This window comes from Gilliamella sp. Pra-s60 (assembly GCF_009795755.1).
GTDB lineage: Bacteria > Pseudomonadota > Gammaproteobacteria > Enterobacterales > Orbaceae > Gilliamella.
The window spans coordinates 230,686-288,356 of the sequence record NZ_WTFA01000002.1 but is presented as its reverse complement, the minus strand read 5'-3'; the positions used below and the strand labels follow the sequence as shown (position 1 = coordinate 288,356).

Below are 57,671 nucleotides of genomic sequence, written 5' to 3'. Positions count from 1 at the left end.
TAGTCCATTAAATTCAATTTCTTTTGAAGAACACCGTTCTTTTAAATAAAAAATCTCATCATTTTCTAGATTAAATTTATAGAATACACAATCGTTTGCTACAAAGACATTAGCTAAAACAACTTTCATTGCACTATATTTATTTGCTGGCAAAGATATTTTGGTATCTGTAAGTGGATCTGTGTAGAAATGCGAGTATTCGCCAGTTTTTATAACACTGGGTTCGTATTTGTTGATTATAAATTCAAAGGCTAATGATGTGCTCGAAATAAAATTCGACAATAACATCAATACCAAGTAAAAAATTATTCTTTTCATCCATATCCTTATAAATAATTGTTAGTAATATGTAATTTATGTTGTATTGGCAATAATAAAGTAGCAAAGGTAATTTGATAAATGAGACTAGCTGTATTTTATTATTTCTACTTATTATAATTAAGTACTTTTTAATAAAAAATTAAAAATAAAATCATTTAAAAAACGTTCAGGAAAGGTATTGATTTTATTGAAGTTTTTTATTTCAACTTATTTTTAATAAATTAACCGCCTTATGGCGGTTTTATGTTTATTGATGTTTTACAATAAAACAGCAGTGAATTTGTTTATTGCGTTTAAAATCAAGCGATAGCGTTTTATTGGTAATTTCTTGATAGATTAGCCCTAAGTTTTGCATACCAATATTATCCATTTTAAAACCACGCTTATTGTTGGAGAAAATGATAGTACCATTAGGTCTTAACAGACGTTTTAAATCCGTCATCAATTTTAGATGATCGCGCTGAACATCAAAGGTATCGTTCATCCGTTTCGAGTTTGAAAATGTCGGCGGATCGATAAAAATTAAATCGAATTGCTCATCAGCTTGAGATAAATAGAGCAAACAATCCGCCTGAATTAATCGATGTTTTTTACCCGTTAAACCGTTTTGTTTTAAATTACGATCAGCCCATTCCAAATAGGTGCGAGACATATCGACCGTGGTGGTTGATTTTGCTCCGCCAAGTCCAGCATAAACCGTTGCACTACCGGTATAGGCAAATAGGTTTAAAAAGTCTTTGCCTGCACTCATTTCACCAATCATTTTTCGTGCTAAGCGATGATCTAAAAACAATCCCGTATCTAAATAATCGGTCACATTAACCCAAAATGCGGTTTTGCGCTGATTAATCGGGTATTCATGGACTAAAAAATAGTCCTGTTTTTGTCCTAGTTTTTGGTATTGCTGTTTGCCTTTTTGCTTTTCTCTTGTTTTTAATACTAACTGATCGGCGGTAAGCTCAAGCACTGACATGGTGGCATTAATAGTATCAAAAAGCCGTTGGCGAGTTTTTTGTGGATCGATGTTTTTCGGCGCTGCGTATTCTTGCATTACTATTTTATCTTTATAACGATCGATAGCGACATTGTATTCAGGCAAATCTGCATCATAAAGCCGATAGCATTCTAGTTGTTCTTGGGTTGCCCACTTTTCTAATTTTTGCTTATTTTTGCGTAATCGGTTAGCAAAATCCGCAGCCGGCATAATGGAATTTGTGATTGCTTCTTCAGTATTACGCTTAGCAATGACATAATTTTTTTGTATACAGTCGAGAGGACCATTTTTTGCTTTGAATTGTCTTTCTGCTCTCATTTGTAAGCAATCTAACAACTGTGGCGCACCGCTAAATAATGATAATCGCCATCCACCAAAATTTTGTTTGATTTGTCGACCAAGTGCCGTATGCAAAGCAATAAGCGCAGGTTCGCTTTCTAAGCGTTCGCCATAAGGTGGATTACTGATGATCATGCCTACCGTTTCAGTTGGCAATGGATTGGTTAGTTGTGTCACATCTTGCATCGAAAAAGTAATTAAATCCCCCACACCTGCTTGGAGCGCATTTTGTTTGGCTCGTTCAAGTACTGTCGCATTATTATCATAACCGATAAATGCAGTGTTTGTTTTAGATACGTTATGTTTTGCAGTGAAGAGCAATTCGTTCCACAATGTCGGGTTAAAGCCTTTCCAAGCAAAAAATCCCCACTGTTTACGATATAAACCAGGAGGGATTTGTGATGCGATCATTGCCGCTTCAATTAGTAATGTACCTGAACCACACATCGGATCGAGCAATGGTTCATTTGCTTTCCAACCAGAACGCATAATAATAGCTGCCGCTAGGTTTTCTTTTAGTGGCGCTTGTCCTGTTTGTTGGCGGTAGCCACGCTCATGTAAACTATTACCACTTAGATCTAAAGATAGTGTGACGCGGTTTTTATTTAAATAAGCATGAAGTCGAATATCGGGATCTTGTTTTGCTACATTAGGACGTTCATTAGTATGACGCAAAAAGTGATCAACAATCGCATCTTTGATCTTTAGCGCACCATATTGACTATTGCGGATAAACTCGTTGACGCCAACAAAATTAATTACGAAAGCGTTATCAACAGCAAAAATATCTGGCCATTTAATATTAAACACACAAGAGTACAGATCCAAATCGCTATAGATATCGAACTCGGTAATGGGTAGTAAAATGCGAGATGCCAAACGTGACCATAATAATGATTGATATAGCGTTTTTTCATCGGCATCAAAATAAACACCACCTTGCGCAATTTTACAATTAATTGCACCAATTTGTTCTAACTCTTTTTTTAATAACTCTTCAAGCCCACGAGACGTGCTGGCAAATAGCGTTTTCATGCATAACTCACTTAACAATAAAATTGCTAGCATTATACCGACTAATTGCAATAGTGGGAAATAGCGTTTGAATTTAGTAAAAAGGTGGTTTGATTTATTGATAATTATGAGAATTCACCAGTAAACCAAATAAAAGAAAAAACAGACTTAAAAATATTTTGGTGTATATTGCTTAAATTAAATAACTAGTTAGTAATTGTACACCCTTATTTTTAGAGTTAGGTATTTGGATTTACCTTTTACTTTTATAATACCAAGCGGTTAATAAGAATATAACATGCAGATGCAATACGATAAAAACTATTTTATTTGTTACGAACACTGCTTTAATTTATAAAAATTAGACGGCTTTTAGGTCATTTATATCTATTCGTAACCAGTTAAAAGGTTAGAGAATTCATCAAATGACGAAACTAACTCGGTGTCTTCATAGGTTTCAATATCTTCTACTTTTAATAAATCCATACATTTTTTATTAGCTGTCATCAATGGAAAATCTGGACCTGCAATAAACATTGGATGTTCATGAATAAGTAAAAAGATGGCTTTTTCTAACGCTGGATGATCAGAGGGTTTAATAATTTCAATCGACTTTATTATTTCCTTGCTGCTCTCTTTGAAGGATAGATATAAGGTACAATGATTGCATATAATCATATCTTCATAAACTTCATCACCATAATCTAATAAATATTCTTCGTCATCTTTTTTAGTACAATACGGGCTGAACGCATTTAAAACAACATCTTGTGTAACACTGTCATCCATTGCAATGATACTATATTCTATTCCCATGAATCTCTCCTTAAATAGTTATAATTCAAATAAAATATTTACGCACTATAAGTATAACAAAACAGTTAAATCAAAAATAGTAAGTTGTTTGCGTATCTATTCTACCGTTACCGACTTTGCCAAATTACGAGGCTGATCGACATCGGTGCCTTTGATCAAAGCAACATGATACGCTAGTAACTGGGTTGGTACGGTGTAGTAAATCGGTGCGGTTAGCTCTTCAATATGGGGAAGATTGATAATATGCATGGTATCATCACTAACAAAGCCAGCATCTTCTTGAGCAAAGACATACAGTTGACCACCTCGTGCTCGAACCTCTTCTATATTAGATTTTAATTTTTCTAGCATTTCGTTGGTTGGTGCCATAACAATAACAGGCATATCCGCATCAATTAATGCCAGTGGACCATGTTTGAGTTCACCAGCAGCATAGGCTTCAGCGTGAATATAAGATATTTCTTTGAGCTTTAGCGAAGCTTCCATAGCGATTGGATACTCATCACCTCGACCTAAGAATAACGCATGATGTTTGTCAACAAAATGTCTAGCAAATTTCTTAATTTGAGGTTCTGCCATGAGCACTTGCTCAATGCGGTTTGGTAGAATTTGTAACGCATGCACAATAGCTTGCTCGGTACTTTCTGCCATATTATTTATGCGTCCTAGTTTAGCAACTAGTAGCAATAAAACCGTTAATTGTGTGGTAAAGGCCTTAGTTGATGCAACGCCAATTTCAACCCCTGCTTTGGTTAATAGCACTAAATCAGCTTCACGCACGAGTGTTGAGGCTGCTACATTACAGATCGCAAGGGTATTTAGGTAATTATTTTCTTTCGCTAATCGTAATGCCGCGAGTGTGTCTGCCGTTTCGCCCGACTGTGAAAGTGTGATAAATAAGCTATTTTTGCGGCGAGCCGGGTTACGGTAACGAAATTCTGACGCAATTTCGACATCACAAGGAATTCCAGCTAAAGCTTCAAACCAATAACGTGCAACCATACCAGCATTATAAGCAGTACCACAGGCAACAATTTGAACATGCTCAACCCGTTTAAGAATGGCTTCCGCTTGCTCGCCTAACTCTGATAAATCGACCTTGCCATGCACCATGCGGCCTTCAAGCGTATTTTTAATCGCATTAGGCTGTTCGTAGATCTCTTTTTGCATGTAATGACTATAGCCTGCTTTGCTGCCCGCATCATATTGTGCATCAGATTCTATAAATGGTCTTGTTACTTCTTGGTGATTTTTATCCAATATGGTCACTGTTCGGTGAGTGATATGTGCGATATCGCCTTCTTCTAAATAAATAAATCGGCGGGTAACTGGCAATAGTGCTAATTGATCAGATGCGATAAAGTGCTCGCCTATGCCGCAACCGATAACTAAAGGACTACCTGAGCGTGCCGCAATAAGGATATCAGGATTGCGGGTGTCCATAATTACGGTACCATAAGCGCCACGCAATTGTGGGATAGCTTTTTGTACAGCGTCAAATAAGGAACAATCTTCGGTTGTTATAATGTTATGAATTAAGTGGGCAATTACTTCGGTATCGGTTTCTGAACGGAATTGATAACCTTTAGAGATCAATTTCTCACGTAGTGGTTCAAAATTTTCAATAATGCCATTGTGTACAACAGCAATAAAACTAGATACATGAGGATGGGCATTATGTTCAACTGGTTCACCGTGGGTTGCCCATCGGGTATGAGCAATTCCTGTAGTTCCTTTTATTGGATGTTGCTCAACTGCGTCTTTTAGTGCTTGTACTTTACCAACACGGCGAATACGCTGTAATTCACCTTGTGGTGAAATAATTGCAAGTCCAGCGGAGTCATAACCACGATATTCTAATCGTTTTAAACCTTCTAATAATATTTCAGCAACATCACGTTTGGCGATAGCACCCACAATACCACACATAGTTTATTCCTCGTCAGTTGACTTTGTTGGTCGTTTCCAACCAGCAAGTTGTTTTTGTTTTACTCGGCTTACGACCAATTCATTCTCATTCACATTATTGGTAACCGTTGTTCCTGCTGCAATAGTTGCCCCTTTACCCACTTTTACAGGTGCTATTAATTGCGTATCAGAACCGACAAACACATCATCTTCAATAATGGTTTTAAATTTATTGGCACCGTCATAATTACAGGTGATGGTGCCTGCACCAATGTTGACATTATTGCCAATTTCGCTATCACCAAGATAGCTTAAGTGTCCGGCTTTGCTTGCTTGGCCTAGATGTGTCTTTTTTAGTTCAACAAAGTTGCCGACATGAGCTTGTTCATCAAGTTGTGAACCCGGTCGTAAGCGGGCGAATGGCCCGATAGTACATTGTTTAGCGATGGTTGAATCTTCAATAATGCTATATGGACGGATACTTGAATCATCATCAATTGTACAATTTTTCAAAATACAACCAGCACCAATAAATACGTTATTACCTAATTTGACATTGCCTTCAATAATTACATTACAATCAATCGTAACATCTTTACCGTGCGATAGAGATCCTCGTAAGTCAAAACGAGTTGGGTCAAGCAATGTTACGCCTGCTAATAATAAATTTTGTGTTTGTTGATGTTGATATTGTCGTTCTAATGTTGCCAATTGCAGGCGATTATTGACGCCTTCAACTTCAAATTGTTGTATAGGTTGTGATGTTTTAATGTTATAACCATCTTGATAAGCAAAGGCAATGATATCCGTTAAGTAATACTCTTTTTGTGCATTATCATTGGTTAAACGAGACAACCAATCTTTGAGTAATTTACCAGTAACAAGCATAATACCTGTGTTAATTTCTTTGATTTTTTGTTGCTCAAGAGAGGCATCTTTCTGTTCAACAATGGCGATAACTTTGCCATTTTTTCGTTCAATTCGTCCATACCCTGTTGGGTCATCTAACGTTACTGTTAATAATGCAATACCGTGCTCTGTTTTGCTAGCGATTAAATTTTTTAATGTTTCAACCGAAATTAATGGCGTATCCCCATAAAGAATCAAAATATCTTCGTCATCTTGAATATAAGTGCTAGCCTGTTGAACTGCATGCCCAGTGCCAAGTTGTTCTGCTTGATAGATAAGTTCGACATGTTGATCTTTAAGTGCAATTTCGAGCTGCGATTTACCATGACCATAAACAATATTAGTGCGATTTATATTAAGTTGTTGCACGGTATCAATAACATGTTGTAACATCGGCTTACCACCGATTTTGTGTAATACTTTTGGCAGCTCGGAATACATCCGTGTGCCTTTTCCTGCTGCTAAAATAATTGCACTAAGTTTTGTTGGTGAAATCGCCATAATCAGTTCCAGTCCAGTTAAATAAGTTAACTACTATAATCAAAGTCTTCTATGAAATCACCCCCAGTTCGTTAATTTTTATAATAAAAAAAGTAAAATTGATTTATGATAAGCCATTATCAAATAAGGTTTTATATTATGAATACAACAAAAAAGGTTTTATTACTTTACACAACTCATGAAAAACAAACACTTAAGATCATGCAACGTATTAAAACACAGTTAGACGATAAATGTTACTGCGATGTTATTGAACTTTTAGCTGATAGCAAAATCGAGCTTTCAAACTATGATGCCGTATTGTTGGGAAGTTCCATTCGCTATGGATTTTATAGTAAATTAATGAAAAAATTTATTGATGAACATTATCAACAATTAAATAATATGAAGTCAGGATTTTTTGGTGTAAATGTCGTAGCAAGAAAGCCACATAAAAATACACCAGAAACCAACTTATATACCAAAAAATTTCTAGCTAAAATAGCATGGAAACCCACTTTTACCGCTGTTTTTGCAGGTGCTCTTTATTATCCTCAATATAACTGGTTTGATCGTAATATGATCCGTTTTATTATGTGGCTAGGTAAAGGTGATACCGATGTGACAAAACCGATTATTGAATATACAGATTGGGCAAAGGTAGATGAGTTTGCTAAAAAATTTAATACTTAAACTCATCGCTTCATGAAATTTTTTTAAACTTATCAAGTGCTCAAGTTCTTTTTAATAAACTTTGTGATATAGATCAACATTTCGACTAAAAAGGTGTACAATATCGCGCCTAAAGAATTTATCTCCTAATTGGGATTTTAATTGTGATTGAAAATTTAAGAAATATAGCCATTATTGCTCACGTTGACCATGGTAAAACAACCTTGGTTGACAAGTTATTAAAACAGTCAGGTACGTTAGATAATCTGCGTGGTGATGATAATGAACGCATAATGGATTCAAATGCGCTTGAAAAAGAGCGTGGTATTACCATTTTAGCTAAAAATACTGCGATTGATTGGAATGGTTACCGAATTAATATTGTTGACACCCCAGGACATGCTGATTTTGGTGGTGAAGTTGAACGTGTTATGTCGATGGTTGACTCTGTGCTATTACTTGTTGATGCAATGGACGGACCAATGCCTCAAACCCGTTTTGTAACGCAAAAAGCTTTTGCCTATGGTTTAAAACCGATTGTGGTTATCAATAAAGTTGACCGTCCAGGAGCTCGCCCTGATTGGGTAGTTGATCAAGTATTTGATCTATTTGTTAATTTAGGAGCAACTGATGAACAGTTAGATTTCCCTATCGTTTATGCTTCTGCTTTAATGGGCATAGCTGGTGAAGATCACGAAAATATGGCTGAAGATATGACGCCATTATTTGAAGCGATTGTTAAGCATGTTGAGCCACCAAAAGTTGATTTAGATGGTCCATTCCAAATGCAAATTTCACAGCTTGATTATAATAATTATGTTGGTGTTATTGGTATTGGTCGAATTAAACGTGGTCGTGTTAAACCAAATCAACAAGTGACTATTGTCGATAGTGAAGGTAACAAACGTACAGGCAAAGTAGGGCAAGTACTAGGTCATTTAGGTTTACAACGTTATGAGGCCGAAGTTGCCGAAGCGGGCGATATTATTGCTCTAACAGGTCTTGGCGAACTCGGTATTTCTGATACGATTTGCGATAATAGCTGCGTTGAAGCATTACCAGCGTTAACTGTTGATGAACCAACAGTAACCATGTTTTTTAATGTTAATAGCTCTCCATTTGCAGGTAAAGAAGGTAAATATGTCACTTCTCGCCAAATTCTTGAGCGTTTAAATAAAGAACTTGTACATAATGTTGCGTTGCGTGTTGAAGAAACCCCAGATCCCGACGCCTTTAGAGTATCAGGCCGTGGTGAATTACATTTATCAGTACTGATCGAAAATATGCGCCGCGAAGGTTATGAATTAGGCGTATCTCGTCCTAAAGTTATTTTTAGAGAAGTTGACGGTAAAAAACAAGAGCCATTCGAACAAGTTACCCTTGATATTGAAGAACAACATCAAGGTTCAGTGATGGAAGCACTTGGTTTACGCAAAGGTGATCTAACCAACATGTTACCAGATGGTAAAGGTCGTGTGCGTTTAGATTATGTCATACCAAGCCGTGGTCTTATCGGTTTTAGAACTGAATTTATGACAATGACTTCAGGTACTGGTTTACTTTATTCTACATTTAGTCATTATGATGATGTTCGTCCAGGTGAAATTGGTCAGCGTAATAATGGTGTTATGATTTCAAACGGTACTGGTAAAGCATTGGCTTATGCTCTGTATGGTTTACAAGATCGTGGTAAATTATTCCTTGGTCATGGTGCGGAAGTGTATGAAGGTCAAATCATTGGTATTCATACTCGTTCAAACGATTTAACTGTTAACTGTTTAACGGGGAAAAAATTAACCAATATGCGAGCATCAGGTACTGATGAGGCAACAACACTTTCACCACCAATTAAAATGTCATTAGAACAAGCACTAGAGTTTATTGATGATGACGAATTAGTGGAAGTTACACCATTATCTATCCGTTTACGTAAACGTCATTTAACTGAAAATGATCGTAAACGTGCGTTTAGAAGTGGTAATAAAGACTAATTATTATTAGTTCTATCTTAATATGAAAACCTCGCTATTTAGCGAGGTTTTTTTTGGCTTTTACTCTAGCAATGGCGTCGGCGATAGACTGTTTCCTGTCGACCGATGTGCTAGCTTTATTTGCCACCGGTGTGGTACGAGGAAACAAAATTGTTGGTGGCACCAATTGGTTGTGATTTAACCGCTGTTGTTTTTTCTCAGTTAGCGCTAACTCTTCTGATTCACTTAATACAGTACCTAATGTGCTTAATGTAATACAGTCTGTTGGACAGGTATTAATACAATTACTGCACGAAGTGCATAGCTGTGGCAAAATAGTGTGTAATACTTGCTTACTGCCCACTATAGCATCGGTTGGGCAAACACGAATGCATTTGCCACAACCAATACAGTTCTCTTCATCAATAAACGCTTTATATTCTTGTTTAGTTTGCATAATCACTTCTTGCATTAACTTAAACCTACAATATTACCATCCTTGTCAATATCAATATGCCTATAAGCAGGATTAGTACCAAGCCCCGGCATCGTCATGACATTTCCTGCGTAAACACGAATAAAGCCAGCCCCAGCTGAAATAGCCAAATGACTGATATCAACGTCAAAATTAGTGGGTACATTTTTTAAGTTAGCATCAGCACTGATTGACATTGGAGTTTTAGCAATACAAAGAGGAAGATGATCAAGTTTCAATGCTTCAATTTCTTTGATGTTTTCTAATGCTTTTGGCGATAAATTGGCTTTATTAGCACCGTATTTTTTTACCATAGTTTGAATTTTATCAGCGAGTGGCATATTGTCTGGATAAGGTAATTTAATTTCACTTGGCATTTCACACGCTTTAATAACATGCTGTGCTAATTTTTCAGCGCCTTTACCGCCTTGGGTAAAGACTTCACTTACTTCACAAGCAAAGGCACCATGTTTAACTGCATATTGTTGTAAAAATGCTAGTTCTTCCTCACTGTCGTGTGGAAAGCGATTAATAGCGACGATCACTTGTAAGCCATAACTTTTTGCATTATTAATATGCCATGCCAAATTAGTTGCACCAATCTCAAGTAATTCAACGTTGGATTCTGAAATTTCTTTCGGAATAGCTTGCCCTGGTTTGATATTATACTTTCCGCTATTGGATTTTAGACTTCGCACCGTTGCAACCAATACCACACATGACGCTTTGATACCAGCTTGACGGTATTTAATATTAAAGAATTTTTCCATCCCCATATCCGATCCAAATCCTGCTTCGGTCACAACATAATCGGCAAGTTGTAAAGCAATACGATCAGCAATGACAGATGAATTACCATGGGCAATATTAGCAAAAGGACCAGCATGAATTAATACAGGCGTATGTTCAACGGTTTGCATTAAGTTAGGGTTTATAGCATTTTTAAGTAATACCGTCATAGCGCCAGCAACTTCAAGTTGTTCTGCGGTAATAGCTTCGCCTTGCGTGTTATAAGCAAGAATAATACGACCAATACGAGCACGCATATCGTGTAAATCTGAAGCTAAGGCTAAAATTGCCATGAGTTCTGATGCTGCGGTAATTTCAAATCCATCTTGGCGTTCAACACCATTAACGCCACCACCCACACCGACGGTTATTTTACGAAGTGCACGATCATTATGGTCAATCACACGTTTCCAAACAATGCGATTAACATCAATATTTAAACGAGGTAAACCTGTTTGGGCGGTAAATTCATCACCTAGACGCTCTTCATGATAAAGGCGTGAATCTAATGCGGCCGATGCCAAATCATGAGCAGCAGTAATTGCGTGAATATCACCGGTTAAATGTAAATTTAATGTTTCCATCGGTAATACTTCAGCTTGCCCACCACCAGCAGCGCCACCTTTAACACCAAAAACCGGACCAAGGCTTGGTTGACGAATACAAGCAATTGCTGTTTTACCGATATAATTTAAGCCCTCACTTAGCCCAATAGTATTAACGGTTTTCCCTTCGCCAAGTGGTGTTGGTGTGATAGCGGTAACTAAAACTAGTTTACCATTAGATTTATTTTGATTGGTTTTGATAATGGATAAATCGATTTTAGCGACATGCTTGCCATAAGGTAATACAAACTCATCTGGAATATTGTATTGTTTAGCGATTTCGGTAATTGGGCGTAAAGACATATTTATTCTCATTTAACAATAGATTGGGAGATTAGTATAAATAATTTAAATTGCCGAATAAAGCGACAATTTAATCTTTATTAATTTTCGGCACAATCTACAATTATCTTGTTATAATAAACGGATTTCATTCAATCAAAGGATAATAGTTAAATGAATTGGTTTTCACAGTATTCACTTTTTTTAGCTGAAACAACAACAGTCGTTATTGCTATTTTAGCTGTGCTCATTTTTATATTAAGCCAACGCCGAAAATCTACAACAGCGACAGGGCGCTTATCAGTTAAAGATATTAGCCAAGAATATGAACAAGTCAAAGATGACATGTTGATGTCAAGCATGGACGAGCTAGAAGCTAAACTGTTTATGAAAGATCTTAAAAAACAGAAAAAGCTAGAAAAAAAACAGGCAAAATTAGCAGCGAAACAAAAAAAGAAACAAGCTAAAAATCAACAAAATTCTGACCAGCAAATAGCGTCAGATACATCATCAAAGCCTGCAGAAAGTAAAACCAATCAACAAGTCAAACCTAAATTGTTTGTATTATCTTTTAATGGCAGTATGGATGCTCATGAAGTTGAAGAATTACGCCAAGAAATCACTGCTGTATTAGCCGTGATTAAACCAGAAGACAATGTTGTTGTTAAACTTGAAAGTCCCGGTGGTGTGGTTCACGGTTACGGACTTGCGGCATCGCAATTATTACGGTTTAGACAACGTAACATTCCTTTCACTGCAGTGGTTGATAAAGTTGCTGCCAGTGGTGGTTATATGATGGCATGTACCGCACATAAAATTGTGGCAGCACCGTTTGCTATTGTGGGTTCAATTGGCGTTGTTGCGCAAATCCCTAACTTTAATCGCTTACTTAAAAAACATGATGTTGATATTGAGCTACAAACAGCAGGTGAGTATAAACGCACATTGACAATGTTTGGAGAAAACACGGATGAAGGTCGTCAAAAATTCAAACAAGAACTTGAAGAAACGCATCTTCTGTTTAAAGATTTTGTGAAAGAGTATAGACCAAATGTTGATATTGAACAAGTTGCTACAGGTGAACACTGGTTTGCAACACAAGCCAAAGACAAAGGCTTAGTCGATGAAATTAGTACGAGCGATGACTTTATTCTGTCTCACTTAGAAACACATAAAATTATTTCTGTTAGCTACCAACGTAAGCAAAAACTATCAGAAAGAATTTCTAAAAATGTAATAAAAAATGTTGAAAGATTATTCTTTAGACAAGAAAAAGGGCTGTAGACAGCCCTTTTTTGTGATATCAATAATAGCACTATAAATTGGGTTATTAATGATTATAGTTATTATATACGTTTAATAATAATAGAAGTATTAATACCACCAAAAGCAAAATTGTTGGTTTGGATATACTCAATATCTAAATTTCGACCAGTGCCAACAATATAGTCTAGATCACCACATTCAGGATCGACATTATTAAGATTAATTGTTGGGTTAAACCAGCCTGAATGCATCATTTCTACTGATAACCAAGCTTCTAATGCACCGCAAGCGCCTAATGTATGACCAAAATAACTTTTTAATGATGAGATCGGTGTTTTATTTCCATATATGTTGGCAACAGCATTGCTTTCTGCAATATCGCCACGTGCCGTTGCAGTACCATGTGCACTGATATAACCAATGTCACTTGCTGATAAATTTGCTTGTCTCAATGACTGTTCAATACAGTACTGGATTGTTTCCTGCCGTGGTTGAGTTATGTGGCTAGCATCACAATTGGTGTTGAATGCAATTATTTCTCCATAGATAGTTGCGCCTCGAGCTTTAGCATGTTCATATTCTTCTAATATTAAGGCACCAGCACCTTCACCGATAACAAGGCCGTCACGATCGCGATCAAATGGTTTGGGTGATGTTTTAGGCATGTCATTTTTTTGACTAGTGGCAAAAAGAGTGTCAAAAACAGCAGCTTCAGAAGGGCATAATTCTTCTGCTCCTCCTGCAACCATGACGGTTTGCATACCGTATTTTATTGCTTCATAAGCGTAACCAATCGCTTGACTACCCGATGTACAAGCGCTAGATGTGGTAATTAAACGACCTTTTAACCCAAAAAATAATCCAGTATTTACCGCAGTTGTGTGTGGCATCATTTGGATATAAGTTGTTGCTGTAATATTATTTGTATGTTTTTCATTAAGCATGGTAGCAAAGGATGCAACTGGCTGTGTGCTACCTGTTGATGAACCAAACGCGATCCCTGTTTCGCCATTAGTCAATATTGGGTCGTCTAGTAGCCCCGATTTTTCTAAAGCAATTTCGGTAGCTTTTGTTGATAATAAAGAGACTCTTCCCATTGAACGGGTTTTTTTTCGAGTGTAATGTTCTGGTAACTCAAAATTATCAATTGGCGCCCCTAATTTTGTATGTAATCCATCATATACTTCCCATTCAGGCATATACCTAACGGCATTTTCTAACTTTTTTAATCTAGATTGAACTCTAATCCAATCATTTCCAAATGCGGTGATACCACCCATTCCCGTTATGACTACTCTTTTCGTCATACCATTCCTCCATTAATTGAAATGACTTGACGAGTTACATATCCAGCAATATCAGACATTAAATAACTCGCAAGTCCTGCAACTTCATTTACATGTCCCATTCGTTTTAAAGGGATCATTTTCATTGCTTCTTGTAATGCAATCGGTTCCATATCTAAAATACCAGTATCAATTAATCCCGGTGCAATACAATTGACAGTAATTTTTCGTTTAGCTAATTCTAGAGCTAACGCTTTGCTTGCACCAATAACGCCTGCTTTTGCTGCACTATAATTGACTTGTCCCCGATTACCAGTAATACCTGAAACCGATGAGATAATAATAATTCTACCTCCATCACGTAATCCTATCATTGGCATTACACACGGATGAAGCACATTATAGAAACTGTCAAGATCGGTATGAATAACTTTGTTCCAATCATGTTCGGTTAAAGCAGGAAATGCGCCATCACGAATGATACCAGCATTATTTACAACGCCATAATAAGCACCATGTTGCTCGATATCAGTTTCTATAGTTTGTTGGCATTGCAACCGATCACTTACATCAAATTGAATCAACCTGGCGCTACCACCAGCTTGTTCTATTTTAGCTTGGGTATCAACTGCTCCTTGTTTATCACTATGGTAGTGAACTACGATAGTAAAACCATCTTGCGCAAGTTGATAAGCAATTGCTTTACCAATACCTTTACTAGCTCCGGTGACAAGAACTGTTCGTTTCATTATTTTTGTTCTCCTAATCGTTTTTTGCCAAACAAAAAGTCTAATTCGTTGTTATCTGGCTCATAAACATTAAGTTTTCCTGAAACAACACATTGTTTTTCAATCATTATTTGGCAATCAAAATTAGCTAATCTAGCATCAGAAAGAACTAAATTTGCATGAATCATTAAACGGCTATGATGAGGGAATGTGGGTAATGTAGTTTTTATTGATCTTCCCCCTAATAGCATACCTAGTCGTGGTGGTTGGTTGTTTTTTATTCCATGATAACCATTCCAAACACCAATGGTTTGCGCCATCAGTTCAATAGCATAAAAATTGGGTAATGAATTATCTTCATTTAAGAAAGGAGCCAAAATACTATGTCGATTAACATCAACACTACAGATACAACTGTGTTCATCAATTTGATGAACATGTTCTATCATGACCATTGGTTTTTCATGAGGTAAATAATTTTCAGCTAGATAATATTGCATTATATTTTTCCGATAATAAGTGAAGCATTGCTTCCTCCAAATGCAAAAGAATTTGACATGATAGTTGGAGTTTTTAATATCATGTCTTGTGTCACTATATTTATAGGATCAAGACTTTTGTCATATGGTGATATTGAAAAATCTTGTTGAGGTAAATAAATATCTTGGTTTAGTAATAAATAACTTATTGCTAATTCAGTTACTGCTGCACTACCTAACGTATGTCCTGTCAAGTGTTTGGTTGAACTACAGGGAGGACAATCTTGTTTAAATAGCCGATGAACGGCTTTACTTTCAGCAATATCATTTAATATAGTTGCTGTTCCATGTAAGTTAATATAGCCAATATCGTTGGGTGTTAATTTTGCGTTATCAAGTGCCATTTGCATTGCTTTTTGAGCACCAACCCCCTCAGGATGTGGTGATGAAATATGGTAAGCATCAGAAGACTCGCCAGTACCTAAGATTGCAACGTTGCTAGTTTCAGTTTTAGTAAGCAAAAATAATGCACTGGCTTCGCCAATATTTATGCCACTACGTCCTTTCGCAAAAGGCATGCAAGGACTTTCAGAAAGTGATTCTAACGCGTTAAAACCGTTTATTGGCATTCTACTTAAACTATCGGCTCCACCAACAATAGCTGCATCAACTAAACCTGCTTCAATTAGTCGTTTACCACTGATTACAGCTTTAGCACTCGAAGTACATGCTGTTGATATGGTATAACTAGGTCCCTTTAATCCCAATAATGCTGTTAAAAAGCACGATGGATCACCTAATTCTTGCTGATTATAGGTAAATGTGTATGATTGATTTTTTGTGTGTAAATAATGTTTTATATTTAGATCACCTTCATGAATTCCTGAAGTACTTGTTCCCATTATAATAGCAATACGTTTATGCCCATATTGTCTAATAGCTTGCTCTATTTCAGTATGAATCTGTAAATAAGCTGCATATAATAACTGATTATTGCGTGTTGCATATTGCGATAAATGAGTTGGGATCTTAGGTAAATTATCATCGATTTTTCCTAACCATGCTTTTTTACCATGTAACAACCACCCATTGCACTCAGTTAAATTGTGTTTTGCACGATAATGTTGGGTTAATGCGTGCTTTATTTCAGCTTGCGTGCAACCTAAAGTATTGATAGAGCCAAGTGCTGCAACATAAATCATTTATTTTTTATCCATTCTTTGTATTGTAATTTCATAACTGAAGATATGGTGTTTTATTCGGTTCGGTTTTCTAATTTGTTCAGATGGTTTTTCTGTATAGCTGATTTCAACAATTGTTTCTTGTTTGTCATTCAATAAAAGGCGTTTCTTTTCATTATCAATAAGTTGCCATCCAGTAGGTAGCACTGCTTGCCAATTTTTAATCGGTAAAATACTTAACATAATATCAGACAAAACTTGCTCTGGTGCAGGTAGTTCTTTTACAAAGATATTATGTTTAGTATTGATGGTGTTGCCATTGTAGTTAATTTCAAATAAACGAATGCCAAGTGCTGAAAGTCCAATAACTTTTAGTTGATTTTGATCAATATCAATTAAGGTAATCAAGGAGTTTTCCTGACCATTGTAATTGAATTTTAATAGCTGTTGATCGTGATAAGGCTGTTGCAAATTAGGTTGCGGAAGATCTATTCGAGTCCCTTTGGTTAACCATGCTTTCGTTTGTGATTGGTTACTACAGGCTGAAATCAGCATGGCAAGTAGTACAGTTATTATCATTAAATATTTTTTCATTAATAATTCCTTTTTTTTAATTATTTTTTTGTTTTAAACTTTGGTGAGATTTGATCGCTAATGGAGAAAATAAAAAAGCAGAAAAAATTCCACTGGTTAATACAAGTCCAAAGCCCATAATGGCACTGGTATGACTAAAAATCAGTAGACCAAAGGATAATAATGTTGTTAGTGCAGCCATAGTTACTGCTAATAATGCACTTTGTGTTTGGCTTTTAGGGTTACCCAAAAAAAGACTATAGTCAATGCCAATACCAATCACCAAAATTAACGCTAACATAGAAAATAAATTGAGTGTTTGGTTGGTAATTCCATGTACCGACAATGCAATACCTATTGATAGCAGTGTTGGTAAGGTGCTTTTAAAAGCAGATTTTAAACCATATTTCCAGTTAAAAGTAATAAAACTTAAACAAATAACAACAACCGCTAAGGCAATTAATTGTGATAAATGAATTCGATAGGTCGCAAACATGGTATTAAATTCAGTGTGACGATCAAGCCAATAAACACCGTGTTCAAGATCAGATAATGATGCTATTTTATCTAATAGATGGACCCCGCTAATAGGAATTAGTGTAGCACTTTTTCCCTCTTTTAATGATAACCAAAGTAGTTTTCTACCTTGGCTAATTGAACTTTGTTGCCATAATTCTGGCGTTATAAATTCTTTAATTTCATTAATGTTATCTAATTTTGTAACAATATTCATTTGCTGGAGTGCGGCAATAATATCGGGTGCATATTGTTTTATTAAGGCAATATTTTGCTGTTGTCGTTGTATTGAAGGAATATTGATCGTTTGATATTGGTTAAATATGCCATTTTTTTTAGCTTGTTCTAATTTTGGTAAAAAAGTTTCTAAGCGTTGTAGCGTTTGTTCGGGTGTATCACCAAATACAATAAACCATTTTTGATCGGCTGGTTGATGGGTAATGTTAATAATTTTTTGTTCATCGGCTTGAAGCTGAGCAGGCAGTGTTTGCAATTTACTGATATCATCATCGACTTTTAAATTGATCATCCCATACCCAATAAATAAAAAGGCAAATGATATCATTGTCCATTGGATTTTTTTATTTTCCCATACATTAAGCCAAAAAGTTAAAAAACGCATCCCCACATTTTCGCGGACTGGTAATTTTTTGACTAATAGAGGGTACCAACATATTACGGTTAAAAATGCCCCAACTAAGCCGAATACAGCAAAAACGGATAGTTGTTTTAAACCAGGGAATGGTGCGATCAATAACATTAAATAGGCAATAAAGCTGGTGCACAAAGCGATAGCTAATGTTGATATTAATTTTTTAAAGCTAATATAGGGGGATTCTTGATTACCATGTAGTAACCGTTCGGTTAGATAGTGAAGTGAGTAATCAATGGCGATACCAATAATGCTGGTGCTCATCACTAAGGTTATAATATGAATTTCACCAAATACTGTTAATACAGCAACTAACCCTGTGACAATACCGATAAAAATCGATAATAGGGAAAGGATAATTGGTGTGACAGAACGAAATATGGTCATTAATAAAATAATAATACCAATAATCGATAAACTACCGATGGTAGTAATATCATTTTGAGCTTCAATACTGGCATTATCACTATAAAATAGTACACCTCTTTTTAAAACTTCAGTACCTGGCCATATAGTTTGAAGTTCATCTGTTAATAGTTTGATTTGTTCTACAATTTGATGAGATTGACTCATATTGAAAGATGAACCATTAAGCTCAGCATAAATCATATACCATGTATGGCCTTGTTTATCTTTCCCTGATAACCAGTTATTTTTAATGGTTAAATTTCCTGCGTGGCTCAATTGATTTATCTGTGATGAACGGGTTAATAGTAATGGGTCATTTTGTAACTCTTTACTACTTATGCCGCTAAAAGGTGAATATAGTTGGCTTTGTATCCAAGCTAACTGTTGATGAGATTGTATTTTTTCTGCTGTTTTTTCATCCATTAATTGGTAACGATATTGATAAGCAAATTGTCCCCATTGTTTCTGAAAGGACTCATCAAGAAAGCCATTTACTTGGTACATAAATGGTTGTTTTTTTAGTTGATTATACCACCATTTTACTGGTGCTATTTCATCAGGTTTTGCTGGTTTAATTAAAAAAATCAGTTGCTTATCTAATCTATTTTGAAATCCATCGATTATCTCTGTTGGAACATTACTAATTTGTTCTTTTGGAAGCAAAGACAAAACACTGCTATTTAGTTTGCTATGTGTTATAAGATAGCAAGCTCCAATAATTAGGCCAATTACAGTAATAAGCCATACGATTGCGCATTTTTTTAGTATTGGGTGATTAGTTGAATAACAATTGTTCATTTTTAGTTAGTTTTGCTGTTTGATGGTGTGAAAATACAATCACAGTTTTATCATTTTGCATATCGTTAATGGTGACTGTTTGTAGGTATTGTTGACCATCTAAAATAATTTGTTTAAAAATTTTATTTAACGGCGCTAATTTGGGTGTAAGGACTAATGTCCATTGTTTATTGTGTTCTGATAATGTTAAATCAAAATTGTTGGTTAACATCTCTTTATCTGCAGTAAAGATTGCTGTGAGTAAATGATTAAATTGAAATAGTTGTGGTTGACTTTCCGCAGTGATGATTTGTGGTTTTTGATCGTCAATACGTTGCTCCATCCTTTGTTCATTCATTTTTAATGTCATTATAAAAGGTGTTTGTTGTTGCCACCATAGTCCAAATTGTTGCGAAATAATCATTTTTCCTGTTGAATGAAGTGGATTTGGTAAACCATTAATATACCTATTTTGTACAAAATCAGCACGAACAGTTGCATGTTGACTAAATTGTTTTTGCAAATCTTCAAGCGTGATAGCTTGACTACATGTTGAAAAACAAACAACAAAAAGTGTAACGAGATAGCATAAATATTTTTTCATTTTTTTAGCCCAAAGTATTCTAAGAAAACTGATGGTGTGACAAAGTCCATTTTTTTAGTAGTAGTTGATACAGCCACTTGAATGGTATAGCCAGAGGTAGTTTTTTGTCCTGTTTTGCTGTCGACTATTGTATAACCAATTTTAATGCGATTTTCATACTCTTCTAGTTTTGCGGTAATCTGTAGTGTCTGTTCTGCGATAGTTGAGGCGTTATATTTAACACGTGTATCAACAATAGGCCAAAGATAACCCGATTCGAGCATCTCTTTATAGCCATAATTAAATTTTTGAAATAAAGCCTCTCTAGCTTTTTCAAAAAATTTCAAATAATTACCGTGCCAAACTACTCCCATGGCATCGGTATCATGAAAGGAAGTAGTATATTTAATAGTTGCACTGTATTTTGATTTATTTTTCATGTTTTTCAGTATCGATAGTTAAATTAATTTGTTTAGGTTGATTAAATTGCCAAAAATCATAAAAATTAAACCAATCTAGAGGGGATATTAGACAGTAATGTTCTAATCTATTTGCATATTTTTGTATGATTAATTCAAGCTCAGAGTGGCGATTTTTTCTTGGCAATATCAGTTTATCTGCAAAAAGCTCTAAATAGACTTGAAAACGACCATTGGGTTTTAATCCCCAAACCAAATAGACAGGAAAGCCTAGTGCTGAAGATAAAATAAATGGTCCTTTAGGGAATGGCGCTGGTTTACCCAAAAAATCGGCCCAGATAATCGAGTTGTCTTGTGATCTGTGGTAAGGATTATTTGAAGTTCTATCTCCTACAATAGCTACCCATTCTCCTAATTCTAATTTTTGTTTTAGCAAAATTGCAGTGTCAGGGCCTAAGGTATCAACTTCGATTAAATTAATTACTGAAGCTTGATTTGCTTCCTGTAGAATTTGGTTAAAACGAGCTGCGTTTTTTTTGAATACAAGCGCATTAATTTTTACATTATGAGAAAGTTCGGCTATTGCTCTGCACATTTCAATATCGCCTAAGTGTGAGCAAAGCAAAATAATCCCTTGTTTTTGTTCGATAATATCTATAAATTTTTGTTTACTAGTTGAATAAATATCATCAAGTTTTATATCACCTTGCCAACTTGCTAATTTATCCAATAATGAATCGCCAAAACGTTGAAAGTGCCGAAAAGTTGTTAATTGTTTTTTATCTACTAAAGGAATTTTTTCATAATAGGACTTCAGTGTTTGCAAATATAACTTTGAGGCTTGGCGTTGCTTTTTACCTGTTAACCAAAAATAAGTGATAACAGGGAACATAATATATTGCGCTACGTTTCTTCCAAAAAGCTGATAAAGTTTAAGAATTAATCTTATTCCAAATAAGCCTTTTCTTTCTTCTGTTTGTGACCAATGCAACTGTTGGTTATTTTCTGATACGTTTCTTTTTATTAATAAAGGTATTCGAGGTAACATCCCAAAAAATAGTCTAGTATGCATTCGTGTAATTAACAGATTATCTTTTAGTGCTCTAAAATGCGAAATACCATCTTTAGGATAAGTAACATGAGTTGGAACAAAAATTGACGGTATACCTTGCCAGTATAATCGCACCATAATTTCTGTATCAAAATCCATTCTTTTGCCAATTTGGCTCTGTTTTATTAAATGACATGATTGCTTTAGAGGATATATACGAAGCCCACACATACTATCTTTAATCGAAAAAGATAAAGTTTCAACCCATACCCAAAAATGGGTAATATATCTAGCAATTAAACGGTGTTTAGGAACTGATTTATCATATATAGGGCAACCCGATATTAATGCATTGGGATGGCGTTTTGATTGAGTAATTAACTGTGAAATGGTTTTCGTGTCATGTTGTCCATCTGCGTCAATTTGTATTGCATATTTATAGCCAATACTTAATGCATGTTTAAGCCCCATCATGACTGCTTCACCTTTACCTTGGTTAGCAGCTAAACGGATTAGAGTTACCCAATGAAATTGAGAAGCAATCTGTTCAAGTTCTAGGGCTGCATGTGTTGTACTACCATCATCGACTAAAATGCATTCAAGTCGATACGATTCAATATTTTTTAGTACACAAGATAAAGTTTTGCTGTGGTTATAACAAGGAATAACAAAACAGTAATCTTTAGGTGTAGGAAATGGTATCACGGACATAGTGTAAGCCTTCCTGAACTAGCGACCTTTTTGTTATTATCTAATGAGACAATAGTGTACTTAAATTCTAGTTTATTTGTTTCTTTATACCATACTAGGTGTAATATAAGGTGATCCTCTGGTAGTACAGGACATTGAAATTTTACTAAGTCCATAGACGATAAAGTCAACTGTTTCCCAAAGCATTTTTGAGCATAATAAATGACCCAATTAAGTTGAGCTACGCCAGGCAATAAAGGTTGAAATGGAAAATGTCCTTTAAACCAGAATAAATCAGAGGGGACAGAAAACTCAATATCAGCTTCTGTTTCGTTAACATCAATTATTATGTCATTTACATATTTTTTATTCATTATTTTTCTTTTTTTGCATCAAATAGTGCTTTTAGCTCAATGTAAGTACATTTTCCTTGAGAGTTTTTTGGAATAAATTCAACAAAACGCCATTTTTTGGGTATTTCGTTTAATGATAAAATATCTTTTAGTAAAAGTCGAAAATATTGTGTTAATTTTAAGTAATCATACTGTTTTAAAAGTGATTTATAAGATGATGAAAGAGCAATAACTGCTCCGAGTATTGTTCTATTATTTTGTTCTAAAGGAATAATGATAACTTCATCAACCTGTTCAAATTGTTGGATTTTTCTTTCAATATAAGTAAGCGACACTCGATTTTCTGAAATTTTTACAATTTTATCTTGTCGTCCATATAGATGAAAATGTCTTTCATCCACTTTTTTTATTTTATCGTTCAATGGTTCTGGTTTTGCTAATAAAGGTGATATTAGTAAAGGTTGCTGAGCTTGTTCAATATGAATTGATGAAAATAATTGCCAAGGGGTTGTTGAGGTATGTTGTTGGCGAGTAGCAATAATACCTGTTTCACTCGACCCATATATTTCATTCGGTAATACATTGAAATTTCGTTGGCAACATAGTGCTTCTTCATAACTTAATTTACCACCAGACGAAATAACTTTATCACATTTGATTGGTGGTAAATTATTATCTAAATTTTTAATAATCGATGGTGTGGTGATATAGATAATCTGGTTTTGTCGATATTTTGCTAACTGCTCTTGATAAATTACTGCTTCACAAACAAAAGGGATTTTATTACTTAGGGATAACATAATTTTAAATGTTAAACCATACATATGTTCATGTGAAACCGATGCTACAAACAGATCATTAGAAAATGTCCCCCAATTATCAATTAAGATCTGAATTTCTTTTTCAAGTTGTGACACTGATTTATTGATTGGTTTTGGTAACCCTGTTGATCCTGATGTAAACAATGTCAAAATTTGTTGCTTAAACCCAGTATTTAAATACAGATAGTCGTCAACTAATGCCGTATTGTTTAATTGATTAATTTGAATGATTACTTTATCTGGAAAACATTTTTTATCGCTGTTGATATTATCAGTTAATAGTCCATCATAGTGATGCTGTATCTCTTGATGTGAAGGGTTAAGCAATCTAGGCGTTTTACCTGAATAAAGCAGTGCCAGTAACCCTGCAACAAAATTGAAGCTGTCTTGCATTGATAATGCCCAATATTGATTAGAATATTGATTCAATGCTCTGCTGATACGAAAAACTTGTTTTTTTAGATCGTTAACTGTCAAAGGCTGATGTTGTCTAAACGCAATTATATCGTTTTCAGCTCGTGATAGCTGCTGTGATAATGGCACTAATGTTGTAATTTTTGACGAATGAGCCATTCTCCCCCCATTAATATTGCCATTAGCAAATAGCTGATTAAACCATTATAAATAGTCCACCAATACATATCATTGATAAGACAGGTTGTTAAAGCGATGGATCCATTTATGACAAAAAATAAACACCAGCATAGGGTAACTTTACGAGTATATTGCACAGCTTTAATAGGTAAATCTGCGTGTTGCATTCTAGCAAATTTTTCGATAATTGTTTGGGGTTGTGATAATGAGTAGCTAAACAACAACAAAAAGATCACATTAACCATTACAGGGTAATAAAGAAGTAGTTGATATTTGGCAAATAGCCAACTGCTTACTGCTAATAATGTACCCATAATGGCAAGAGTTTTCGCCAACCAACGCATAGACGAAAATAGATTAGGCAATGAAATAAACCGTAAAACAAAAAACGCCATTAAAACCCAAATGACAAGATTGATATATTGATATTTAAAAGATAAGTAGATAATAAAAGGGTAACAAACCAACAATAGGTTAGTTATAACTTTTATTATTAACTTAGCTTTATCCATATTAATTATCATTCACCAGGTTATAAACAGCGTCAACAACATCTTGCACTGTTCTGACTGATTTAAACGTTTCGGGATCAACTTTTTTACCAATCTTTTTTTGCAGGTGTACAACTAAATCAACGGCATCAATACTATCAAGATCTAACTCTTCAAATAGTTTTGATTCAGGTTTAATGTTTTCTGCCGGTAATTCAAACAGTTTTACTAATGCTGATTGGACTTGTTCAAAAATCTGTTGCTTATCCATTTTGTTTTGCTCCTTATTGTTGTGATGAAATAAAATTCGCTAATGTTTCTACTGAATAAAATGCTTTTTTGGTTTCGTCACTTTCAGACGATAAAACGATACCGTATTGATTTTTGATAGCTAGACCAAGCTCTAATGCGTCAATAGAATCAAGCCCTAAGCCATCACCAAAAAGTGGCGCTTGGGTTTCAATATCGTCTGGAGTGATGTCTTCTAAATTTAGCGTATTAATAATAATGGTTTTAATTTCATTATGTAGTTTTTGCATTGAGTTCCCTTTTTAATTATTTTCGGTTGTTTTTTCTAATACCGAAGTAAGATATTTTGTTAATCTTCTTGCTGCAATTGTAGTGTTTTGGTCTGAAAAATCATTAATTATGATTTTTTCTCCAATGGTAATGTTAAAAAATGCTTTTTTAATAGGGATATCATACCATTTTTGTTCTTTAATTAACCAAGTAGGTTTACATTCAATATGGACTATTCGAATATTGGCATGACAACGTAAGGCAATATTTGCTGCACCACGTTGTAATACCATTGGTTGATTGGGAACACTTCTTGTTCCTTCAGGGAATATTAATATTCTTCCCTGATTGTCCAATATTTGCTGACATTGTGGCAAAATTTTGCTTGATTCCCCATTTAAAACATAACCTGCTGTTTTAATTATGCGACTGACAAAAATATTTCTGAGTAATGCACCTTTAACTAAACAATCACAACGAGGCATGACAGAAGCTAATAGCACAACATCCAACAAAGAAGGGTGGTTAGCAACAATCAGGCAACCTTTATCCTGTTTTAATTTTTCAAGGCCATTAAACTGATAATCGATAACTCCCAAAAATTTTATTATCCATAAAAATAATTTAAAACTAAGGCTAATACTTTTTTGGGCAATAATATTTCTTTTATTTTTATTCCAAACTAGTAATCTTAATAGACTAAACCATAGAATAGATAAAATAACTAATCCGTAAATACCAAACAACACAAATCCGAATGCTGTAACAAATAAGCGCCACCATTGATTAAAAGTATAACTATTTTTTTTTGTTACAGATTTAATGTCCATTGCCAATCTTGTACCTTTCCTTGTAAGGTAAATTGTTTTTGTTGATTTAAATATGCATGTAAAAAAGCAAGTGATTGCGGGTAGTTTTCTTGATAAATGGTTGCTACTTTTTCTACGTTTTGACAATGAATTTGATTACCTTGAGTTAATATATACCCAACCGCATAAATGGGAACCACTTGTTTAACTTGCGTTTGGTAAATATCAGGAACAACACCATCAAAATCAATTAACAACCCCTTTTTGTTACCAGATTGCAGCATTGATAATGCTTCAATCAAACCTTGATGAAACCCATCAATATGTGCTGAAAGAGAAGTAATTGGTATTGCTTGATTAGCAATAATTGTTAATAACCCAGAGGCCGTATTATGTACGGATAAGGCAAAATCTGTTGGTGAAATATCGTTATCTTGATTCAATGCAGATAAAATTTTATACGTTCTTTCTAATTCACCGTGTCGACTAATAAAAATTGCAAAGTCGACTTGATTATCCTGCAATAATTCAAGTCCAACTTCAACAGCCAAACGAGATGGAACACTCATTCTTCGAGCTTGCATCATTGGTATTTTGGTTGGTTTGGGTACGGGTAAACACCAATCATGATTAAGATGTGTTGCCCATAACTCCCAGTCGGCTTTATTGGACAATCCAGAAGATAAAGCAAACCAATTTTCAACGGAAAAAGAAAAGTTCATTTTGATGATATATTATTCGGTTAATTCTTTACTTAAAGATATTTTGTATTATTATTTACGCTATTTTTACTAAAAAATATCAAAATTTACTTATTACAATACATTAAAACAATATAGAAAGGCAATAGTTTGACAGGACAAAAAAATACTCAATATAGATATGATGAAGATATTTACACTGCGTTAGATGCTATTACAGAAGCTCAAAAAATCGCATTTTCACCTATTTTTTTTCAAGCTGTTCTTTGTATGAGAAACAAAGGTATCTTGGCATGTTTAGATCGTGTTGGTAAAAATGGTGCAGATTTTAATGAAATCGCTAAAGAGGTTTCTTTATCTGATTATGCTATTGAAATTTTATTGGATATTGGATTGAACATGCGTGTTATTTATCAAAAAGGGACACGTTATTTTCTGGGTAAAATAGGTCACTATTTATTGCATGATAAAATGACAACAGTCAATATTAACTTTACTCAAGACATTTGTTATCAAAGCATGTTTTATCTGCAAGAAGCATTAGAAACCGGTACTCCTGCTGGATTAAAAGTTTTCGGGGATTGGCCAACGATTTATCCAGCGTTGCAAGCTTTACCAGAACAAGCTAAAAAAAGTTGGTTTGAATTTGACCATTTTTATTCCGATCACTCCTTTCCGGCTGCTTTTTCGCATATAAGCCAATTAAATCCCAAACATATTTATGATGTGGGTGGCAATACGGGTAAATGGGCGATGTATTGTGCAAAACATTGTTCGGATATAAAAGTAACGTTATTGGATTTACCTCAACAAATCGCTGTTGCGGAACAAAATATTAAACAAGCTGGTTTTGAAGATCGTATCGATGGGATTGCAGTTGATTTATTAACTGCCGAGGCCTTGCCAAATAAAGCTGATATTTGGTGGATGAGTCAATTTTTGGATTGTTTTAGTGTCCAACAAATTACTCATATATTAACACTCATTCATCATAGTATGAAAGATGATGCAACCCTATGTATTATGGATCTTTTTGGAGATAGACAGAGCTTTGAAGGCGGTGCATTAAGTGTCAATGCATCTTCTTTATATTTTACTTGTTTAGCAAATGGCAATAGCCGTTTTTACCATTCTAAAGTGTTTTATCAATGTTTAAGCAGCGCAGGTTTTCACGTTGAAAAAGACATTGATGGTCTAGGTTATGGTCATACTTTGTTAATATGTAAAAAACGTTAATTAAAATTAATCAATAATATTCAAGGAGTAAACAATGAAGTTTTTAAAATTTATCATAGCTGCTGTTTTCGTTTCACTTTTATTTGGTTGTTCTGGTAAGTATCAACAACCACAAACCTTTAACACACCAGTACAAGGTCTAACTAAGGAACAAGTAAAAAGAGCAATTTTAGATTCAGCAACAAAAGGGCATGCAGCATTTGGTTCTTGGAAGCTTCAATCAATTAATAGCAACACTATTCGTGGTTCTTTATATAATCGAAAATTTGAAGTTGTGGTCGACATTCCTTATTCAGCAAAAGGGTATTCAATTAAATATGTATCGGTTAGCGATAATTTAAAAGATAGCCGTGGCAATGTTCACCGTAACTATAATCGTTGGGTAAATAATCTAGACGCTAAAATTAGGGAAAATATTTTTAAAGCGAAATAATAAGCTTTACCATATCTAGTTCTAAATTAATTTTAGTTTTAAATTGCAACATAAGTAAATTATAAGCTCAATTTTTTATTGAGCTTATATACCTTTCCTTAAAACAAGTCTATTACAAATATATTTTAAATAGACAACCTCAAAGTTATTAATTAGTCACTTTTTAACAATGATATTAATCGTTAAAACTGAATATCTATTCTTTAGTTTGCGGTTTAATATGTAAAAGTATTCATAATATTTTATGAATATTATTCAAATCCCAAATATATCTTTTCAAATTCATTAATCACAAATCATTGCGCTTAAGGACAATTATTATGTTTCAATGGCTTTCACAATGGATTTTAGATGGGCTTAAACACTCACCAGAAATTCTTTTATTTCTATCTTTAAGTTTAGGGTATTTAATTGGCGCTATTCGAATTGGAAAATTCCAACTTGGTGGCGTTGCAGGTTCATTACTTGTTGCTGTTGCATTAAGTGTTTTTGGTGTAACCATTGACGCTGGTGTTAAAGCTGTACTTTTTGCTCTCTTTATTTATGCTGTTGGTTTTGAAAGTGGTCCTCAGTTCTTTCGTTCGCTAGGGGTTAAAACCTTACGCGAAATCTTTTTAGCACTCTTTATTGCTGTTGCGGGGTTAATCACCGTTGTTATATTGTCTAAGTTATTTAATTTAGACAAAGGACTTGCTGCTGGTTTAGCGGCAGGCGGATTAACGCAATCGGCCATCATGGGTACCGCATCTGATGCATTAAGTCAACTTGGCTTAAGTGCAGAGGAGTTAAGTAAAATGCAGGCAAATGTCACCATTGGTTATGCTGTTACTTACATCTTTGGTTCGCTTGGTGCCATTATTGTGTGTGTTAACATTCTACCTAAAATAATGGGGAGTGATATTGGCGATGATGCAATGAAAGCACAAGCCGAACAACTTCATGGTTCACTTTTATTAGGTAGCAATCAAAATTTAGCTTTATCGGACGTTACAGGTCGTTTGTATCGTATCACCAATAAAATCAATCAAACTGTCGAACATATTGAAAAGACAATTAACGGGATTAGTATTGAACGTATCAAACGTGGCAATAAAATAATTGAAGCAACGCCAGAAACTTTACTCAAATCGAAAGATATCATTCTGGTTATTGGTCACCGTGATGCCATGATTAGCGCGAGTGATCTACTTGGCGAAGAAATTAACTCAGCATCAGGTATGGATGTTGTGATGAGCACCCAAGATGTCGAAATGCGTAACACTCGTTACGTTGGGCAAAACCTATCTGACGTTTTATCATCTGACGAAGTGATGAAATTGAAACACGGTATCTATTTAATTGCGATACATCGTGATGGCATGCTTCTACCACTTAATAACGATATTAACTTAAAACTTGGTGATGTTATCACTGTTTATGGTAGCGCAGGTGACCTTAAACGTGTTGTTGATAAAATCGGGGCACCGATCGCCAAAAGTGATAAAACTGATTGGATATTCCATGGGTTAGGACTTGTTGTTGGTTTAATTATTGGCTTAATTGTGATTCGTGTCAGCAATATTCCAATTACTTTAGGTGCTGGTGGTGGTGCGCTTTTATCGGGTTTATTATTTGGTTGGTATCGCTCACTTCATCAAACTGTCGGTAATATTCCAACAGGTGCTGTGCAGTTATTAAAAGATTTTGGTTTGGCTGGTTTTGTTGCTGTCGTTGGTTTAAGTTCAGGACTACAAGCAATTCATACTATCCAAGAACAAGGCTTATCTTTGTTTTTAATTGGTGTTGTTGTAACGTTATTGCCAATGCTACTTGCGATTTATTTTGGTAAATATGTACTTGGTTATAAAAATGCCGCGGTATTTGCTGGTGCTTTAGCCGGTGCACGTAGCGCTAACCCTGCTTTTGGTGAAGTACTTAACAAAGCAGGCAACTCAACACCAACTAACTCTTTCGCTATTACCTATGCCCTTGCTAATGTCTTCCTAACATTATTAGGGCCATTGGTTGTTGCTTTCGTTTAATTGAAATATACATGATAAAGGATACAAATTATGAAAAACAAAACAGAATATGCAAAATATGCCAATTTAAGTCCTTTTGAACTTAAAGATAGCTTAATTGAGTTAGCACAAAGTCATGCTGATCGCGCTATGCTAAATGCAGGTCGTGGTAATCCAAACTTTCTTGCCACATGGCCACGTCAAGCCTTTTTCCAACTAGGTGTTTTTGCGACTCAAGAATCCGAAACGTCATTTTCATATTTAAATGAAGGTGTTGGTGGCATGCCTATCAAAGCGGGTTTAACAGGACGCTTTGAACATTTTGTCCGCCAAAACTATCACACTCCTGGCGTGGCATTTTTAGGAAAAGCATTTTCTTATATTCGCGATCAACTTGGACTTGATGAAAATGCCTTTCTACAAGAAATGGTCGAAGGTATTTTAGGGTGTAATTACCCCGTACCAGATAGAATGCTACACTTTAGCGAAGATGTCGTAAAATCCTATGTTTTACAACAAATGGGGGCTCAATATTTAGATCGTGATGATATTGACCTCTTTGCTGTTGAAGGTGGCACAGCAGCCATGGCTTATATTTTTAATTCAATGAAAGAAAACGGATTAATTGAAAAGGGCGATAAAATTGCTATTGGAGCGCCAATATTCACGCCTTATCTTGAAATTCCTGAACTTAACGATTACCAACTTGTTGAAGTGTTAATCAATTCTGATCCTAACTTAAATTGGCAATATCCTGAATCAGAACTACGAAAATTAGAAGATCCATCAATCAAAGCCTTTTTCGTTGTTAACCCATCAAACCCACCATCAGTTAAAATTGATGATAAAAGCTTAAAAATCATAGCCGACATTGTCAAAAAACGTCCTGAATTAATTATTCTAACTGATGATGTTTATGGTACATTTGCTGATGATTTCCAATCCCTATTTGCGATATGCCCAAAAAATACCATCTTAGTTTATTCATTTTCGAAATATTTTGGAGCAACAGGTTGGCGTTTAGGTGTTATTGCAACGGCACGTGATAATGTCATAGACAACACCATTAAAGCACTACCAAACAAAACTAAACAGATCTTAAACAAACGCTATAGCTCAATTGTTACTGATCCTGAAAATCTAAAATTTATCGATCGTTTAGTGGCTGATAGTCGTGCGGTTGCTTTAAACCATACTGCAGGGCTTTCAACTCCGCAACAAGTACAGATGGTATTATTTGCCTTATGCGAAATGATGGATAGCGATCAAAGTTATAAAAACGCATTAAAATCATTAATCCGTCGCCGTGCAGCATCACTTTATCAACATTTAGGTATGCAACATAAAACGGATGAAAACAGCGTAGACTACTACACATTAGTTGACTTAGAGCATATTTGCCGAGAGTTATATGACGACAAATTCGCAAAATGGATCCTAAAAAATAAAAATCCATCTGAAATGCTATTTAGAATTGCCGACGAAGCGGGTGTAGTGCTATTACCAGGTAAAGGATTTGCCGTACAACACCCATCAGCCCGAGCATCGTTAGCGAATTTAAATGAATACCAATATGCCGCAATTGGCTTATCAATGCGCAAATTGGCCGAGGAATATTACGCAGAATATAAAGCAAAAAACAAATAACTAAATAGTTATACTAATAACCCACACAAAACCCTAGATAATCTAGGGTTTTTATTTACCAAATAAAACATGACTTCGTTATTTATAATAAAATCCAACAAAAGCCTTATAAAAATTGGTCAGGAAAGGTATTGATTTTATTGAAGTTTTTATTTTTCAAAAATAAAGCCATTTATCGAATAAAAATCACTGTCTTGGCAGGCAACTCGATCAACGGCTTTAACGAATTATGCATTGTCGTCCATTTACTTGCAATAACAAACGGGTTTGCTATTTTTATGGATTAACTTTAGGACCATAATTCCAGCCTAACATATGTGGCATGTATTGTTCTGTATGACTATTTTCATCATAAGAGACACTCGTGTCATCTTCATCTTCATCATCGCTATAAACACCAACAAAGTCTTTTAAATCACCTAATTCTGGAATTGGAACTAATTGATCAGTTGAAACTATTTCATCATTTTTAACATAAGTGATACGCCAAACTAATTCTTTAGCTGCTTCAGCTCCATATAAATTATCAGCTAATACTTCTAACGGTTTTAAAAGGGTAGTGATATCACCACATAAATCCGTTTCAGAAACACAATAATTAACCGAAAGTAATCGATATACTTTTTTACCAACGATATATCTTGTAACAGCTTGTTTAGTTTCTTTATTTTCATCAATAATAATAACAAAACGACCATCATCAATATCAGCTGAATAAGTTAAATATTCAATACCATCATTTAAAACTTCATGCTGTTTTTTAAATATAGAGACTTCTTCTGTATTTGGGGCAGCAAAGATGGTTGCTGTAAAAAATAAAGATACAACAGTTACTAATTTCAATAGCTTATTCATTATTGTTTATTCCTATGTGATTTAAGAGAATACTACTATAAATTAAATCGATTATAAATTTAAGATACATTACTTATTAAAGTAAATTATACTTATATCCATCCAATAAAAACAATATATTAAATTATGATTTAAAAATAAATTCAGATAAAAATTGGTCAGTAAAGTCATTGATTTTATTTAAGTTTTTTTGATCGCGTTTTTATCAAAAACACCCACCAAACCACAACCGATTCTCGTATAAACCGCCACTCCCCCCAAAAAGCCAAAGCAATGCTTTCTTACCCCCTAACAAATCTTTACAATAAATTAACAAAAAAAGTGGCAGATTATGCACCATCAAGTTATAATTTTCCTGCTTATTCAAGCAGGGAATCGCTCAAAAATAAAGCGAACGGATAGAAAAATCGAGAAAAAACAAGAAATTACTTGACAGGGAAATAAAAATGCATTACCATGGTTGGCATCTGGCATCTGGCATCTGGCCTGCCAAACCTATGCCCTAAATCTTATTGATTCGCACGGTGGTCAAAAACAAGCGCCACAGTTATTTTCATCACCGAAGTCATTTCGCGTAGCGAAATCGACGCCGTCATCGTGGTCTTTATTGGCGATGTCTTCGGCAGGTTCTTCAGCAGCATCTTCGGAAACATTTTCAGGAACCTCTTCGGTCAGGTCATCAACCACATCTTCGGCAAAATTATCACCGATACCCAAGTGGTTACTCAAACCGCCGTTACTATTTAAATCACCATTATTATCAAAATCGGCATTATTCTTAGCGCCATTGTTGTTATTGTCGTATACGCAGGATACAGAGGCGTTAACGGCTTATACCTCAAGGGCTATCGAGGGGAGTGCGCCGTATTTAACGTTTGATGGTGGGGTAACAAAATTAACGAATACAGACCGTTTATTGTCAATAAAGTTGCAGGATGGTACGGTATACACAAGGTCAACCAACCCATCAACACCAACTAATCCAATCAGGTTGCCATATGTGGGGAGTAACTTAAGTCATATAGAGACGATAGTTCCACCATCACGGAGTTCAATCACGATGAATGATTTGGTGAGTCAGGGATATTGGGGTGATGATGATGGAGACGGACAGGGAGTAGGTGGAGTAACGGCATCGGGGAGTATATCGGTAACGTTTACGGATAAAAACGGTACTACGGTTAATCGTAGCGATGCATTAAGTATATGTAGTGCTCCTTATAAGGTAACTTTAACAAGTACAAGTGGCACATTAAGTACGCAGTATGGGGTCCCAAGGAGTAGTAGTTTTAGTGGCGCAACGGTGGATTATTATATTAATCCATATGATAATGCAGGTATTTGTTCGGTCAGGCCGAATTTGTTGTTGGGTGGAACAAGAGGCATTGATAATTATTGGGATGCCGCCTACTATGCAGGCCCAGCTAACATATGGTCTCCTACTAAGGGCTTTTTAACAGTGTTTACAAGTCCATCATCTTACGACAGGAACTTTCCAACAACGGGAGCAGATGGTTTGTATTTTGATTTGGATATAGTTGGTATTGACGGAAGTCAGTTAAGTTGGACGGTTAACACAGGAGGTAGTATAAGCGCAACGGTGAGTTGGAGGTTGCCAGTCTCAGACCCAAGGAATTCTGATATTGATAAATGGATTAGGGATAAATCCAAAAATGTAACACGGGTAACGTTGCATGGTCCTAGGGCAAGTCAAATATGGTCAGATAATCCAGGTCGAATTACCGTGCCATCTTTGCCACAGACGTTCGAGTTGGTTGGTAGGGATAGAAGTGGTAATGAGGTTCGTTATGGATTTGTGTTAAAGCAGTGGTTCGTCCATCGGAGTAGTCAAAGCAAATCTTATAATGAGCAATTAGCATGGTGTAATAGTTTGGGTTATGGGATGCCTAGGGTAAGGGATTTAACCAATTCAAATCTTTACGGTTTAGGCGCAGCCCCTAGCTCATCAGGTAATTATTACGAGCGTCACATAGGAGCAGGGTTTTTCACGGAGTGGGGTTGGATGAACAACTACGCTGATGCGGGCTTCATCAAGGGCGGCTACTGGACGAGTGACGTGAGGGGTAGCAACCATTTAGATGTCTTGACCAGCGGCGGCTTCTACAGCTACCAGGACGGCGGCAGAAGTTACGCTGTTTGCACCGCACCTTAGCTTTTAGCGTTTAGTTCTTAATCCTTAGGGCGCGGGGGCGATTATGGTGCCTGAGGGGATAATATAAAAAAGAATAAAGCCCCCGCGTAAGTTGGGGCGTTTCCCTTAGGGTTGCGCCGTTGTGGCAAAGCCACAATAGCGCCGCCCCCCCCGCCGCCGACGCTGAAAGCGTCGATGGCAGTTTTAGTGGATTACGCTGTGGCGGTTTAAAGCGGTGGTCTATTTGTAGTACGGCAAGTTTCGGACGTTTAGGCTTTTGCTAAAAAACATCGAAAAAAACTTCAATAAAATCAATACCTTTCCTGACCGATTTTTTTATCAAAATAGTTCTTTTTTTAAGAATTAAAAACTCTTTCAGCCAATAGCAGAGCACACGGTGCACGATGGTTTATTGCTTAGGTTTTATTTTTTAGGGGGGTATTTAGAATTGATTGTTTTGGACTGCTATGGATTAAAGTAATATGGTGTTCAATCAAAGTCAAACCTAAATTTTGAGTGTCATAAATTATTTATTGACTAACTATTTTAACTTCTTTTTGATGGAATTGGATGTAACACTTATACGAAAACTTGTTTGAAATTATTAGCTTTAGGGTTTAATGTCAAAGAATTGATGGGTGGAAAAGAGATGGTTTTGCTACTGAAGGTGATGAACCTAAATCTGGAACGGAAATTAATTGTGGTTGTTAACTTATAAGAAAAAAATAATTAAAAAAATATCACTTTATTATTGTTGGAGCTAGCCTTACTGGTTGAGTTGTCACCATAATGTTAAAAAAAATGGCTCATTGATACTGTCAAGTTAACTCATTCTTAGCACAATCATACAGATGAAAACAAGTAAAATCTATCAACGACATTGTTATCCTGCTACTATTATTAGCCACTGCGTATGGCTCTATTATTGTTTCACGTTAAGCTATCGTAATATTGAACTTATTATGATGCAAAAAGGCATCTATGTAACTTATGAATCTATTTGTTATTGGTGTATTAAATTTGGCAAAACCTACGCCAAAAGAATTAGAAAGATAAAACAGTATGGTGATTATGTTTATATGGATGAAGCCTTTTACAAGATCAACGGTAAACGTGTTTATTTGTGGTATGCCGTTGACCAAGATGGTCAAGCGATTGATGTGTTAGTTCAAGAAAAAAGGAACAGAAACGCAGCAAAACGTTTTCTTAAAAAGATAAGAGAAAATACTAAACAAACTTTAACTACAGTAGTTACAAACAAGCTTAAAAGCTATATCAAACCAATTAAAACATTACTTTCTAATTACACCAAATATAGCAATAAGACGAGAGGGCTATTCGATATTTCGTTATTGACTCGACAGTTCTTAAAGTTTTTGGTAAATGTAAAGTAAAAAAGCAGAACATGGCGCAAACCATACTTAGCTATTGATGTGGATATTCACGAAGCTATTAAACGGAAGCCAGCCATGTCAATGTTGGCGATATTGAAGTGTAAAGTCTTACTAGGGTAAATCATAATGAAAATAGGAAACAAATTGGGTAATGTTGCATCTAAAATCGAAGTAAAACCATACTCTTCACTCTATGCCACTGAAATATGCGATTTGTTTCATTCGTCTATTCATGCTATTGATACCGATATTTATAGCAAAGCACAGCAAGAAGCATGGTGCTCAACACCACCAGATTATCAGAAGTGGTTAGAACGTTTAGATAACACTCAGCCTTGGATGGCTATCTTTGGCTCAAGCCTTGCGGGGTTTATTGAACTTAGAGATGATGGTTACATAGACTGTCTGTATGTGCATCCTGACTTTCAAAAGTGTGGCATAGCTAGAAAACTCTATGACCATGTGTTTGACTTGGCCCACCAGAAAAAGCTTTCACAATTAAGTGTAGATGCTTCAAAAGTGGCCATGCCAATTTTCAAAAAATGGGGTTTTAAAATAAAGCGAGCTAATAAAATATCCAGAAAAAACCAGATACTTATAAATTACCATATGTATAAACCACTTTGATTTTTATTGAGACCTTTGTACGGTAAAGCTTCATTCAACTTTAGTAGCTCAAACTAAATTTTTAACTGCGCTTTTTTTGCGGAATTTAGGGTTATATTTAGACCTAAATACCTCTAGATAAGTGACTATTTATCGCCATTTCTCTGTTTTAGGCGCAACTTTTCTTCTGTACAGATACTCTCGTTTGATATCAAAGAATTTTAATGCCAATAATATACGATTTGATAAAGCACTTAATTTAGTGATTTTTATATCCTAATTACTATTCATAAGCTCACATTTGAAATTTGGTCTCGCTTAATCATAATCATCTCATAAGAAAGGTGTTACTGTTGTCATACTTTTCATATTATGACTCTTGCTTTGAGCAAGAATTTTGTCACATTGTTTTTTGTTAGTAATAGGATATTAACTTTAAATTAAATAACTATTGCTAATTTTGCTAAATTAGCAGGATGGATTAGCTAGTAATTAATACTTAATAAATGTTAACATGTTGAGGATAATTGAGAAATGGCAGATTATAGTGTTGTGTAATACTATCTAAAACTAAATGGTACACTGAATAATATTTTTATTTTATGTTATTGCTTTTTAACATGTACTTAGGAAAGATGGCGGAAGCGCAGAGATTCGAACTCTGGGAGGGTCGCCCCTCGCCGGTTTTCAAGACCGGTGCTTTCAACCGCTCAGCCACACTTCCGCAATGGCTGTGAATATTAAAGGAGACTTGCTTATTTGTAAATAGCTATTTTAATATTTTTTATCGTTTGCTTTAAATTTCATCAAATTTTATGGAAATCAGGCAATCGAAGGTGCATTCCTCATCAAAATTAGTGTTGGTTTTTGATTAATTGAGTATAATACAATGCAAATTAAGTAACGTATTTTAAAAAATGTTAGAACAGATAGAAACCGATGATAAAGGTTATTTAAAAAATTGGCAGGATTGGACTGTTGAATTGGTTCCTGAATTGGCCGTAAAAGAGGGAATTAATTTAACGGATGCACATTGGGAGGTAATTTTATTTGTTCGCGATTTTTATTTAGAATATAAAACCTCGCCAGCTATACGCGCATTAGTTAAAGCGATGGAAAAAAAGTTTGGTGTAGAAAAGGGCAATAGCCGTTATTTGTATAAGTTATTTCCAGACGGTCCTGCTAAACAAGCAACTAAACTTGCCGGTTTGCCAAAACCCGTTAAATGTATATAGATAAAGGATAATATTAAGCTCATGATAAGATGGAAGCTCCCTTTATTGCTATTGGCTGTGCTTGGTTATTTGCAATATTCTTTGTGGTATGGCAAAAATAACGTGTACGATTATCAAGATAATGTTGATATGTTAATCGATTTGCGTGCTGATAATGAAAAATTAAAAGCTCGTAATGAGCAAATGTTTGCTGAAATTAACGATTTACAACGCGGTTATGAAGCAATAGAAGAGCGTGCGCGCAGTCACTTAGGAATGGTTAAACCTAATGAATATTTTTATCGAATTATTATTGATTCGGATACAAAAAAACGATAATGCATAACGTAAATAATCTTAATGATATCATCGCTATCGTGCCTGCAGCGGGAATTGGTAGCCGTATGAATAGCCAAATCCCCAAACAATATCTAAAAATCGGTGCAAAGACGATTTTAGAACATACGTTATATAAATTATTAACACATCCTCAAATTACACAAGTTATTGTTGTAATTAGCCCTGAAGATCATCTATTTAGCACTTTTTCGATCGCTTTGCATGATAAAATTAAAATTACATTAGGCGGTAAAACTCGAGCTGATTCTGTATTAGCAGGATTACAACTATTAAATGATAAACAGTGGGCGTTAGTTCATGATGCAGCAAGACCTTGTGTTGATCATGATGATATTACGCGCTTGATTGAAACGGTAACAAATAAAAAACAAGGTGGCATATTAGCTACGCGTATTAGTGATACGGTTAAGCGTGCTTATCAAGATAATGATACGGTTATTGATTATTCTGAAGACCGAACTTATTTATGGGGCGCAGCAACCCCTCAATTATTTAATGCTGGCGAACTAAAAACATGTTTGCAACACGCTTTAAATGACCGTATTGCCATTACTGACGAAGCTTCAGCCGTTGAATATTGTGGTGGACATCCTTTATTGGTTGAGTGTCGTCGAGATAATATAAAAATAACTCGCCCTGAAGATTTAGCTTTAGCAACTTTTTATTTAACTAAGCAAACTCCAAATAGGTAAAAGTATGAGAATAGGACAAGGTTTTGATGTGCATAAATTTGGTGGTGAGGGACCAATAACCCTTGCTGGTGTCAAGATCCCTTATCACTATGGTCTTATTGCTCATTCTGATGGTGATGTTGTATTACATGCCATAACCGATGCGTTGATTGGCGCGTTAGCGTTAGGTGATATTGGTAAGCTATTTCCTGATACAGATCCAAAATATAAAGGTATCGATAGTCGAATATTATTGAAAGAGGTGTATGCCCTTGTTCAGGCGAAAGGCTATGAGTTAGTAAATTTAGATACTACAATTATTGCACAAGAACCCAAAATGCGACCCCATGTTGATCAAATGAGAGTAAATATTGCTGAAGATCTAAATGTCCATTTTGATCAAATTAGCGTTAAAGCAACAACGACAGAACAATTAGGCTTTACAGGGCGTAAAGAAGGCATTGCTTGCCAAGCCGTTGTATTATTAACCAAGAAGCTCAAAATAGATTAAATTTTAAAATAGGTAATACAGGTGTTAGCACAACTTAATTATTTATACGGAAAACCAACCACCACAGGACAATATAAACAGCAATACGAAGATTTTATTGTTACAGAGGATTTAGGTTTTGAATTAACTGGCGACGGTGAGCATGTTTTAGTTTTTTTGCAAAAACGTGATTGTAATACCCTATTTGTGGCAGAACAGTTGGCCAAATATGTTGGTATTTCACCAAAGTTAGTGAGTTATGCTGGGTTGAAAGATCGTCATGCCGTAACTCAGCAGTGGTTTAGTTTACATATGCCAGGTCAGCAAACACCTGACTTTTCGGCATTTGATTTAGCCGGTTGTGAAATATTAGACGTTACTCGACATAATAAAAAATTAAAAATTGGTGCTTTAAAGGGTAATTATTTTAAAATTATTTTAAGAGATTTAAGTGAACAATCCGAAATCGATTCTAAATTAGCATTAATCAAACAACACGGTGTGCCTAATTATTTTGGCGAACAGCGTTTTGGTCGTGATGGAAATAATATTACTCAAGCCATAAGTTGGGCTAAAGGCGAAATTTCGGTAAAAGATCGCAAAAAACGCAGTTTTTATCTTTCGGCAGCACGGAGTGCAATTTTTAATGATATTGTCAGCCAACGAATTGCTCAAAATTTACAGCAAACCGTGCTTGATGGCGATATATTACAATTAGCACAGCGCAGTAGTTGGTTTGTTGCACAGAATGATGAATTAATACTGTTACAACAGCGCTTAGATAGCGGTGAACTTAATATTACAGCCCCTATGATAGGTGATTCACCACTTGGTACATTATGTAAAGCGTTAGAGTTTGAGAAAAAATGTCTAGAAAATTGGTCTGAATTTAATGATCTGTTTAAAAAAGAGCGAATAGAAACAGCAAGGCGGTCAATATTGTTACGAGCACATCAGCTTAATTGGCAATGGCTAGATTGTTGTACTATTGAGCTTGAATTTTATTTGTCATCCGGTTGCTATGCAACAAGTGTGATTCGTGAATTAATAATAGAAAATGAGTAGCCCAAATGCAAAGTTTAAAAATGCAATCCCTAATTAAATCTTTGCGTCAACAAGGCATAAAAGATGAGCGTGTTTTAAATGCTATTGCCTCTGTTCCTCGAGAACATTTTGTTGACGAAGCACTTTCGCATCAAGCCTACGATAATCGTCCGCTACCAATTGGCAGTGGTCAGACTATTTCCCAACCTTATATTGTGGCAAAGATGACAGAGCTATTAAGATTAGAACCTCACTCCAAAGTGCTTGAAATCGGCACAGGATCTGGATATCAAACTGCCGTTTTAGCTAAATTAGTTGAAAATGTCTGTTCGGTAGAACGAATAAAAAGCCTACAATGGAATACTAAGCGCCGTTTAAAACAACTTGATATTCATAACATTGCAACGCGTCATGGCGATGGTTGGTTAGGTTGGCCTGAGCGTGGACCATTTGATGGCATTATTGTTACCGCTGCTGCATCTGAGGTGCCACAACGCTTGCTAGAACAGTTAGCCGATAAAGGTCGATTAGTGATTCCTGTCGGCGAACATAAACAGGTCCTGCAATTAATTGAGCGTAATGGCGATAGTTTTGTAGCTAAAAATATGGGCGAGGTAATATTTGTGCCTTTGGTTAAAGGCGATATAGAATAATGACTTTTCATCATAAATAAAAAATAGAAAATAAGTGCTTTATTTTCTATTTTTTTATATTTAAACGTAATTTTTTTAAAAATTTCTACAAAATTTTAGATAGTTATTCTTTTTGTGCAGAACGCTTCCATTCACAAATTCCATAAATAGCATTAAATAGGTAAATTAAGTATTGTGTTGTGATAATAATATTGTTGGTATAGATATTTAAAACAATGACCAATACATTTAAGATTACCCATAAATACCAGTTAAAAGAGTATCTCATCATCAGTAATAACTGAGCAACCATACCTAATCCAAAGATGAAACAATTAATAACAAGTTGGTAAGTTGTATTCGGTGCGCCAATTTTATCAGTTAGATAAATATTAATAAAAGCTGCAACAATCAGAAAGATGAGAGTATATAAAAAGCTAGTTTCACTTAGTGAACGGACTTTAACGTTTTTATCATTATCCATGTTCTTTTTCCATGTAAGTAAACCATAGATATGTGAACAAAAATAGTAAATTGATGGTAATCCTGCACCAATATTGCCGCCAAGAATATTAGCAGAACATTCTGCAACGCCAGCAAACATGCCTAATACATTACCCATGTTTTTACGCTTTGCTAATAAAATAACACAGACTAGACCACAAAAAGAGCCTATGTAAGAAACCGTATAGCGTATATCAAATTGAGTAAATGGATCAGTGTATAAAAATACCAATGTTACACATAATATACAAAATAATGGATAGAATTTATTGCGTCCGATTAAAATAATAATGTCGCTTAATTTATTCATAATTAATACTCTTCATTGTTAATAAGTTGGTTAACGAGTTCAATACAGCGCAAATAGCGCTCTTCATAGTCGGGCGAATCGATTTGAATGTAATTAATATTATTTTTTTCAAGAATCGAAATGAGTAGTCGTTGAAAGTCTTTACGTTGTTTAGGGCTACCTAAATGGCGTAAACCATCAGCTACCCAAGGGGTGTTATTGCCTAATAAAATCACTAAATCAAACCGGTAATTATTAATCATCGCTTGTAAAAAAGGATGCTCTTTACCCTCGTATTTTTTACAAAAAGCTTGAGTTGTCACAAAATCGGTATCAATAAACGAAACTTTATTGGCATGTTTTATGGCAAAATCGATATATTGTGCATGACCTAAGGCGATTTTATCATAATCGGCATATTGCAAAGCACGTTCATCGCCACCAAGATGTGAAAACACATAATCTCGTCCATATTCCCAAGCACTGGTAGTATTAAATACATTAGCGAGTTTGTTAACTAAGGTTGATTTACCACTTGATTCACCGCCTAAAATAGCCACCGTTCTAACAAAAAATGGTCTAACTTCTGTTGGAATATATTGCCAGTTTTGGAGCGGAGCTTGACGAATTTGTGTACCGCTGACTTGCATAAATTGGCGGTTGGGATCAATGAGCACGGTGTTTAAATTAAATAAATCTTTATACATCGCAACATCCTGTGGTTCGCTTGAGTAAACGCTATCAGGATTTATGCCTTTTTCTTGAAACAATTTTTTGACGCGTTCACTCCATTCATGCCAACCATTAGGATAAGCAGGGATACCGTCTTCTTCTAATAATTCGATGTGGATATTTTTTTGATATTTAAAGGTTTGTAGTAACCAGCGAATGCGGTCATTAATTGTTGGTTGGCGAGACATGGCGCTTTGCTCAAATAATGCCATATCTCGAGTTGTATCAGAACAAAGTATCACATACAACTCATCCACTTGGCTAATTGCTCGTTGAATAAGGTAAATATGCCCAGTATGTAAAGGATAAAATTTACCAAAAATAACGCCCACTTTTTTGTCTTTGGCAGGCTTTTCGATTTGTAAATATTGATGGAGTGATTGTAATTTTTTGGCACTAGGATTTTTAATTTTATCATTAATAAGCTGACTTAAATAACCTTTAGTCATTTGACATGCATCAGCCACAGTTTGTAGTGACAAATTTTTTCGTTTGATTGTTTTCTTTAAATAACTAAAGCTACTCATGAAAGTCTCCTTATTTTTTTTGTTTTCTATTTTTAACAAAATATATATTAAATTTTATTTTTGTTCAATATCCTAAACAAAAATAATTTGTTTTTATATCAATTTATTAAATTTTATAGAAATTAATCTTAAAATAGTGAATACTTATTTATTATTAATAATATGAAATAAGATTATTTTTTAACTGAGATATAAGTTATTTATATTCAAATTTTTAATTTGAATAATTTATTTAAAAGGAATGGTATGAAAATTCAAAAATTAGCTTTTTTAATTGCATTTGCTTCTAGCAGTGTTTTTGCAAATAGTAATGTAACACTTAATAAAGTAACGCTATTTTTACAAGGTGCAGAATTGCAAGGACAATCAACAGTATCGTTGACTAAAGGTGAAAATGAAATTTTATTGACTGGAATTGCCAATGACGTTAAGGCTAATTCAATCAATGTCGGATTTGGTAATAATGCTAATGTGAAAGTATTATCAACAACATTCAATAATAACTATATTGATGACAGTAAAGAAAACCAAGAAATTCAATCTTTACTTGACGAATTACAAAAGTTACAAGAAAAACACGATACAGTCGAAATTCAATTAAAAGCAGTATCAGAACAAGTTACTCTTTTGCAAGGAAATCGTTTAGATTTGTTAGTTAAAGGAGCCAATGATGATTTAAATGGAATGCAAAATGCACTAAATTTTATTAAAACTAATTTAGTTACAGTACTGAACGAACAAAATAAACTACAAAAACAAATCGATCAGATAGATGAGCAGATAGTACAATGTAAAAATAAGATTGATAAACAAAAAGCATCGGCAGAAAACACAAAAAATGCAATTATTGTAAAAGTTTATTCTGATAAAGATATTACACTGCCAGTTAACTTGTCCTATGTGACTAATAAGGCTGGTTGGACACCGATTTATGATGTGCGTGTTGCTGATATCAATTCACCGTTACAGTTAACTTATAAAGCGGATATTTATCAAAATAGTGGTTTAGATTGGCAAAATGTTGATTTTAGTTTAGCAACTTCAAACCCTAGTGATGGTATAACGGCACCTAATTTATACCCTTGGCGTATTGATGTCTATTCTGAAAAAGGGGGCTTTTTCTTTTCCTCATATGATGATATGAGCGCCAAAAAATCAAAGTCTGTAACTCCTAATGATAATACGCGAACCAATACATTAGGAATTAATACGCGTTTTGAGGTTAAATTACCTTATACAATAAAATCAAATACTCAAAGTAATATTCTTACACTACAAAATAAAGAAGTGGAAGCACAATACCATTATACAGCTACGCCTAAATTAGATAGCAGTGTATACTTACAGGCACAAGTTACTGATTGGGATAGACTTAACCTTTTACCAGGAAAGTCGACGGTCTTTTTTAATGGTAATTATGTTGGTGAAAGTTTTATTACCACTAAAAATCTAAAAGAGACGTTAGATATCTCTTTAGGAAAAGATAAAAATATCTTTATTGCTCGTAATCGTAATGTTAATGAAACATCAAAACCTTCGTTATTTGGTAATGATATTTCACAAAAATATGCTTACACCATTGATGTAAAAAATGCCAAAACATTACCTATTGATATTATTGTTTATGATCAATTACCAATTATAGTCAATAAATCTGTTTCACTTGATGACGCTAAATATGACGGTGCAACCTATAATAAAGAAACGGGTGAATTACTATGGAAATTTAAGTTAAATCCAAACGAAAATAAAAATCTTAATTTAAGTTTTAAACTGACTTATCCAAAAGACAAAGTTAACGATATAATTGGCTTATAAGTAAGTGAATAACAGAAATAGAATATGTTAAACGAGTGGTTAAACCAATTTAAACAAGATAGCCAAATTAGTTTGCTAGATATTCATTTGGCAACGTTTTTGACGAATAAAGCGATGTTAAGTGATGATATTACTGCGAAACGTTTTAGTTTTTTGGTTTTATCGCTAAGTAAAGAGGTTAGAGCAGGACACGTTTGTCTTGATCTGTCATGCCTAACCACTCCAACTATAGATGCATCACTTTGGTTAGCTTTAGCGTCACCAAACGAACAAGATTGGATCTTCACGCTTGAACAAGCACGCCATAGTCAGGTTGTGAGCGATGGCACAAACTTGTCGCCTCTTGTATTTATTGAAAATAAACTCTACTTTCAACGAATGTGGTTGGACGAAAAGAATGTCGCACAATATTTCAATCATACGACTTTTAATGAACAACCCACTGATTATTCTGATTTAAACACTATACTGAATCAGCTTTTTACTCAGCAGCAATCTCAAATTGATTGGCAAAAAGTAGCTGTTGCAGCGGCATTAACACGCAAAGTGGCAATTATTTCGGGCGGACCGGGAACAGGTAAAACAACCACTGTTGCTAAGATTTTAGCAGGAATTTTATTAACCACTCCTAATGCTCGAATTGTAACGGCAGCACCAACCGGCAAAGCGGCATCAAGGTTAACAGAATCACTGAGTCGAACAATAGAACAACTCAATTTTACATCATTAAACCTAAAGGCCGAGGCGATCACTTTACACCGTTTATTGGGGGCAAAAGCCGATAATAGCTCATTTACACACAACAAAAATAATCTATTACATATTGATGTGTTAGTTATTGATGAAGCCTCAATGGTTGATTTAAATATGATGGCAAGAGTAATAGAAGCGTTACCCGTTTCAGCACGTTTAATTCTGCTTGGTGATAAAGATCAGCTTTCATCCGTTGAAGCTGGAGCTGTATTTGGTGACCTTTGTACTTTTATTACTCAAGGTTATAGTCAACCTCGTGCAAAAGAGCTAAGCCAATTAACTGGTTATAATGTGCCTTCTTGCGAACAAACAGCAACAATTACTGACAGTATTTGCTTATTACAAAAGAGTTACCGTTTTAACGAGTCATCAGGCATTGGTTTGTTAGCTAATGCTGTGAAAGAAGGGCGCTTAAATGCCGTTAAAAAATTATTAACAGATAATGAGTCGCTAGAGGATATCCGCTATCATCCGCTATCATCTCAGCAGGTTTATGAAGACGTTTTACATGATAGCATTCATCACTATAAACATTATTTAACTGTTATTAAACAAAATGGAACTAACGATATCGCATTAGTTTTAGCCAAATTTGCCGAATACCGATTACTTTGCGCAGTAAGAGAAGGTCATTTTGGCGTAGAAGGTTTAAATAAACAAATTGAATTACTATTAGCCAAAAATAAGTTGATTCAATTAAAAAACAAAGAAACATGGTATGTAGGGCGACCGATTATGATTTTGCGCAATAGCACTTCATTAGGGCTTTATAATGGCGATATTGGCATTACATTAATGGCTGAGCATGACAGTTCAAAATTGCGAGTATATTTCCCTTTTGCTGACGGTTCGATTAAAGGATTTTCACCATTTCGATTACCTGAGCATGAAACAGCGTATGCTATGACTATCCATAAATCGCAAGGTTCAGAGTTTGATCATGTCAATATTATTCTGCCAACTGATTATTCGCCATTGCTAAATCGTTCATTGCTTTATACCGCCATTACTCGTGCTAAGAAAACGGTTTCTATTTATGCCACTGAACCGATTTTATTACAAGCAGTCAAAAGTCAAACTGAAAGGCATAGTGGTTTGGTGAATTTATTACAGAATAATAATTAATACTAAAGCTTAGCAAATAAAAACAGGGCAGTTATGCCCTGTTATTTTATTAGTGGATGATCTTAGCTAAAAAGTCTTTAGCACGATCGGATTGTGGATTAGTGAAGAATTGTTCTTTTGACGTATCTTCAATGATTTCACCCGCATCCATAAAGATCACTCGATGAGCAACTTTACGAGCAAAGCCCATCTCATGAGTAACCACCATCATTGTCATGCCTTCATAAGCGAGCTCAACCATCACATCTAACACTTCGTTAACCATTTCAGGGTCGAGTGCTGAAGTTGGTTCGTCAAACAACATAACAATCGGATCCATACACAGTGCGCGAGCGATTGCTACACGTTGTTGTTGACCACCAGAAAGCTGAGCAGGGTATTTATTTGCATGGGCAAGTAAACCAACACGCTCTAAAAGGTTAAGGGCCTTTTCACCCGCTTCTTTATCCGAACGGCCTAACACTTTAATTTGAGCGAGTGTTAGATTTTTCAAAATTGTTAAATGAGGAAATAGCTCAAAGTGTTGAAACACCATACCCACTTTAGAACGTAATTTTGCTAAATTCGTTGACTTGTTAGTAATTTCTGTACCATTAATAACAATTTTACCTTTTTGAATAGGCTCTAAAGCATTTACGGTTTTTATCAGTGTTGATTTCCCTGAACCTGAAGGACCACACACAACAACAACTTCGCCTTTACCAACTCGCGTGGTGCAGTTTTTTAATACCTGAAATTGTCCATACCATTTTGATATATTTTCTAAGGAGATCATCGATTTATCCCTTTTTTAAAATAATTAACTAAACATGAAGCAGTAAAACAAATTACAAAATAACTTGCTGCTGCAAAAATAATCATTGAATATTTATCTGTACCGCCTTGGGTGCCCCCAATTTGAGTTACACTTGCGCCAAATAAATCCATTAACCCCATAACATAAACTAAAGACGTATCTTGAAATAAGATAATACCTTGGGTTAATAATAATGGCACCATTGATCTAAACGCTTGCGGTAAAATAATTAAACGCATTGCTTGGCTTTTAGTCATTCCTAGTGCATAAGCAGCGTGGTATTGTCCTTTTGCAACAGCATTGATACCCGCACGAATGATTTCAGAATAATAGGCAGCTTCAAATAGTGCAAAAGCAATCATCGCTGATGCCATACGTACATCTGCATAAGGTGGTAAGTTAAATACATATTTAATCACTTGTGGTAGTGCTAAATAGAACCATAGCAACACTAATAAAAGAGGTATTGAGCGAAATAAAGTAACATAACTTTTCGCAAAAATATTTAATATTTTAATGTTAGATAAGCGCATTAACGCCAGTACGGTTCCCCAAACAATGCCAAAAGCCACTGCGATAAACGTGATTTTAGTTGTTAGCCATAATCCACTTAATAGTAATTCATAATTATCTAATACTAATGAAGGTATATTGGCAATCCAATTAAATAATTGCGTATTTGTAATACTATCAATTATCCTATCAATAAGCTGCATATTATCCTCCATGACTCATGTTAGGTAAGCGAGTGTATTTTTCAACAATTCGCATCACAGTAATTACCAAATAATTAATCAGCATAAAGGCAATCGTCACACCCAACAATATTTCAATAATGCTATTAGTTGACTCATTGATACGATCGATTTGACCAATCAAATCAATTAACCCAATTGTTGAAGCAACCGATGAGTTTTTAATAATATTAGTCATTTCTGATGTTAATGGTGGAATAATACGTCGATAAGCATTTGGTAATAAAACATACATATAAGCTTGTCGATTCGTTAAACCAAGAGCAATAGCAGCATAGCGTTGACCTTTTGGTAACGTTTGAATACCGGTTCTTACTTGTTCAGCGATACGTGCTGAAGTAAATAAGCCTAGTGCTATTGCAGCAGTAATAAATGCGCTTACATTGGGCGATAAATCAGATATAAACCAAACTTTTACACGACCACTTAACATTACAGGTAGAATCATATACCACAAAAACATTTGCACAAGTAATGGAATGTTACGAAATAGCTGAATATAGCTTGCTGCAAAGTTGTTTAAAAATTTATTGTCTAATGTTCTACATATCCCAACAAGCGATCCTAGTACAAAAGCAATGATCCATGCAGTAAAAGCTAATGAAGCTGTGACGATAACACCGTCTAAAAGCCAGTTTAAATAAATCCCATTACCATAAGGAGTGGGTTGAAAAAATAGTGTCCAATTAAAACTCATAATATATTTAATTCACTAAATTAGATTATGTACTAAATGCTAAAAACAAAGCACTTAGTACATTGGATTAGAAAGATAAGAAAAGTATTAATCTAATGCTTTATCATTAGGGTTAGCAAATAGCTCAACCATTTTGGGTGAAATTTCAAGACCCATATTTGCACCTTTTGGTGGAACAGGTTGAGTAAACCATTTGTTATATGATTCTAATGCCTTCCCTGATTTTTGTGCATCAGCAATAGTTTTATCCATTAATTGTTTAAATTGAGTATCGCCTTTTCTTAACATACAGCCATAAGATTCATAAGAAAGCGGTTCACCAACAATTTTCCATTCCGCAGGATTAATTGCTCGGGAACGCTCACCGGCAAGTAGTGCATCATCCATTAAAAATGCCACGGCACGGCCTGTTTCAAGCGCATTGAATGCATCGCCATGATCTTTTGGTGTAATAATACGAATACCTAAGTTATCTTTATTATTGATTTGATTTAAACGGATTTCTGACGTTGTGCCAGCGGTTGTTACCACATTTTTGCCTTTTAAGTCTTCAATGCTATTGATATTGCTATCTGCTTTGACTAAGAATCGAGTACCGACAATAAAAATACTGTCTGAAAAATCAACTGTTTTTTGACGTTCAAGGTTATTTGTGGTTGAACCACATTCAAAATCATAAGTATAGTTGTTAAGTAATTGAATACGAGTCTTAGAGGTGACTGGTAAATATTTTACTTGAAGGTTTGGTAAATTTAGTTCTTTTTTAACTGCATCGACAATTAAATTAGAATAATCTTGTGAATAACCAATAACTTCTTGTTTTTCACCATAATAGGAAAATGGAATCGAAGATTCTCGATGACCAACAACAATAACACCTGTATCTTTAATTTTGGCTAATGTACCGCTTAGCTCTTCTGCAACAGCTGAACCAGTCATTAAGCCTAACATTGCAAATGATAGCACTAATTTGGTTAATTTTGTCTTTTTGTTCATACTCATCTCCTACTGTTTAGTTTGTATCATATTAAATAATTTTAATATTTTTACAAAGGCCGTATATTATAACTTATTTTTTTGCATAAAAGTACTTTTTACTGTTTTATTTATCTATCACGGAGCTAGATGTAATCAATAATTAGCGTGTTTTTGCCAATGATTAATCACACCAAAACTTCTTAAACCTAATTATATTTAAGCAAAAATTATGCCAGTATCATAAATTATGAACGTCTTTTTATACAAAGTGAGATAAGCATAAATGCCATAATAACAAAGTAAGGAACATTCCCCCATCTTGCATAAGGCGTTAATCCAGTTGTTGGCGAAACAGAAGTCGATAAAACATCTGTTTTAAATTGAGGCAATTGTTTAACAATATTACCATGCTGATCAATAATTGCCGTAATACCTGTATTAGTACTACGAATTAAAGGCCGACCAAACTCAAGCGCTCTAGCTTGTGCCATTTGTAAATGCTGTTTAGGACCAATACTATCACCAAACCACGCATCATTGGACACCGTCAATAAAAAATCACTATCAGGGGTAAATTTTTGTCGCATTAAATCCGACAAAATAATTTCATAACAAATAGCGGGTGTAAATTTAAAGCCTTTTATAACTAATTGTGGTTGTTTTGCTTGGCCAGACCTCATTGATGACATAGGAATATTAAGTAATTCAGCAATCGGCTCAAGTACTGACTCTAGTGGTGTAAATTCACCAAAAGGCACTAAATGGTGTTTTTGATAACGATTTATTGTTGGGTATTGATAGGGTTCCTTTTCGCCCAATACTAATAGCGTATTATAGATATCACCATTGGATTGATAACCATCCTCACCAAATCGATAATCAATAATACCAACAGCGATTTCAGCATTATGGGCTCTGGCTTCATTATCCAAATGTTGTAAAAAAGACTGCTGATTAATTTCGTAATCGGTAATGCTAGCTTCTGACCATATAATAATCTTATTTTCTTCAAGATTATCTAAAGTTAGTTTGGCATAGGTCTGTAAGGTATTATTCAGCTGTTCTCTTGTCCAACGAATTGACTGTGAAATATTTCCTTGAATTAAAGCAAAATTAGCCGAACGGCTATTATCGACGGTTGTCCAATCAACATTCTTGAATGAAATTGGTGCAAAAAAGATCGCAACCAGTGCAATAAATGCACCAAAAACGTGCCTTTTAGGTATTTTTGCAGTGGCGGTTTTTATACCATAAACTAACAAGCCACATAACACCGTTAAAATCAAATTAACACCATCAATCCCAACGACAGAAAAGTAAGCACGCAAAGGACTATCAAGCTGACTATAACCTAATTGCAACCAAGCAAAACCTGTCAAAATATAGCCACGTAAAAACTCGGTAACTTGCCAAACAATCGGTGCGACAAGCACAAGCTGTTTAAACGAAAATGGTGTAGCAAATCGATTTGTCACTCTTAACAAAAAAGCAAATAGCATTGGATAGAGCGACAAATACAAAACTAAAAGTCCCAAAATAATTATGGCAACAAAAGGCGGTAATTCCCCATACTGTTTAATACTAATATAAACCCAGTGAACGCCAGCCAAAAAGTAGCCAATTCCCCAACTTAATCCAAGTATCACGGCTTGTTTTTTAGATTTATCAGCTATAAGCCATAACAGCCCAGCAAACGACACAAAGGCTAAAGGCCAAAGATGAAAAGGGGCATAGCTAAAAACCGCTATACTACCTAAAAACAAGCTTAATAAAATTGGTTTAAGCATTTTCTGGTAACTCTAAATTAGGTACTTTTGCACCATCAGGAATTGTTACATGCAGTTGAATAATACGCCTTCTATCGGCAATGGTTACTTTAAATTGATAACCATCAATTGTAATACTCTCACCGCGTAAAGGTAAACGACCAAAATGTTGCATCACTAGCCCGCCAATGGTGTCCATTTCGTCATCGCTAAAATCAGTGGCAAAGATTTCATTAAAATCTTCAACGGGTGTAAGTGCTCGAACAGTATAAACCGAAGGGGACAAGCGACGGATATCACGATCTTCAACTTCATCATATTCATCTTCAATATCGCCAACGATCAGTTCTAAAATGTCTTCGATAGTCACAAGACCCGACACACCACCAAACTCATCAATAGCCATTGCCATATGATAACGCTGCATACGAAACTCTTTTAGCATATGATCAACACGTTTACTTTCAGGCACAACAACGGTTGGTCTAAGGATTTTTTTCAAATCAAAGTTATCGACACCTTGGCGAATAAAAATCAACAGATCCTTTGCCAATAAAATCCCTTCAATATGATCGCGATCTTCACTAATAACCGGATAACGGGAATGCCCATGTTCAGAAATAATATCTAAACATTGATCAAGCGAATAATTGTCTTTAATGGTAACAATTTGAGAGCGGGGGATCATAATATCGCGAATACGTTGCTCGGCAATATCCATAACGCCTTCGATCATATCAAGCGTATCGGGATCGATAAGCTCATTTTCTTCGGCTTCGCGGATCACTTCGATCAGTTCTTCTTTATCTTTTGGTTCTGAATGAAATAACTGACTTAACCATAATGCAAACCCTTTTTTAGGTCTCCGGTGATTATCATCACTCATTTGTTCTTTTCCTTTCTTACTTTATTATTAATGTAATATCTATTTTATGCTTAGTTTACTTAATCTACTTACTAAAAGCGCTTACAAAATAACATAAAACCAAACGGTTTATCATGCATTTTACTCGTCAATGGGTTGATAAGGATCTTCAAACCCCAACTGTTGCATAATATCAATTTCGATATTTTCCATTTCTTCAGCCTCGTCGTCAAGGATATGATCATAGCCTAATAGATGCAAACAACCATGCACAATCATATGTGCCCAGTGCGAAGTTAATGATTTATGTTGCTCAGTAGCTTCAGCTTCAACCACTTGCTGACAAATCACCAAATCGCCAAGCAAAGGAACATCAATTTCAATGGGGGACTCAAATGGAAAAGATAATACATTGGTTGGCTTATCTTTATGACGATAAGTATTATTTAATTGCTGACTTTCTTGCTCATCAACAATACGAATAGTGAGTTCAGCATTATCCACAAATTGCGGCAAAATAACCCCTAACCATTGTAAAATTTGCGCTTCGGTTGGCAGATTTTGGTTATCTTCGGTAGCAATTTGCAAATCTAAAATTATTGCGCTCATTCTATTTTGATTACCTTAGGTTATTATTATTCACGATGATAAGGGTGATTAGTCGTTAAACTCCATGCACGATAAAGGCTCTCGGCCACAATCACGCGCACTAAAGGGTGAGGAAGCGTAAGCGGGGACAGCGACCAACTCTGCTCGGCTGCTGCTTTACAAGCAGGCGATAACCCCTCAGGGCCACCAATCAACAAACTCACATCTCGCCCGTCGGCTTTCCAACGTTCTAATTGTTCAGCTAAATTATGGGTTGTATAAGGTTTACCGGGAATATCGAGTGTCACAATACGATTACTTTTACCGCAGGCACTTAACATCAACTCGCCTTCTTTATCTAAAATTCGTACAATATCGGCATTTTTAGTACGCTTACCGGCAGGGATCTCAACAAGCTCTAACGGCATATCTTTAGGAAAGCGAGCACAATAATCATCAAAAGCTGTTGTAACCCAACTTGGCATTTTAGTGCCAACAGCAATAAGCTGAATTTTCACGCCATTAACTCCAAAGTTTTTCCAGTTCGTAAAGCTGACGGCTCTCTTCTTGCATAATATGCACAATCACCGAATCCATATCAACCACAACCCAATCAGCATCAGTTTTTCCTTCACTACCTAATACTAAATGCCCTTGTTTTTTAGCTTCATCAAGTAAATGATTGGCAATAGACGAAACATGACGGTTTGAAGTGCCCGTACAAATAATCATGTAATCAGTAATGCTCGACTTACCACGAACATCAAGGGTAACAATATCTTTGCCTTTTAGATCATCAATCTTATCAATAATAAAATCTTGTAACGACTGCTGCAAAATAAACTCTCTATGGTTAAAAAATAAAGCGACATTATAGCATATATTTCAAAAATAACGGTGATGATAACGTATAAAAAGACCTTATTTTGGGGTAAAAATCTTTTAGAAAAGTGATTACTTTTACTTAACATCAAAATACCGCATCCCGCACCATAACAATTCTTTACAATAAATTAACAAAAAAAGTGGCAGATTATTCACCACCAAGCTATAATTTTTAGGCTTTTTTAGGCAAGGAATCGCTTATTAATTGGGCGAACGGATATAAAAATTCAAATAAAACAATAAATTACTTGACAAGGGAATAAAAATGCATTACCATGGTTGGCATCTGGCATCTGGCATCTGGCCTGCCAAACCTATGCCCTAAATCTTATTGATTCGCACAGTGGCCAAAATAGGGCGCCACAGTTATTTTCATCACCGAAGTCATTTCGCGTAGCGAAATCGACGCCGTCATCGGCCATATTTTTGGCAAAATTATCGCCGATATCCAAGTGGTTATTAAAACCGCCATTGCTATTCAAACCGCCATTGCTATTCAAACCGCCATTGCTATTCAAACCGCCGTTACTATTTAAATCACCATTATTATCAAAATCGGCACTGTTTTTTGCGCCATTGTTGTTATTGTCATATACGCAGGATACAGAGGCGTTATCGGCTTATACCTCAAGGGCTATCGAGGGGAGTGCGCCGTATTTAACGTTTGATGGGGGGCGGACCAAGGCAACGAATACGGACACCTTTTTGGCAATCGAGTTGCCAAATGGTATAGTTATCACACCATCAACTAACACATCGAGTGCTACAAATCCGATAAGGTTACCTAGTGGAAATTTCACTTTTAATGATATTCATACGGTGATACCGTCGGGAGCAACCTCTACTAGCTTAAATAATCTAATTAGCCAAGGGAAATGGGGAGATGATGATGGCGATGGACAGGTAACGGCATCGGGGAGTATATCGGTAGCGTTTAGGGATAGAGACGATAGAATGGTTAATCGTACTGATGCATTAAGTATATGTAAAGCTCCTTATAAGGTAACTTTAACAAGCTCAGGTGGCACATTAAGCACGCAGTATGGCGTACCAAGGAGTAGTAGTTTTAGTGGCGCGACGGTGGATTATTATATTAATCCGAATTCATCACAGCCCATTATTTGTTCGGCCAGGCCGAACTTGTTGTATGGTGGAACAACTGGCATCGTTTCTGATGATAAATCCCTCTATGCAGGCCCATCTAACATATGGAATCCTAAGAGGGGCTTTTTAGTTCAGTCAACGAGTCCATCATCTTACGGCAGGAACTTTCCTACTACGGGAGCAAATGGATTATATTTTGATTTACTTATTGGTGGTATAGAAGCCAGTCAATTGACATGGTCTTCGGTCACACGTGGTGAAATAACAGCTACAGTATCGGTGGTAGAGGCTAATAATTATTGGATTCCTAGTGATGATAAAGGGAAACAGGTAGCACGGGTAACGTTGCATGGTCCTAGGGCTGATAGTAGTCAAACAGGCTCAAGTAATCCACGTTCACTTACACGTCCATCTTTGCCGCAGACGTTTGAGTTGATAGGTAGAGACAGTGCAGGTAATGAGTTGGTAAAATATGGGTTTGAGTTAAAGCGGTGGTTCGTCGCTCGTAGTGATTTGGATTATGTTCCAGCTCAAAGAGCATGGTGTAATAGTTTGGGTTATATATTGTCAAGGGTAAGGGATTTAACCAATGCGAACCCTAGCTCATCTAATAATTATTACAAGCGTCACATAGGGGCAGGATTTTTCACGGAGTGGGGCTCCATGGCCAACTACGGTGTAGGCTTCAGGGGCGAGTACTGGACGCGTGACGAATTTGATATCCAGCGGTTAGCAGTCCAATCGAAAACAGGTCGCGTCCTCAAGCACTCCACCGGCCGCTACTTCAGTGCCCTTTGCACCACGCCTTAGTTCTTAGTGTTTATTTCTTAATCCTTAGGGCGCGGGGGGCGATTATGGTGCCTGAGGGGATAATATAACAAAGAATAAAGCCCCCGCGTAAGTTGGGGCGTTTCCCTTAGGGTTGCGTTGTGGCGCTTTAAAGCGGTGGTCTATTTTTAGTACGGCAAGGTTTCGGACGTTTTGACCTTTGGTGAACAAAATAGCTACAGTGACAACGTCCGAGTCAGGGAATTAAAGCGAATTCCCTGACAACCCACGCTTTGGCTACTACGGCTAACCCTCCGCCGTCGCTCGGTCTTAACGCACCGTTTGTGGAATTACTCGTATCATCCTGATACTCGCCTCTACGAGGCCACCTTCGCTGTGCTCAGGTGTTCAAATTTGTTCCAGACAAATTTGTCCGACGCCGAAACAAGACAACAACATAACCTTAGGTCTTTTTTGTGAGTTGTTTTTGTGTTAAAAAGCAATGCAAAAACCCCAAAAAAGTGGTCAGGAAAGGTATTGATTTTATTGAAGTTTTTATTTAACTCTTTTTAAGCAAAATCAACCACTTGCATAACTAGCGTTAAATACCAACAACTAACAAACCCGCAAAACTAATAAAAGTACACTCTGGATAACAACACTTAACCGCAAAAAAATGGTCAGGAAAGGTATTGATTTTATTGAAGTTTTTATTTAGCTCTTTTTAAGCAAAATCAACCACTTGCATAACTAGCGTTAAATACCAACAACTAACAAACCCGCAAAACTAATAAAAGTACACTCTGGATAACAACACTTAACCGCAAAAAAGTGGTCAGGAAAGGTTCTGATTTTATTAAAGTTTTTTCTATCCGTTTTTTTGAATATAAACCTCTCCAAACCCTTTTTTTTACGATAATTTAAAATTCAATAAAATCAAAATATTAGAAAATAGTTTAAAAAAAGGGTTTTCAAAGTCAAAATTGTTGTTTATCTTTATATAACAAGATTTATCAAATCTTGAGTTCTACCTTAACGCCGTATAGGCGGTTTAGAAATGTTAAATTTATTTCTAAATTCAACGCCTCTTCCTTAACGCCGTATAGGCGGCAATAAAAAATAAAGTTAATCACATAATTAAAAAGCAATCGGCTATGTTATCTGTTTTATTCAGGCGTCAGAATGTGGCGACAACAGAGCGAGGTTAGCACGCCAAACAGGAATGTTTGGCGAGTTTGTGGCGCGCTTGACAAATTTGTCTGGAACAAATTTGAACACCTGAGCACAGCGAAGGTGGCCTCGTAGAGGCGAGTATCAGGATGATACGAGTAGCGTAGCCGAAGGCCACATTCTGCAGCCAAAGCGTGGGTTGTCAGGGAATTTGCTTTAATTCCCTGACTCGGACGTGGGCACTGTAGCCATTTTGTTCACCAAAGGTCAAAACGTCCAAAACCACCGTACCAACCCCATTCTATGCACCAACAAAAAAACATCATTTTGATGAAAAAATTGGTCA

The 57,671-nt window shown here is 35.4% G+C and carries 54 protein-coding genes and 1 tRNA gene (1 of these 55 running past the window's edge); 19 read left to right on the top strand and 36 right to left on the bottom strand.

Features of this window, described 5'->3' with window-relative positions; translation table 11 throughout:
• From GQ596_RS02925 to glmU, 5 genes are all read right to left on the bottom strand, one after another.
• On the bottom strand, nt 1-318 hold the beginning of the coding sequence (locus tag GQ596_RS02925; RefSeq protein ID WP_160400184.1) for a hypothetical protein. 762 nt of this gene lie to the left of the window's left edge; the window shows 318 of its 1,080 coding nt (coding positions 1-318); the start codon lies at nt 316-318; the stop codon falls past the left edge of the window.
• A 250-nt stretch (nt 319-568) separates the two neighbouring features.
• Nucleotides 569-2,689 (bottom strand): bifunctional 23S rRNA (guanine(2069)-N(7))-methyltransferase RlmK/23S rRNA (guanine(2445)-N(2))-methyltransferase RlmL, encoded by a 2,121-nt coding sequence (gene rlmKL, locus GQ596_RS02920; RefSeq protein ID WP_160400183.1) that lies wholly within the window; start codon nt 2,687-2,689, stop codon nt 569-571.
• Nucleotides 2,690-3,055: 366 nt separating this feature from the next.
• Entirely contained in the window at nt 3,056-3,484 is a 429-nt protein-coding gene (locus GQ596_RS02915; protein WP_160400182.1) for a hypothetical protein, read from the bottom strand.
• A 96-nt stretch (nt 3,485-3,580) separates the two neighbouring features.
• On the bottom strand, nt 3,581-5,413 hold the full coding sequence (gene glmS, locus GQ596_RS02910) for a glutamine--fructose-6-phosphate transaminase (isomerizing) (RefSeq protein ID WP_160400181.1): 1,833 nt from the start codon (nt 5,411-5,413) through the stop codon (nt 3,581-3,583).
• Between the two features lie 3 nt (nt 5,414-5,416).
• The gene (gene glmU / locus GQ596_RS02905; protein WP_160400229.1) at nt 5,417-6,796 is read right to left on the bottom strand and encodes a bifunctional UDP-N-acetylglucosamine diphosphorylase/glucosamine-1-phosphate N-acetyltransferase GlmU; all 1,380 of its coding nucleotides are present in this window, start codon (nt 6,794-6,796) and stop codon (nt 5,417-5,419) included.
• A gap of 144 nt (nt 6,797-6,940) precedes the next feature.
• On the opposite strand from glmU, the gene hemG reads away from it, so the two are divergent.
• Complete coding sequence (hemG, locus tag GQ596_RS02900) at nt 6,941-7,474, top strand: menaquinone-dependent protoporphyrinogen IX dehydrogenase (RefSeq protein ID WP_160400180.1); 534 nt, start codon at nt 6,941-6,943, stop codon at nt 7,472-7,474.
• A 143-nt stretch (nt 7,475-7,617) separates the two neighbouring features.
• The gene (gene typA / locus GQ596_RS02895; protein WP_160400179.1) at nt 7,618-9,444 is read left to right on the top strand and encodes a ribosome-dependent GTPase TypA; all 1,827 of its coding nucleotides are present in this window, start codon (nt 7,618-7,620) and stop codon (nt 9,442-9,444) included.
• Between the two features lie 34 nt (nt 9,445-9,478).
• Here the strand turns inward: typA and GQ596_RS02890 are convergent, their stop codons facing one another.
• Nucleotides 9,479-9,880 carry an RnfABCDGE type electron transport complex subunit B gene (locus GQ596_RS02890; protein WP_202113725.1) on the bottom strand — a complete coding sequence of 134 codons (402 nt, stop codon included), beginning with the start codon at nt 9,878-9,880 and terminating at the stop codon, nt 9,479-9,481.
• Nucleotides 9,881-9,894: 14 nt separating this feature from the next.
• Complete coding sequence (locus GQ596_RS02885; protein WP_160400177.1) at nt 9,895-11,607, bottom strand: formate--tetrahydrofolate ligase; 1,713 nt, start codon at nt 11,605-11,607, stop codon at nt 9,895-9,897.
• A gap of 141 nt (nt 11,608-11,748) precedes the next feature.
• Between GQ596_RS02885 and sohB the strand changes: the two genes are divergently transcribed.
• Nucleotides 11,749-12,858, top strand: a complete 1,110-nt coding sequence (sohB, locus tag GQ596_RS02880; RefSeq protein ID WP_160400176.1) for a protease SohB — start codon at nt 11,749-11,751, stop codon at nt 12,856-12,858.
• A 62-nt stretch (nt 12,859-12,920) separates the two neighbouring features.
• On the opposite strand, the gene GQ596_RS02875 is transcribed toward sohB, so the two are convergent.
• The 16 genes from GQ596_RS02875 to GQ596_RS02800 all read right to left on the bottom strand — a co-directional run bounded on the left by GQ596_RS02875 (nt 12,921) and on the right by GQ596_RS02800 (nt 26,492).
• On the bottom strand, nt 12,921-14,147 hold the full coding sequence (locus GQ596_RS02875) for a beta-ketoacyl-ACP synthase (protein ID WP_160400175.1): 1,227 nt from the start codon (nt 14,145-14,147) through the stop codon (nt 12,921-12,923).
• On the bottom strand, nt 14,144-14,875 hold the full coding sequence (locus GQ596_RS02870; RefSeq protein WP_160400174.1) for a 3-ketoacyl-ACP reductase FabG2: 732 nt from the start codon (nt 14,873-14,875) through the stop codon (nt 14,144-14,146). Before GQ596_RS02870 ends, GQ596_RS02875 begins: the two co-directional genes overlap by 4 nt.
• On the bottom strand, nt 14,875-15,354 hold the full coding sequence (locus GQ596_RS02865) for a 3-hydroxy-fatty acyl-ACP dehydratase (RefSeq protein ID WP_160400173.1): 480 nt from the start codon (nt 15,352-15,354) through the stop codon (nt 14,875-14,877). Before GQ596_RS02865 ends, GQ596_RS02870 begins: the two co-directional genes overlap by 1 nt.
• Nucleotides 15,354-16,535, bottom strand: coding sequence for a beta-ketoacyl-[acyl-carrier-protein] synthase family protein (locus GQ596_RS02860; protein WP_160400172.1), 1,182 nt, complete (start codon nt 16,533-16,535; stop codon nt 15,354-15,356). The genes GQ596_RS02865 and GQ596_RS02860 overlap by 1 nt, the downstream gene beginning before the upstream one ends.
• Nucleotides 16,536-17,108, bottom strand: a complete 573-nt coding sequence (locus GQ596_RS02855) for a DUF3261 domain-containing protein (RefSeq protein WP_160400171.1) — start codon at nt 17,106-17,108, stop codon at nt 16,536-16,538.
• A gap of 16 nt (nt 17,109-17,124) precedes the next feature.
• Nucleotides 17,125-19,332, bottom strand: coding sequence for an MMPL family transporter (locus GQ596_RS02850; RefSeq protein ID WP_160400170.1), 2,208 nt, complete (start codon nt 19,330-19,332; stop codon nt 17,125-17,127).
• A 106-nt stretch (nt 19,333-19,438) separates the two neighbouring features.
• Entirely contained in the window at nt 19,439-20,044 is a 606-nt protein-coding gene (locus GQ596_RS02845; protein WP_160400169.1) for an outer membrane lipoprotein carrier protein LolA, read from the bottom strand.
• Complete coding sequence (locus GQ596_RS02840; protein WP_160400168.1) at nt 20,041-20,463, bottom strand: thioesterase family protein; 423 nt, start codon at nt 20,461-20,463, stop codon at nt 20,041-20,043. Before GQ596_RS02840 ends, GQ596_RS02845 begins: the two co-directional genes overlap by 4 nt.
• Entirely contained in the window at nt 20,453-22,204 is a 1,752-nt protein-coding gene (locus GQ596_RS02835) for a glycosyltransferase (RefSeq protein WP_160400167.1), read from the bottom strand. Before GQ596_RS02835 ends, GQ596_RS02840 begins: the two co-directional genes overlap by 11 nt.
• Entirely contained in the window at nt 22,195-22,557 is a 363-nt protein-coding gene (locus GQ596_RS02830) for a hydroxymyristoyl-ACP dehydratase (protein WP_160400166.1), read from the bottom strand. The genes GQ596_RS02835 and GQ596_RS02830 overlap by 10 nt, the downstream gene beginning before the upstream one ends.
• Entirely contained in the window at nt 22,557-23,930 is a 1,374-nt protein-coding gene (locus GQ596_RS02825) for a long-chain fatty acid--CoA ligase (protein ID WP_160400165.1), read from the bottom strand. The genes GQ596_RS02830 and GQ596_RS02825 overlap by 1 nt, the downstream gene beginning before the upstream one ends.
• Nucleotides 23,900-24,346: a hypothetical protein gene (locus GQ596_RS02820; protein ID WP_160400164.1), complete on the bottom strand. Its 447-nt coding sequence runs from the start codon at nt 24,344-24,346 to the stop codon at nt 23,900-23,902. The genes GQ596_RS02825 and GQ596_RS02820 overlap by 31 nt, the downstream gene beginning before the upstream one ends.
• 118 nt (nt 24,347-24,464) lie before the next feature.
• Entirely contained in the window at nt 24,465-24,713 is a 249-nt protein-coding gene (locus GQ596_RS02815) for an acyl carrier protein (RefSeq protein WP_160400163.1), read from the bottom strand.
• A 13-nt stretch (nt 24,714-24,726) separates the two neighbouring features.
• Nucleotides 24,727-24,981, bottom strand: coding sequence for a phosphopantetheine-binding protein (locus GQ596_RS02810; protein ID WP_160400162.1), 255 nt, complete (start codon nt 24,979-24,981; stop codon nt 24,727-24,729).
• A 12-nt stretch (nt 24,982-24,993) separates the two neighbouring features.
• A complete protein-coding gene (locus GQ596_RS02805) occupies nt 24,994-25,791 on the bottom strand; it encodes a 1-acyl-sn-glycerol-3-phosphate acyltransferase (protein ID WP_160400161.1) in 798 nt (265 codons plus the stop codon).
• Entirely contained in the window at nt 25,773-26,492 is a 720-nt protein-coding gene (locus GQ596_RS02800) for a beta-ketoacyl synthase chain length factor (RefSeq protein WP_160400160.1), read from the bottom strand. The genes GQ596_RS02805 and GQ596_RS02800 overlap by 19 nt, the downstream gene beginning before the upstream one ends.
• A 129-nt stretch (nt 26,493-26,621) precedes the next feature.
• Between GQ596_RS02800 and GQ596_RS02795 the strand changes: the two genes are divergently transcribed.
• From GQ596_RS02795 to GQ596_RS02780, 4 genes are all read left to right on the top strand, one after another.
• The gene (locus tag GQ596_RS02795) at nt 26,622-27,707 is read left to right on the top strand and encodes a class I SAM-dependent methyltransferase (RefSeq protein WP_160400159.1); all 1,086 of its coding nucleotides are present in this window, start codon (nt 26,622-26,624) and stop codon (nt 27,705-27,707) included.
• Between the two features lie 34 nt (nt 27,708-27,741).
• On the top strand, nt 27,742-28,140 hold the full coding sequence (locus GQ596_RS02790) for a hypothetical protein (protein WP_160400158.1): 399 nt from the start codon (nt 27,742-27,744) through the stop codon (nt 28,138-28,140).
• Nucleotides 28,141-28,460: 320 nt separating this feature from the next.
• Entirely contained in the window at nt 28,461-30,161 is a 1,701-nt protein-coding gene (gene aspT, locus GQ596_RS02785) for an aspartate-alanine antiporter (protein ID WP_160400157.1), read from the top strand.
• A gap of 30 nt (nt 30,162-30,191) precedes the next feature.
• Nucleotides 30,192-31,787 carry a bifunctional aspartate transaminase/aspartate 4-decarboxylase gene (locus tag GQ596_RS02780; RefSeq protein ID WP_160400156.1) on the top strand — a complete coding sequence of 532 codons (1,596 nt, stop codon included), beginning with the start codon at nt 30,192-30,194 and terminating at the stop codon, nt 31,785-31,787.
• Nucleotides 31,788-32,063: 276 nt separating this feature from the next.
• On the opposite strand, the gene GQ596_RS02775 is transcribed toward GQ596_RS02780, so the two are convergent.
• The gene (locus GQ596_RS02775) at nt 32,064-32,642 is read right to left on the bottom strand and encodes a hypothetical protein (RefSeq protein ID WP_160400155.1); all 579 of its coding nucleotides are present in this window, start codon (nt 32,640-32,642) and stop codon (nt 32,064-32,066) included.
• Between the two features lie 460 nt (nt 32,643-33,102).
• Between GQ596_RS02775 and GQ596_RS02770 the strand changes: the two genes are divergently transcribed.
• The 3 genes from GQ596_RS02770 (at nt 33,103) to GQ596_RS02760 (ending at nt 36,815) form a co-directional block, all read left to right on the top strand.
• Entirely contained in the window at nt 33,103-34,815 is a 1,713-nt protein-coding gene (locus GQ596_RS02770) for a hypothetical protein (RefSeq protein WP_160400154.1), read from the top strand.
• A gap of 830 nt (nt 34,816-35,645) precedes the next feature.
• A complete protein-coding gene (locus tag GQ596_RS02765; RefSeq protein WP_160400153.1) occupies nt 35,646-36,188 on the top strand; it encodes an IS6 family transposase in 543 nt (180 codons plus the stop codon).
• Between the two features lie 126 nt (nt 36,189-36,314).
• Nucleotides 36,315-36,815 (top strand): GNAT family N-acetyltransferase, encoded by a 501-nt coding sequence (locus tag GQ596_RS02760; RefSeq protein WP_160400152.1) that lies wholly within the window; start codon nt 36,315-36,317, stop codon nt 36,813-36,815.
• Nucleotides 36,816-37,430: 615 nt separating this feature from the next.
• On the opposite strand, the gene GQ596_RS02755 is transcribed toward GQ596_RS02760, so the two are convergent.
• Nucleotides 37,431-37,518 (bottom strand) — tRNA-Ser (locus GQ596_RS02755).
• Nucleotides 37,519-37,711: 193 nt separating this feature from the next.
• Here GQ596_RS02755 and GQ596_RS02750 point away from each other — a divergent pair.
• The 6 genes from GQ596_RS02750 to GQ596_RS02725 are packed head-to-tail and all read left to right on the top strand — an operon-like array spanning nt 37,712 to nt 41,226.
• On the top strand, nt 37,712-38,029 hold the full coding sequence (locus GQ596_RS02750) for a TusE/DsrC/DsvC family sulfur relay protein (RefSeq protein WP_160400151.1): 318 nt from the start codon (nt 37,712-37,714) through the stop codon (nt 38,027-38,029).
• A gap of 21 nt (nt 38,030-38,050) precedes the next feature.
• A complete protein-coding gene (ftsB, locus tag GQ596_RS02745; RefSeq protein ID WP_160400150.1) occupies nt 38,051-38,347 on the top strand; it encodes a cell division protein FtsB in 297 nt (98 codons plus the stop codon).
• Nucleotides 38,344-39,060, top strand: a complete 717-nt coding sequence (ispD, locus tag GQ596_RS02740) for a 2-C-methyl-D-erythritol 4-phosphate cytidylyltransferase (RefSeq protein WP_370516479.1) — start codon at nt 38,344-38,346, stop codon at nt 39,058-39,060. Before ftsB ends, ispD begins: the two co-directional genes overlap by 4 nt.
• 4 nt (nt 39,061-39,064) lie before the next feature.
• Nucleotides 39,065-39,550, top strand: coding sequence for a 2-C-methyl-D-erythritol 2,4-cyclodiphosphate synthase (gene ispF / locus GQ596_RS02735; protein WP_160400148.1), 486 nt, complete (start codon nt 39,065-39,067; stop codon nt 39,548-39,550).
• A 15-nt stretch (nt 39,551-39,565) separates the two neighbouring features.
• Entirely contained in the window at nt 39,566-40,594 is a 1,029-nt protein-coding gene (truD, locus tag GQ596_RS02730) for a tRNA pseudouridine(13) synthase TruD (RefSeq protein WP_160400228.1), read from the top strand.
• Between the two features lie 5 nt (nt 40,595-40,599).
• On the top strand, nt 40,600-41,226 hold the full coding sequence (locus GQ596_RS02725) for a protein-L-isoaspartate(D-aspartate) O-methyltransferase (protein ID WP_160400147.1): 627 nt from the start codon (nt 40,600-40,602) through the stop codon (nt 41,224-41,226).
• Between the two features lie 103 nt (nt 41,227-41,329).
• Here GQ596_RS02725 and pnuC read toward each other — a convergent pair whose 3' ends face one another.
• Nucleotides 41,330-42,019 (bottom strand): nicotinamide riboside transporter PnuC, encoded by a 690-nt coding sequence (gene pnuC, locus GQ596_RS02720; RefSeq protein WP_160400146.1) that lies wholly within the window; start codon nt 42,017-42,019, stop codon nt 41,330-41,332.
• Between the two features lie 2 nt (nt 42,020-42,021).
• Nucleotides 42,022-43,257, bottom strand: a complete 1,236-nt coding sequence (nadR, locus tag GQ596_RS02715; RefSeq protein WP_160400145.1) for a multifunctional transcriptional regulator/nicotinamide-nucleotide adenylyltransferase/ribosylnicotinamide kinase NadR — start codon at nt 43,255-43,257, stop codon at nt 42,022-42,024.
• A 246-nt stretch (nt 43,258-43,503) separates the two neighbouring features.
• On the opposite strand from nadR, the gene GQ596_RS02710 reads away from it, so the two are divergent.
• Nucleotides 43,504-45,075: a DUF4139 domain-containing protein gene (locus GQ596_RS02710; RefSeq protein WP_160400144.1), complete on the top strand. Its 1,572-nt coding sequence runs from the start codon at nt 43,504-43,506 to the stop codon at nt 45,073-45,075.
• A 24-nt stretch (nt 45,076-45,099) separates the two neighbouring features.
• The gene (gene recD / locus GQ596_RS02705; protein WP_160400143.1) at nt 45,100-46,953 is read left to right on the top strand and encodes an exodeoxyribonuclease V subunit alpha; all 1,854 of its coding nucleotides are present in this window, start codon (nt 45,100-45,102) and stop codon (nt 46,951-46,953) included.
• A 49-nt stretch (nt 46,954-47,002) separates the two neighbouring features.
• On the opposite strand, the gene GQ596_RS02700 is transcribed toward recD, so the two are convergent.
• The 9 genes from GQ596_RS02700 to rsfS form a co-directional block, all read right to left on the bottom strand.
• Nucleotides 47,003-47,728: an amino acid ABC transporter ATP-binding protein gene (locus tag GQ596_RS02700; RefSeq protein ID WP_160400142.1), complete on the bottom strand. Its 726-nt coding sequence runs from the start codon at nt 47,726-47,728 to the stop codon at nt 47,003-47,005.
• Complete coding sequence (locus GQ596_RS02695) at nt 47,725-48,465, bottom strand: ABC transporter permease subunit (protein WP_160400141.1); 741 nt, start codon at nt 48,463-48,465, stop codon at nt 47,725-47,727. Before GQ596_RS02695 ends, GQ596_RS02700 begins: the two co-directional genes overlap by 4 nt.
• A 1-nt stretch (nt 48,466) precedes the next feature.
• Entirely contained in the window at nt 48,467-49,201 is a 735-nt protein-coding gene (locus GQ596_RS02690; protein WP_160400140.1) for an amino acid ABC transporter permease, read from the bottom strand.
• Between the two features lie 87 nt (nt 49,202-49,288).
• Complete coding sequence (locus GQ596_RS02685; protein ID WP_160400139.1) at nt 49,289-50,197, bottom strand: glutamate/aspartate ABC transporter substrate-binding protein; 909 nt, start codon at nt 50,195-50,197, stop codon at nt 49,289-49,291.
• A 227-nt stretch (nt 50,198-50,424) separates the two neighbouring features.
• Nucleotides 50,425-51,966: an apolipoprotein N-acyltransferase gene (lnt, locus tag GQ596_RS02680; protein WP_160400138.1), complete on the bottom strand. Its 1,542-nt coding sequence runs from the start codon at nt 51,964-51,966 to the stop codon at nt 50,425-50,427.
• Entirely contained in the window at nt 51,959-52,831 is an 873-nt protein-coding gene (corC, locus tag GQ596_RS02675; RefSeq protein ID WP_160400137.1) for a CNNM family magnesium/cobalt transport protein CorC, read from the bottom strand. Before corC ends, lnt begins: the two co-directional genes overlap by 8 nt.
• 120 nt (nt 52,832-52,951) lie before the next feature.
• Entirely contained in the window at nt 52,952-53,419 is a 468-nt protein-coding gene (ybeY, locus tag GQ596_RS02670) for an rRNA maturation RNase YbeY (protein ID WP_160400136.1), read from the bottom strand.
• A 26-nt stretch (nt 53,420-53,445) separates the two neighbouring features.
• On the bottom strand, nt 53,446-53,916 hold the full coding sequence (rlmH, locus tag GQ596_RS02665; RefSeq protein ID WP_160400135.1) for a 23S rRNA (pseudouridine(1915)-N(3))-methyltransferase RlmH: 471 nt from the start codon (nt 53,914-53,916) through the stop codon (nt 53,446-53,448).
• 4 nt (nt 53,917-53,920) lie between these two features.
• Nucleotides 53,921-54,238, bottom strand: a complete 318-nt coding sequence (rsfS, locus tag GQ596_RS02660) for a ribosome silencing factor (RefSeq protein ID WP_091346127.1) — start codon at nt 54,236-54,238, stop codon at nt 53,921-53,923.
• 324 nt (nt 54,239-54,562) lie between these two features.
• On the opposite strand from rsfS, the gene GQ596_RS02655 reads away from it, so the two are divergent.
• The gene (locus GQ596_RS02655; RefSeq protein ID WP_160400134.1) at nt 54,563-56,197 is read left to right on the top strand and encodes a hypothetical protein; all 1,635 of its coding nucleotides are present in this window, start codon (nt 54,563-54,565) and stop codon (nt 56,195-56,197) included.
• Nucleotides 56,198-57,671 lie beyond the last annotated feature (1,474 nt).

Coding starts and splice junctions, on each gene's coding strand:
- rlmKL (WP_160400183.1), bottom strand. CDS start 2,689: ATGAAAACGCTATTTGCCAGCACGTCTCGTGGGCTTGAAGAGTTATTA.
- GQ596_RS02915 (WP_160400182.1), bottom strand. CDS start 3,484: ATGGGAATAGAATATAGTATCATTGCAATGGATGACAGTGTTACACAA.
- glmS (WP_160400181.1), bottom strand. CDS start 5,413: ATGTGTGGTATTGTGGGTGCTATCGCCAAACGTGATGTTGCTGAAATA.
- hemG (WP_160400180.1), top strand. CDS start 6,941: ATGAATACAACAAAAAAGGTTTTATTACTTTACACAACTCATGAAAAA.
- GQ596_RS02890 (WP_202113725.1), bottom strand. CDS start 9,880: ATGCAAACTAAACAAGAATATAAAGCGTTTATTGATGAAGAGAACTGT.
- GQ596_RS02885 (WP_160400177.1), bottom strand. CDS start 11,607: ATGAGAATAAATATGTCTTTACGCCCAATTACCGAAATCGCTAAACAA.
- sohB (WP_160400176.1), top strand. CDS start 11,749: ATGAATTGGTTTTCACAGTATTCACTTTTTTTAGCTGAAACAACAACA.
- GQ596_RS02875 (WP_160400175.1), bottom strand. CDS start 14,147: ATGACGAAAAGAGTAGTCATAACGGGAATGGGTGGTATCACCGCATTT.
- GQ596_RS02870 (WP_160400174.1), bottom strand. CDS start 14,875: ATGAAACGAACAGTTCTTGTCACCGGAGCTAGTAAAGGTATTGGTAAA.
- GQ596_RS02865 (WP_160400173.1), bottom strand. CDS start 15,354: ATGCAATATTATCTAGCTGAAAATTATTTACCTCATGAAAAACCAATG.
- GQ596_RS02860 (WP_160400172.1), bottom strand. CDS start 16,535: ATGATTTATGTTGCAGCACTTGGCTCTATCAATACTTTAGGTTGCACG.
- GQ596_RS02855 (WP_160400171.1), bottom strand. CDS start 17,108: ATGAAAAAATATTTAATGATAATAACTGTACTACTTGCCATGCTGATT.
- GQ596_RS02845 (WP_160400169.1), bottom strand. CDS start 20,044: ATGAAAAAATATTTATGCTATCTCGTTACACTTTTTGTTGTTTGTTTT.
- GQ596_RS02840 (WP_160400168.1), bottom strand. CDS start 20,463: ATGAAAAATAAATCAAAATACAGTGCAACTATTAAATATACTACTTCC.
- GQ596_RS02835 (WP_160400167.1), bottom strand. CDS start 22,204: ATGTCCGTGATACCATTTCCTACACCTAAAGATTACTGTTTTGTTATT.
- GQ596_RS02830 (WP_160400166.1), bottom strand. CDS start 22,557: ATGAATAAAAAATATGTAAATGACATAATAATTGATGTTAACGAAACA.
- GQ596_RS02825 (WP_160400165.1), bottom strand. CDS start 23,930: ATGGCTCATTCGTCAAAAATTACAACATTAGTGCCATTATCACAGCAG.
- GQ596_RS02820 (WP_160400164.1), bottom strand. CDS start 24,346: ATGGCGTTTTTTGTTTTACGGTTTATTTCATTGCCTAATCTATTTTCG.
- GQ596_RS02815 (WP_160400163.1), bottom strand. CDS start 24,713: ATGGATAAGCAACAGATTTTTGAACAAGTCCAATCAGCATTAGTAAAA.
- GQ596_RS02810 (WP_160400162.1), bottom strand. CDS start 24,981: ATGCAAAAACTACATAATGAAATTAAAACCATTATTATTAATACGCTA.
- GQ596_RS02805 (WP_160400161.1), bottom strand. CDS start 25,791: ATGGACATTAAATCTGTAACAAAAAAAAATAGTTATACTTTTAATCAA.
- GQ596_RS02800 (WP_160400160.1), bottom strand. CDS start 26,492: ATGAACTTTTCTTTTTCCGTTGAAAATTGGTTTGCTTTATCTTCTGGA.
- GQ596_RS02790 (WP_160400158.1), top strand. CDS start 27,742: ATGAAGTTTTTAAAATTTATCATAGCTGCTGTTTTCGTTTCACTTTTA.
- aspT (WP_160400157.1), top strand. CDS start 28,461: ATGTTTCAATGGCTTTCACAATGGATTTTAGATGGGCTTAAACACTCA.
- GQ596_RS02780 (WP_160400156.1), top strand. CDS start 30,192: ATGAAAAACAAAACAGAATATGCAAAATATGCCAATTTAAGTCCTTTT.
- GQ596_RS02775 (WP_160400155.1), bottom strand. CDS start 32,642: ATGAATAAGCTATTGAAATTAGTAACTGTTGTATCTTTATTTTTTACA.
- GQ596_RS02765 (WP_160400153.1), top strand. CDS start 35,646: ATGAAAACAAGTAAAATCTATCAACGACATTGTTATCCTGCTACTATT.
- GQ596_RS02760 (WP_160400152.1), top strand. CDS start 36,315: ATGAAAATAGGAAACAAATTGGGTAATGTTGCATCTAAAATCGAAGTA.
- GQ596_RS02750 (WP_160400151.1), top strand. CDS start 37,712: ATGTTAGAACAGATAGAAACCGATGATAAAGGTTATTTAAAAAATTGG.
- ftsB (WP_160400150.1), top strand. CDS start 38,051: ATGATAAGATGGAAGCTCCCTTTATTGCTATTGGCTGTGCTTGGTTAT.
- ispF (WP_160400148.1), top strand. CDS start 39,065: ATGAGAATAGGACAAGGTTTTGATGTGCATAAATTTGGTGGTGAGGGA.
- GQ596_RS02725 (WP_160400147.1), top strand. CDS start 40,600: ATGCAAAGTTTAAAAATGCAATCCCTAATTAAATCTTTGCGTCAACAA.
- pnuC (WP_160400146.1), bottom strand. CDS start 42,019: ATGAATAAATTAAGCGACATTATTATTTTAATCGGACGCAATAAATTC.
- nadR (WP_160400145.1), bottom strand. CDS start 43,257: ATGAGTAGCTTTAGTTATTTAAAGAAAACAATCAAACGAAAAAATTTG.
- GQ596_RS02710 (WP_160400144.1), top strand. CDS start 43,504: ATGAAAATTCAAAAATTAGCTTTTTTAATTGCATTTGCTTCTAGCAGT.
- recD (WP_160400143.1), top strand. CDS start 45,100: ATGTTAAACGAGTGGTTAAACCAATTTAAACAAGATAGCCAAATTAGT.
- GQ596_RS02700 (WP_160400142.1), bottom strand. CDS start 47,728: ATGATCTCCTTAGAAAATATATCAAAATGGTATGGACAATTTCAGGTA.
- GQ596_RS02695 (WP_160400141.1), bottom strand. CDS start 48,465: ATGCAGCTTATTGATAGGATAATTGATAGTATTACAAATACGCAATTA.
- GQ596_RS02690 (WP_160400140.1), bottom strand. CDS start 49,201: ATGAGTTTTAATTGGACACTATTTTTTCAACCCACTCCTTATGGTAAT.
- GQ596_RS02685 (WP_160400139.1), bottom strand. CDS start 50,197: ATGAACAAAAAGACAAAATTAACCAAATTAGTGCTATCATTTGCAATG.
- lnt (WP_160400138.1), bottom strand. CDS start 51,966: ATGCTTAAACCAATTTTATTAAGCTTGTTTTTAGGTAGTATAGCGGTT.
- corC (WP_160400137.1), bottom strand. CDS start 52,831: ATGAGTGATGATAATCACCGGAGACCTAAAAAAGGGTTTGCATTATGG.
- ybeY (WP_160400136.1), bottom strand. CDS start 53,419: ATGAGCGCAATAATTTTAGATTTGCAAATTGCTACCGAAGATAACCAA.